General features: G+C 62.0%; 44 protein-coding genes and 2 pseudogenes. 28 read left to right on the top strand and 18 right to left on the bottom strand.

Annotation, left to right across the window (positions count from 1 at the left end; genetic code table 11):
• From DBV08_RS32630 to DBV08_RS32455, 5 genes and pseudogenes are all read left to right on the top strand, one after another.
• Positions 1-305: pseudogene (locus DBV08_RS32630) on the top strand (oxidoreductase); the annotation flags it as partial.
• A gap of 361 nt (positions 306-666) precedes the next feature.
• Entirely contained in the window at positions 667-1,785 is a 1,119-nt protein-coding gene (locus tag DBV08_RS28115; protein ID WP_124569580.1) for a hypothetical protein, read from the top strand.
• A gap of 218 nt (positions 1,786-2,003) precedes the next feature.
• Positions 2,004-2,717, top strand: coding sequence for a FadR/GntR family transcriptional regulator (locus tag DBV08_RS28110; protein ID WP_124569579.1), 714 nt, complete (start codon positions 2,004-2,006; stop codon positions 2,715-2,717).
• A 48-nt stretch (positions 2,718-2,765) separates the two neighbouring features.
• Positions 2,766-4,001 carry an MFS transporter gene (locus DBV08_RS28105; protein ID WP_124569578.1) on the top strand — a complete coding sequence of 412 codons (1,236 nt, stop codon included), beginning with the start codon at positions 2,766-2,768 and terminating at the stop codon, positions 3,999-4,001.
• A 260-nt stretch (positions 4,002-4,261) separates the two neighbouring features.
• Entirely contained in the window at positions 4,262-4,408 is a 147-nt protein-coding gene (locus DBV08_RS32455) for a hypothetical protein (protein WP_172436650.1), read from the top strand.
• A 5-nt stretch (positions 4,409-4,413) separates the two neighbouring features.
• Here the strand turns inward: DBV08_RS32455 and DBV08_RS28100 are convergent, their stop codons facing one another.
• The gene (locus DBV08_RS28100) at positions 4,414-5,070 is read right to left on the bottom strand and encodes an alpha-ketoglutarate-dependent dioxygenase AlkB (RefSeq protein WP_221621625.1); all 657 of its coding nucleotides are present in this window, start codon (positions 5,068-5,070) and stop codon (positions 4,414-4,416) included.
• A gap of 94 nt (positions 5,071-5,164) precedes the next feature.
• Here DBV08_RS28100 and DBV08_RS28095 point away from each other — a divergent pair, with 94 nt between their 5' ends.
• Genes DBV08_RS28095 through DBV08_RS28085 form a run of 3 tightly spaced genes read left to right on the top strand, consistent with a single transcriptional unit; the run spans position 5,165 to position 6,463 of the window.
• Positions 5,165-5,509, top strand: a complete 345-nt coding sequence (locus DBV08_RS28095) for a helix-turn-helix transcriptional regulator (protein ID WP_029256427.1) — start codon at positions 5,165-5,167, stop codon at positions 5,507-5,509.
• Between the two features lie 2 nt (positions 5,510-5,511).
• Positions 5,512-5,994, top strand: a complete 483-nt coding sequence (locus tag DBV08_RS28090) for an SRPBCC family protein (RefSeq protein ID WP_095971994.1) — start codon at positions 5,512-5,514, stop codon at positions 5,992-5,994.
• 40 nt (positions 5,995-6,034) lie between these two features.
• Positions 6,035-6,463 carry a VOC family protein gene (locus DBV08_RS28085; RefSeq protein WP_021345757.1) on the top strand — a complete coding sequence of 143 codons (429 nt, stop codon included), beginning with the start codon at positions 6,035-6,037 and terminating at the stop codon, positions 6,461-6,463.
• On the opposite strand, the gene DBV08_RS28080 is transcribed toward DBV08_RS28085, so the two are convergent.
• Genes DBV08_RS28080 through DBV08_RS28060 form a run of 5 tightly spaced genes read right to left on the bottom strand, consistent with a single transcriptional unit; the run spans position 6,426 to position 10,317 of the window.
• Positions 6,426-6,719, bottom strand: a complete 294-nt coding sequence (locus DBV08_RS28080) for an Ada metal-binding domain-containing protein (RefSeq protein ID WP_124569576.1) — start codon at positions 6,717-6,719, stop codon at positions 6,426-6,428. The genes DBV08_RS28085 and DBV08_RS28080 overlap by 38 nt on opposite strands.
• The gene (locus DBV08_RS28075; RefSeq protein ID WP_124569575.1) at positions 6,709-7,428 is read right to left on the bottom strand and encodes a 2OG-Fe(II) oxygenase; all 720 of its coding nucleotides are present in this window, start codon (positions 7,426-7,428) and stop codon (positions 6,709-6,711) included. Before DBV08_RS28075 ends, DBV08_RS28080 begins: the two co-directional genes overlap by 11 nt.
• Before the next feature lie 21 nt (positions 7,429-7,449).
• Positions 7,450-8,427, bottom strand: a complete 978-nt coding sequence (locus tag DBV08_RS28070) for an ABC transporter substrate-binding protein (RefSeq protein ID WP_260395797.1) — start codon at positions 8,425-8,427, stop codon at positions 7,450-7,452.
• Positions 8,428-8,465: 38 nt separating this feature from the next.
• Complete coding sequence (locus tag DBV08_RS28065) at positions 8,466-9,851, bottom strand: MFS transporter (RefSeq protein ID WP_124569573.1); 1,386 nt, start codon at positions 9,849-9,851, stop codon at positions 8,466-8,468.
• 46 nt (positions 9,852-9,897) lie between these two features.
• Positions 9,898-10,317 carry a MerR family transcriptional regulator gene (locus DBV08_RS28060; protein ID WP_095971989.1) on the bottom strand — a complete coding sequence of 140 codons (420 nt, stop codon included), beginning with the start codon at positions 10,315-10,317 and terminating at the stop codon, positions 9,898-9,900.
• Between the two features lie 132 nt (positions 10,318-10,449).
• Between DBV08_RS28060 and DBV08_RS28055 the strand changes: the two genes are divergently transcribed.
• The 3 genes from DBV08_RS28055 (at position 10,450) to DBV08_RS28045 (ending at position 14,859) form a co-directional block, all read left to right on the top strand.
• Positions 10,450-11,859 carry an AarF/ABC1/UbiB kinase family protein gene (locus DBV08_RS28055; RefSeq protein ID WP_095971988.1) on the top strand — a complete coding sequence of 470 codons (1,410 nt, stop codon included), beginning with the start codon at positions 10,450-10,452 and terminating at the stop codon, positions 11,857-11,859.
• 77 nt (positions 11,860-11,936) lie between these two features.
• Positions 11,937-13,664 (top strand): CdaR family transcriptional regulator, encoded by a 1,728-nt coding sequence (locus DBV08_RS28050; RefSeq protein ID WP_260395796.1) that lies wholly within the window; start codon positions 11,937-11,939, stop codon positions 13,662-13,664.
• Positions 13,665-13,743: 79 nt separating this feature from the next.
• Positions 13,744-14,859 (top strand): NDMA-dependent alcohol dehydrogenase, encoded by a 1,116-nt coding sequence (locus DBV08_RS28045; protein ID WP_095971986.1) that lies wholly within the window; start codon positions 13,744-13,746, stop codon positions 14,857-14,859.
• A 59-nt stretch (positions 14,860-14,918) separates the two neighbouring features.
• Here the strand turns inward: DBV08_RS28045 and DBV08_RS28040 are convergent, their stop codons facing one another.
• On the bottom strand, positions 14,919-15,923 hold the full coding sequence (locus tag DBV08_RS28040) for an alpha/beta hydrolase (protein ID WP_387411214.1): 1,005 nt from the start codon (positions 15,921-15,923) through the stop codon (positions 14,919-14,921).
• A 210-nt stretch (positions 15,924-16,133) separates the two neighbouring features.
• Positions 16,134-16,724 carry a heme-binding protein gene (locus DBV08_RS28035; protein ID WP_124569572.1) on the bottom strand — a complete coding sequence of 197 codons (591 nt, stop codon included), beginning with the start codon at positions 16,722-16,724 and terminating at the stop codon, positions 16,134-16,136.
• Positions 16,725-16,908: 184 nt separating this feature from the next.
• Between DBV08_RS28035 and DBV08_RS28030 the strand changes: the two genes are divergently transcribed.
• Together DBV08_RS28030 and DBV08_RS28025 are read left to right on the top strand one after the other, a co-directional pair.
• Positions 16,909-18,078 carry a sensor histidine kinase gene (locus DBV08_RS28030; RefSeq protein WP_095971983.1) on the top strand — a complete coding sequence of 390 codons (1,170 nt, stop codon included), beginning with the start codon at positions 16,909-16,911 and terminating at the stop codon, positions 18,076-18,078.
• Positions 18,075-18,701, top strand: coding sequence for a response regulator transcription factor (locus DBV08_RS28025; protein ID WP_124569571.1), 627 nt, complete (start codon positions 18,075-18,077; stop codon positions 18,699-18,701). The genes DBV08_RS28030 and DBV08_RS28025 overlap by 4 nt, the downstream gene beginning before the upstream one ends.
• A gap of 21 nt (positions 18,702-18,722) precedes the next feature.
• Here the strand turns inward: DBV08_RS28025 and DBV08_RS33075 are convergent, their stop codons facing one another.
• The 7 genes from DBV08_RS33075 to catA form a co-directional block, all read right to left on the bottom strand.
• A complete protein-coding gene (locus DBV08_RS33075) occupies positions 18,723-18,905 on the bottom strand; it encodes a hypothetical protein (RefSeq protein WP_260395795.1) in 183 nt (60 codons plus the stop codon).
• Positions 18,902-19,087, bottom strand: a complete 186-nt coding sequence (locus DBV08_RS33070) for a hypothetical protein (RefSeq protein ID WP_260395794.1) — start codon at positions 19,085-19,087, stop codon at positions 18,902-18,904. Before DBV08_RS33070 ends, DBV08_RS33075 begins: the two co-directional genes overlap by 4 nt.
• A 17-nt stretch (positions 19,088-19,104) precedes the next feature.
• A complete protein-coding gene (locus DBV08_RS28015) occupies positions 19,105-20,577 on the bottom strand; it encodes a benzaldehyde dehydrogenase (protein WP_124569570.1) in 1,473 nt (490 codons plus the stop codon).
• A 153-nt stretch (positions 20,578-20,730) separates the two neighbouring features.
• Positions 20,731-21,687: a helix-turn-helix domain-containing protein gene (locus DBV08_RS28010; RefSeq protein ID WP_260395793.1), complete on the bottom strand. Its 957-nt coding sequence runs from the start codon at positions 21,685-21,687 to the stop codon at positions 20,731-20,733.
• 6 nt (positions 21,688-21,693) lie between these two features.
• A complete protein-coding gene (gene catC, locus DBV08_RS28005; protein ID WP_095971979.1) occupies positions 21,694-21,975 on the bottom strand; it encodes a muconolactone Delta-isomerase in 282 nt (93 codons plus the stop codon).
• Between the two features lie 14 nt (positions 21,976-21,989).
• On the bottom strand, positions 21,990-23,111 hold the full coding sequence (locus DBV08_RS28000; RefSeq protein WP_095971978.1) for a muconate/chloromuconate family cycloisomerase: 1,122 nt from the start codon (positions 23,109-23,111) through the stop codon (positions 21,990-21,992).
• A gap of 29 nt (positions 23,112-23,140) precedes the next feature.
• The gene (gene catA / locus DBV08_RS27995; protein WP_095972111.1) at positions 23,141-23,980 is read right to left on the bottom strand and encodes a catechol 1,2-dioxygenase; all 840 of its coding nucleotides are present in this window, start codon (positions 23,978-23,980) and stop codon (positions 23,141-23,143) included.
• Positions 23,981-24,191: 211 nt separating this feature from the next.
• On the opposite strand from catA, the gene DBV08_RS27990 reads away from it, so the two are divergent.
• Complete coding sequence (locus DBV08_RS27990; RefSeq protein WP_124569569.1) at positions 24,192-24,962, top strand: IclR family transcriptional regulator; 771 nt, start codon at positions 24,192-24,194, stop codon at positions 24,960-24,962.
• On the opposite strand, the gene DBV08_RS27985 is transcribed toward DBV08_RS27990, so the two are convergent.
• A complete protein-coding gene (locus tag DBV08_RS27985) occupies positions 24,959-25,897 on the bottom strand; it encodes an AraC family transcriptional regulator (protein WP_095971977.1) in 939 nt (312 codons plus the stop codon). The genes DBV08_RS27990 and DBV08_RS27985 overlap by 4 nt on opposite strands.
• A gap of 274 nt (positions 25,898-26,171) precedes the next feature.
• Between DBV08_RS27985 and DBV08_RS27980 the strand changes: the two genes are divergently transcribed.
• The 9 genes from DBV08_RS27980 (at position 26,172) to DBV08_RS27940 (ending at position 38,329) form a co-directional block, all read left to right on the top strand.
• Positions 26,172-26,741, top strand: a complete 570-nt coding sequence (locus tag DBV08_RS27980) for a flavin reductase family protein (protein WP_095971976.1) — start codon at positions 26,172-26,174, stop codon at positions 26,739-26,741.
• An 11-nt stretch (positions 26,742-26,752) separates the two neighbouring features.
• Positions 26,753-28,381 (top strand): 4-hydroxyphenylacetate 3-hydroxylase family protein, encoded by a 1,629-nt coding sequence (locus DBV08_RS27975; protein ID WP_003939685.1) that lies wholly within the window; start codon positions 26,753-26,755, stop codon positions 28,379-28,381.
• Between the two features lie 260 nt (positions 28,382-28,641).
• Positions 28,642-30,039, top strand: a complete 1,398-nt coding sequence (benA, locus tag DBV08_RS27970; RefSeq protein ID WP_095971975.1) for a benzoate 1,2-dioxygenase large subunit — start codon at positions 28,642-28,644, stop codon at positions 30,037-30,039.
• An 11-nt stretch (positions 30,040-30,050) separates the two neighbouring features.
• Positions 30,051-30,560: a benzoate 1,2-dioxygenase small subunit gene (gene benB, locus DBV08_RS27965; RefSeq protein WP_124569568.1), complete on the top strand. Its 510-nt coding sequence runs from the start codon at positions 30,051-30,053 to the stop codon at positions 30,558-30,560.
• A 31-nt stretch (positions 30,561-30,591) separates the two neighbouring features.
• Positions 30,592-32,145 carry a benzoate 1,2-dioxygenase electron transfer component BenC gene (benC, locus tag DBV08_RS27960; protein ID WP_124569567.1) on the top strand — a complete coding sequence of 518 codons (1,554 nt, stop codon included), beginning with the start codon at positions 30,592-30,594 and terminating at the stop codon, positions 32,143-32,145.
• The gene (locus tag DBV08_RS27955) at positions 32,142-32,924 is read left to right on the top strand and encodes a 1,6-dihydroxycyclohexa-2,4-diene-1-carboxylate dehydrogenase (protein WP_124569566.1); all 783 of its coding nucleotides are present in this window, start codon (positions 32,142-32,144) and stop codon (positions 32,922-32,924) included. The genes benC and DBV08_RS27955 overlap by 4 nt, the downstream gene beginning before the upstream one ends.
• 44 nt (positions 32,925-32,968) lie before the next feature.
• Positions 32,969-34,354, top strand: coding sequence for an aromatic acid/H+ symport family MFS transporter (locus DBV08_RS27950; RefSeq protein ID WP_124569565.1), 1,386 nt, complete (start codon positions 32,969-32,971; stop codon positions 34,352-34,354).
• Entirely contained in the window at positions 34,351-37,053 is a 2,703-nt protein-coding gene (locus DBV08_RS27945) for a helix-turn-helix transcriptional regulator (RefSeq protein ID WP_124569564.1), read from the top strand. Before DBV08_RS27950 ends, DBV08_RS27945 begins: the two co-directional genes overlap by 4 nt.
• A 4-nt stretch (positions 37,054-37,057) precedes the next feature.
• Entirely contained in the window at positions 37,058-38,329 is a 1,272-nt protein-coding gene (locus DBV08_RS27940) for a benzoate/H(+) symporter BenE family transporter (RefSeq protein ID WP_124569563.1), read from the top strand.
• Here the strand turns inward: DBV08_RS27940 and DBV08_RS27935 are convergent.
• Positions 38,315-39,157, bottom strand: a complete 843-nt coding sequence (locus DBV08_RS27935) for an alpha/beta fold hydrolase (RefSeq protein WP_124569562.1) — start codon at positions 39,155-39,157, stop codon at positions 38,315-38,317. The genes DBV08_RS27940 and DBV08_RS27935 overlap by 15 nt on opposite strands.
• Positions 39,158-39,294: 137 nt before the next feature.
• On the opposite strand from DBV08_RS27935, the gene aztD reads away from it, so the two are divergent.
• Positions 39,295-40,542, top strand: a complete 1,248-nt coding sequence (gene aztD, locus DBV08_RS27930; RefSeq protein ID WP_124569561.1) for a zinc metallochaperone AztD — start codon at positions 39,295-39,297, stop codon at positions 40,540-40,542.
• A 275-nt stretch (positions 40,543-40,817) separates the two neighbouring features.
• Here the strand turns inward: aztD and DBV08_RS27925 are convergent, their stop codons facing one another.
• On the bottom strand, positions 40,818-41,285 hold the full coding sequence (locus tag DBV08_RS27925) for a VOC family protein (RefSeq protein ID WP_124569560.1): 468 nt from the start codon (positions 41,283-41,285) through the stop codon (positions 40,818-40,820).
• Positions 41,286-41,387: 102 nt separating this feature from the next.
• Here DBV08_RS27925 and DBV08_RS33175 point away from each other — a divergent pair.
• The 4 genes and pseudogenes from DBV08_RS33175 (at position 41,388) to DBV08_RS27905 (ending at position 44,916) form a co-directional block, all read left to right on the top strand.
• Positions 41,388-42,361, top strand: a pseudogene (locus DBV08_RS33175) (helix-turn-helix transcriptional regulator).
• A 125-nt stretch (positions 42,362-42,486) separates the two neighbouring features.
• Complete coding sequence (locus DBV08_RS27915; RefSeq protein WP_260395790.1) at positions 42,487-43,695, top strand: MFS transporter; 1,209 nt, start codon at positions 42,487-42,489, stop codon at positions 43,693-43,695.
• 101 nt (positions 43,696-43,796) lie between these two features.
• Positions 43,797-44,465, top strand: a complete 669-nt coding sequence (locus DBV08_RS27910; protein ID WP_124569559.1) for a FadR/GntR family transcriptional regulator — start codon at positions 43,797-43,799, stop codon at positions 44,463-44,465.
• A 19-nt stretch (positions 44,466-44,484) separates the two neighbouring features.
• A complete protein-coding gene (locus DBV08_RS27905; protein ID WP_260395789.1) occupies positions 44,485-44,916 on the top strand; it encodes a hypothetical protein in 432 nt (143 codons plus the stop codon).
• The last annotated feature ends 195 nt before the right edge of the window (positions 44,917-45,111 follow it).

The raw sequence follows: 45,111 nt of genomic DNA, 5'->3' as shown, positions 1-45,111 counted from the left end.
ACTCGATCATCGACGACGGTAACGCGGTCCTGTCAGTAGTCGACGTAGACCTACTCGCCCGATCTATCCTCGAGCTGTCGATAGAACACCAATTTCGCTACGGCTCAACACTTCACGTCAACGATCCTGCCCCACGGACAGTCATCGACCTTCTCGAGCATCATGCGCGGGAGACCAACTGGACTGTGCCCCAGAGCTCTATCCCCCGCGCCGACGCAGTGAAAGCTGCTGCCCAGCTGGGTCTCGACATGCACAAGATAGACATGATCAGTCTCGATCACTGGTTTCGGTCGAGACTGTACTGATGACACAAAGGTTGCTCTCGCCAAAACAACTGCCTCCCAGACTTTTCAGTTCTCATTCGGGATCATCCTGCGCAATGAGCAGGACCTATTGCGCTGTCACTACAGACGAACAGTGCGAGCTCTGATGGACGAAAACCATGGCTGCACAACGACGGCAACGGTCGTGCTCACCACAAGTGGCGGCGTTCCGCGACTGGCAGCGGCCTGGCGTTCCCATCCGTCCACTTTCGTCACCGAATGCAGCGTGTGACGATCTACTTCGTGACGGCGAACGGTCCAGTGCGCCGACACCACGGGGAGCAAGTCTTCCGTCTCGCCGACCTCAGCTACCGTGACCTGAACCAGAAAAACGGGAGATCAGATGCTCACTGCGGAATCTTTGCTGTCGGGACCGCGCGGGCGCAGGATGCTGCTCGCGTACGCGATCGACGCCGAACGCACCCTGCGGCCGGAGCCAGGCGACGGTGTGTTCCGCATCAGCGCTCACCGGGCGGCTTATCACCTCGATGTCGGGCAAGGAACCACCCGAGTGTTGTTCGGCCCGGGCGCCGAAGAGGCCCGTCAGACCATAGTCACCGCCGAGGACGTGGCGCGCAGCCTCTCGGAAATATCGCTTCCCGACGTCACCGCCGTCGATCTACGCTCCGCCCTCGCTGAAGCCGTCGATGCGGCACGCTACTGGCAGGAGCCCGACGGAGAAGACGTCCTCGTCGCCACCGCGGTGGTGCGAGACGAGCTTCGACGCGTCGCCGAGCACATCGCCGGATCCGAACACGCGCAGTGGTGGAGCACCTCGCTTGCCGCGTCTGACCAATGGTCGATCATGAGCCGAGGTGACGACTCTCCGGGCACAGGCGAAGTGCCTGCTGCGCAACGACTCCTCAGCGAGTGGCGCACGAGCACCCTGGAATCGGAAGCAAGAGCTGAACGTGACCGCCCGGTGGATCCTGAAGCGAACTGGTCAGGCTATTGGTGGTCTAATCCACCCACTCAGTGTTCGACGAGGGCTCTGCTCGACGGAACTCCGGCGGGCTTGTGGTTCGTCGAAGACAGCATGGGATGGGAACGGTCCGTCGTGCGGGCATTGCGGCCGCCGAATGGCGCACGCATCTACGAGATCGACGGTGCACAAGCCTGGTCAGACCTGTGCAGACAGTTCCCGCTCGAGGTCACCGCAGAAACGCGGCAGGTTTGGTACCGGACGACCGGTCGATCAGGCAGGTGGGTAATCCCCGATTGGATGCAGGTCGCGGAAAGTTTTGAGGGAGTGCACCTCACCGTGACGGGGTACCTGGCGGCGGCAGGAACCGCGATCGACGTCGATGCCGACACGGCGAGCGTCATCGCGGGCTGGGCACCCGACGAAACATACTGGTTCACCGATGCTGCCACCTACATCTCCGAGCCATCTGTTTGGGTGCTGCACTCCGGCATGGAGGTGGCAGACCAACCCGCTTGGACGCTGGAATCACAACAATGACGCCATGCGTGAGGGTCTGCTAGGCATCGGATTTCGCGAGTCACCGATCGCAGTTGCCCTCCGAGACGGGGCAACTGCCCCGTGCACGGTCGGCAGGAGTACATACGTGCACGCAGAGCACGCAGAATCAGGTCCCAGCCCAGGCCCATCGAACCCCAGTGCCATACATCACAAAGGTAAACCTATCCACAAACAACCAAATGTCCTACATTTGACTCATGCCGGATTTCCGTATCGCACCCACCGCTCGCAATGTCCCCCTGTCAGTCCAGATCGCGGAACAACTGCGGTCCCAGATCACTTCTGGCAACTGGAAATTAGGGGAGGGGATCCCCGGCGAGCATCAACTTGTCGAAATGACCGGCGCGAGCCGCAATACAGTCCGGGAGGCCATTCGCGGCCTCGTCCATGCCGGACTCCTGGAAGCGCGCCCGGGAGACGGAACCTACGTCTGCGCGAGCTCAGAACTCGAAATTGCACTTCAAAGACGTGCAGCGGCGGAGAACGTGCTCGAAATCTTCGAAGCCCGTGAAGCTTTGGAGCTCTACGCCGCCCGACTCGCTGCCGAACGAGCCCTGCCCGAAGACATCGACCGCATGACTCGGGCTTTGGATCGCCGAGACGCTGAGCCCGACGTCGCCAAATCCGTCGAACACGACCTCGACTTCCACCTGGAGATGTTCGCAGCGAGCGGGAACCAACTGATCACGGACATCTACCGCAGCCTCGATCGCTCCGACACCATGAGCATCCCACAAGGCAAGTCCGACAAGGAGACTCGACAACTATTCATCGAGCCTTGGACCGACGACGACCCACACCGGCAGCTGCTGGCGGCCATCCGTGATCGCGATCCGGACGGCGCAGCCGCCGCAGTGGTCCGACTGATGGATCACAGCCGATCCCTCTTCCTTCGAAACACGCCGAAATAGTTGAAACACAAGACATTCAGACACAGATGACCCCAGGAGAGTGCACCTATGGCCAACGTCGTCCCCGACACCGAACACGTGGCATCTACCCCGAGCGCGATACCGCTAATGCGCCGCGGCCTCGTTATCGCCGGCATTCTTCTCATCGCGGCCAATCTTCGAGCCGCAATCACGGTCGTCGGCCCGCTACTCGGTGAGGTACGCGCCGACCTCGAGATTTCGTCGACAACAGCATCAGCATTGATCAGCCTTCCACTGCTGTGCTTTGCAGTATTCTCCCCCGTCGCCCCCATGATCGCAGCTCGATGGGGAATGGAACCGACACTCGCAGCAGCACTCGGCACCCTCGCCGTGGCCATCGTGATCCGCTCTGTTCCGTGGATGCCTGCGCTGTGGATCGGCACCATCGCGCTCGGCATGTCCATCGCGACGATGAACGTTCTACTGCCGGCACTCCTCAAACGAGATTTCCCGACCGAAGCCGGTCGTCTGACCGGAATATTCTCGGCGATCTCTGCAGCAGTCGCCGCGACCGCATCCGGGCTCGCCGTGCCGATCGCCGGTCTCACCGATCATGGATGGCGGATCGCATTCGGAATCTGGGCAGCCATGGCCGTCATAGGATTTGGGGTCTTTCTTCCCCAACTTCGCCGACGCACGCTTCCGAAACACGATCACGCTGCGGCCCTCGACCCCCATCCGGGCGGCCACAGCTCACCGTGGCGCTCCGCACTCGGATGGCAGATCACAATGTTCATGGGGGTCCAATCTCTCTTCTTCTACACAGCCCTGACATGGTGGCCCACCATCGAAGAATCACACGGAACAACCGCTGCCACCGCCGGACTGCACCAAGGCATCATGCAAATATTCTCGATCGCCGGCAGCCTCCTCACAGCCGTGCTCCTGCACAAACTGCCCAAGGATCAGAGAGGTGCGGTGCTGGGGCTGGCGGCAGTCGCCGCGGCGGCAGTCCTCGGCCAACTTCTCCTCCCCTCCTGGGCCCTGCTGTGGAATGCATTCCTCGGCATCGGTATCGGCGGATCGATCGTCATTGCCTTGTCCTTCTTCGCACTACGCACTGTCAATCACGGTCAAGCAGCGGCACTCTCGGGAATGGCACAGTCCGTCGGATACCTTCTGGCGGCCACTGGTCCCCTGGTTTTCGGTGCACTGCACGATGCCGTTGATTCCTGGACGGCTCCCCTGATCGCATTGCTACTGCTGCTCGCTGTGCAACTCGTCTTCGGCTCCCTCGCCGGCCGCAACAGGACACTGGAATAAGCGAACCACTGTCGTCTCGAATCAACCCACCAATCTCTCCCCAGATCCGCGGCGCGACCCAAGATCCGAATGCCGTTGCGCGACAGCAGCATTCTCCTTGTGCCTTCGGCTCGGTGAGCGAGGCTCGGCTGCGTGGGGAACCTGCGCCGCTGCCGACCGCGAACGCTTCTTCGTCGATGCCGGGCGTCGAACCCGATGCCTGACCGAATGTCCACCCACAAAGAGCCGACGGATCGGAATCGGAAGTCGATAATGAGGGCATGAACGAGATAGAACCCCACCGCCTCGAACGAGAACGCCGGCGCACGCTGCCAACTCCGCCGTCGACCGAGTTGGTCGAGATGGTCGGGGACGGACCTTCGAGCGCCGACTTCGACCCTGCTGCACCAGTGGCACAGCAGGGGTGAGGAAGTCACGACATTCCGGTATCCCGCAGGGTGATGTTCAGCCGCCCGGACGGCAGACCGATGTCGGGGCTTGCACTTCCGGCGATAACTTTCGGCACTCCGTGATACGCGAACCGAGACTCTCCACCGAACACGAACAGATCACCCGAATGGAGTTCGACGTCGCTGTACGGCTTATTTCGATTCTCGGAATTACCGAACCGAAAGACACAACTCTGGCCGACGCTCAGTGAGACGACGGGAGCGTCGCAACGCTCGTCCTTGTCCTGGTGCATGCCCATCCGAGCGCCCTCCTCGTAGAAATTGATCAGGGCAGTGTCCGGCGTGTATCTCTCCCCCGCAGTCGAGTCACCGTAGGCAGAGGCGACTGCGGTGCGGCCGAGGTCGACGAGCCAGTCAGGTACCGCTGCAACGGGCGCACCGTTCACGTCGTCGGCGGTGCGGGTGTATTTATACGGCTGCCAATGCCAACCGAGACAGACCGTCTGCACCGACATCTTGTGCCCACCAGGGACAACAGCCGAACGCATCGGAACAGGGGCGGTCGCCCAACGTCGGCACTCGGCCACCAATCTGCGCTGTTGTTCGATGCTGAGCCAATCCGGAACGAGAATCGCCCCCGGCGCCACCTCCATACGTGGCCGAGGAATCAGAGCGTTCATGAATTCCACGCTAATCGGTTTCGAAGCATTGACACCCTCCGCATGGGCTCGTATCGTAATCAACAGATTGGTTGATAAAGGAGATGGTTGACAAGTGATCGTGGATCCAGGGGCAGACGAGCGTCTCGACAAGGCGTTCATGGCACTCGCCGACCCGGTACGACGGCGGATCATCGCCCGTCTGAGCACCGGCCCCCACACGGTCAACGAGTTGGCCGAGCCGTTCGAGATCACCAAACAGGCAGTCTCCAAACATATTCAGGTACTCGAAGCCGCGGGTCTGGTCACTCGCAGCCGCGAAGCCCAGCGGCGGCCGGTACATCTCAACGCCGCAACTCTCGAGGCTTTGACCGCCTGGATCGACCGCTATCGACTGATCCACGAACAACAGTTCCGCAAGCTCGATCACCTACTCAGCACCACACAGAAGGAGACTTAGCCATGGCTACCACCAATCCCGTCACCATCACGGCTCCTGAGGGCGTGCCGTACATCGACATCACCCGTGAGTTCGACGCACCCGTCAGTGCCGTCTTCGCAGCTCATTCGAATCCCGAACTGGTCAAGCAGTGGCTCGGCCCCAACGGATACGAGATGGAGATCGACGAATACGAGTTCGTGAGCGGCGGTCGATACAAGTACGTCCATCGCAACCCCGAGGGCGAAGAGTTCCGGTTCAACGGTGTGTTTCACGTTGTTCGCGAAAACGACTTTGCCATCCAGACCTTCGAATACGAGGGATTCCCCGACATCGTCAGCATCGAATCGATCACGTTCGAGGATCTGGGCAACGGACGCACCCGCCTCTCCGGTCATTCCGTATATCCGAGCCTCGAAGCGCGAGACGGAATGATCGAGAGCAATATGGAGCTCGGTGTCACCGAAGGTTACGAACGCCTGGACAAGATCGTCGCGCAACTCTGACCACCTGTTTGCCCGAACCTCCCCAGCGAAAGGCAGTTTCATGGACTGGACCCTCGAAGTAGTCATCGTCCCCGTCAGTGACCTCGACCGCTCCATCGAGTTCTACCGTGACAAGGTCGGTTTCGATCTCGACCACCACACCGTCAACGAACACATGACGGTCGCCCAGCTGACTCCGCGTGGTTCGGGCTGCTCGATCGTCATCGGCAACCTGCCGTCGCAAACCGAGATGGCCCCTGGTTCGTTGAAGGGATTGCAGTTGGTCGTGGCCGACGCTGCAACGGCTCGCCAAGAGCTCATCGACCGCGGCGTCGATGCCAGTGAGGTCACCGTCTTCGACGAGCGTGACGGTGGGACCTTCTTCGGATTCGCCGACCCGGACGGCAATACCTGGGCTGTCCAGCAGCTGAAGGTCCGCGGCGACAAGCCGCTCATTCCGAAGGAGTACCGCGACCGCTTCGGTGCGTAGTGGCTGCCTTCCATGCTGCGTAACCTTCGGGCATGCAGACGGCGCAGGGGCGATAGCCGGCCGCAATCGCGGTCGGCTCGTCCGCGAAGAACACCCGACTGGCGACGTACCCACCGCGTGCGATTGCCTGCGCAGCCCCTCGACAGTCGAGCCGCCCGTAGATCTTCGTTTTCCGATGCCCACCAAGCGCACCGGGCGTCGAACTCTCGTAGGGTTTGTTGCGAGCGTCGCGGAGGATGTACGTCTTACTCGGCATCATGAAGCACCAATCCCAATGTTCGACGCGTGCCGGAGTGCACCACGCTGACACCATGCCGCACAGGTGCTCTCGACCACCCACGCGAACTCTGAACCGGCCGATCCCGCGTGGTGAAGATCAACGCGTGCCCCTGTTCGAGCACCGTCACCGTCGCTTTCGACTGGGCGCGCGGCCGCTGTTCCACGAGCAAGAACTCGCCGCCGGAGTGGTCGATGCGAGGTCTGTCGAGTCCGATCACGATTTGCAAGGGAAATACCAACTCTCCGTACAGGTCCCGATGCAGAGCATTCCAGTCGCCGGGTCCGTAGGACAGAAGAATCGGGGTCGGCCGATTCTGGCCGGCGTCGTGGCACTGATCGATCCATTCTTCGAAAGTGTCCGGCCACGGCGCACTGTCCCCCAGTTCGAACGCCCACTCCCGCGCCACGGGCAGCAGGTGCCGGTAGAAGGCCGCTCGCATAGCCGTGATCGGCTCCGGTACGGGATCACCGAAGTACCGGTACTCCCCCTGGCCGAAGCGGTATCGAGCCATGTCGACGGTGCTCCGAAAGCGGTCGACCTCCGAGTACCAGGAAGCGATTTCGCGACACTCCGACTCGTCGAGTATCGGCGCCGCCTGTGCACACCCACTGGCGTTGATTCCCTCGATCAGCGCAGGCCAATCGAGGGAATCAACTCGAGCAGGCAGATCGGTGAAGAGGTCCATACGTCGTAGACGACGCGGCGGTCAGGAATGTGAGAATGCCAGCAGTTGGTCAGCCAGAGAGTTGTACGTACGGGCGATCCCGGCATAACTGAGCACGGGTTCCGGATTCCAGGTGCCGACCTTCCCTGCCTTCACCGCGGGCAAGTTGGACCACGCAGGATTGGTGCCGAGCGAATCCAGTTGCAAACTGGACGGGCGGTCGTCGAGGAAGATCATGTCGGCCGGATAGTGGTCCGCCATCTCCCAGGCCAGTTTCTCGACGTAGACCGACGAGCCCTCGGCCGGATCGACGACGGCAAGGCCCAGACCCGTCAGATCAGCGAGGATCGGGAATCCCGAACGACTGACACGAATCGTGTCCGGATCTGCGGACACGAACAAAACCGGTGATTTCTTCAGGGAGGAAGCAACTTCGGAGATTCGCTCACGCGCAGCGCGGTAGTCCTCTCTCTGCGCCTCCAGATCCTGGTCCGCTCCGAGTTCCACGGCCAGTTGCACAATGTCCTGCACGATGGAATCGATGTTTCCTGTTGCTGTTTCCACGAAAAGTACTGACGACAAGCCTTTCACTGCATCCAAGTTCGCCTCGTCGAGTAATGCCGACCCGCGCAACTGAGGGACGATGACGACGTCCGGCTCGAGCGCAGCGATCTTCTCGAGTTCCACTTGTCCCCAGAGTTGCCCGACCATGTCGGTCTTCGAGAAATCCACATTGCCGGAGATGCTGGTGTCCGTCGATCCCGGAGATCGTGTCAGTGCCCCGAAAACACCGACCGGCACCAGTCCGTAATCCCACAGAGCACCGGCGATACCGGTGTAGGCGACAAATGTCCTTGGCGGTGAATCCAATTCGATCAGGTTTCCGCGATCATCGGTGAAGGACCAGCCTGCATCGCCTACACCCCCGTCGTCTGCACCCGAGCGCGAGCAACCGGCCACTGCCAGTGAGGCAGCCAATCCCGCTGCGGCGCCGAGGAACCTGCGGCGATTCCAGTCCATCACGAGACACCTGTGCGGTCGTGGAGTGAGCAGCGTGGTCATGTGTGTGCCCTTTCGGCGATGGGTTGAACTGTTGCAGGAGTTGACGAACGAGAAAAACGAGAAAAGAGAAGGATCGATGTAAAACCTGTGAGCATTCCGACGCCCGCGCAGAAGACCAACGGCCACAGCAGGGCGAACTCGTCCGAACCAGCGAAGAGCGAGCCGCACAACGCAATTCCGACGGCAAGCCCGAATTGACGCGACGAGTTGGCTGTCGCTGAAGCCGTCCCGGCGCGCTCTGTCGAGGCATCCGACATCGCCGCGCCCGGCAGCACCGGCGATACCATCGCCGAACCTACACCGGTCAGAATCAGCCCGGCGATCAGCGCGGGCCAGAGCGGCTCGACGAGAACGTACAGCATGGCCACGCAACCGATTCCGCACAGGACCGTCCCGAATCCGAGCGACAGTCGAAGGTCGACTCGCTGAAGCCGTGATCCACACAGCGCCGACACTGTGACAAAAGCGAGCGGTTGAATCGAGAGCACAAGTGCGGCCGTCGATGCCGACAGTCCCAGCCCGTTCTGCAGCCACAGTGAAAGAACCACGAGCGGGCCGTAGGCTGCGAGGTAGTACCCGAACGCCGCGACGAGAACGCCGTCGAATTTCAAGGATCGGAACAATGCCGGATCGAGCATCGGGCTGCCGCTTCGACGCTGCCAGGACACAAAGGCCGTCAGCGCACCGATTGCGATCAGGAATGCCAGAACTGTCGATGACGAAGTCCACCCGACGTCGCCGCCCCACGTCACGCCGAGAACCGCGGCAACGGCAGCGACGGTGAACAGAAGCATTCCGGCCCAGTCGATGTTGTCGCCGCCTCGCTCACTGTCTTCGAAGCAGAACACAGCCATCACGAGCGCCACTGCGGCCACGGGGATTCCGAAATAGAAGACCGCACGCCAGTCGAAGAACTGCGTCAGCAGCCCTCCTGCAACATTTCCGATTCCCGCCGCCAATCCAGCGACGGCACCCCACGCAGCAAAGGCGACGTGACGATCGCGGCCCGAATATGCGTCGCCGAGCAGAGGCAGGAGCGTCGCGAACATCGCCGCACCGGCAATTCCTTGAGCGCCACGGGCTGCGACCAGAACCGTGACGTCCGGAGCAATCGCGCACACAGCCGTTGCCACCAGGAACACGACCAGTCCGCAGATGTAGAGGCGTTTGCGTCCCCACGCATCACCGAGCGCGCCCATGCCCACCAGAAGAGCAGCCAAAGCCAGCGTGTAGGCGTCGACGACCCAGGACATCGCGCCTGTACTGCCGTCCAAACCGACCGCGATGGCCGGCACCGCGATCGTCGTGATCGTGGCGTACGTCAGTAACAGAAAAGTTCCGATGCATGCGGCGATGAGCGGCAGCCATCGTCGTGCCGACATGGTCAACCTCCGGATAGGGCGGTAAGTGCGCCCTAACTATGGAGGTTCAAGTCAACTTGAAGTCAAGCGCCGCTTCGACGCGTTTGTCGAGCTGCTCCAGCAACCACGCGCACTGCATCGGACGCTCTTGCCGACACGTCAGGTGATGCTCGAGAATAAGTTTCGCTCGCGTAGCGGCGGCGATCTGCGCCTCGAGGGTCGACACTTGATCTGCGAGAACCGTGGAGAACTGCTCGGACGTAGTGTCGGTTTCGATGAAGGACCGCACCTGTTCCAAGGACATTCCCGTCTCGGTGTACATCCGGATCAAGGCCAGGCGGCGCAGCTCACGCTGGCCGTACCAGCGTTTGCCGCCAGTTCGCGACCGCGCGGACAGCAGTCCTTCGTCCTCGTAATAGCGCAAGGTCGACGCCGCGATTCCGAACGATTGTGCAACCTCGCCGATCGGGATCAAGTGCTCACGCATTCACCGATCGTAGGCTGAATCCGTAGGCGGTTCCGGCAGTTATGTGTGACTTGGCATACTGACTAACGGAAGGGGTCGCGTAAGTGATCTCACGGCAAAATGCTGGATGCGCTCGTTGAACGAGGGAGAGCTGTGCTGGATCCAACGCGACCTGTCGGACCGTACTCGTCAGGAGTGCCCGCCTCTGCCCTCGAGGTCCGCATGCCGGACCTCGAACGCTTCGGCCTCGCCCAGCTGTGGCGTTCCGCGATCATCGCCGTCGTATTGTCCACGTCGATCATGTTGGCGCTGATCGTGTGGCCTTTCCGCAAGCGCGGACGCACGTGGGCAGACGCTGCCTCCGACGGGATGGTCGACGGATTCATCGCACTGGGTCCCACCTTCGTCAAGCTCGGCCAACTGGTCGCGTCGTCGTCCGGCCTGTTCCCGGCCCCGGTCGCCAATGCGTGCCTACGTTGTCTCGACGACGTTCCGTCCTTTCCTGCCGAGCAGGCTCGGAGCGTCGTGCTGACGGACCTCGGATACTCCGTGGACGACCTGTTCGCGAAGTTCGACGATGTACCTCTCGCGGCCGCGTCGGTTGCACAGGTGCACGCGTGCGTTCTGCACGACGGCCGAGAGGCCGTCATCAAGATCCAGCGTCCGGACATCTATGCGCGGATGCTGATCGACCTGCGGGCGGCGTACTGGGGCGCGAACATCCTCGAGAAGTTTGTCGAGTTCCTTCGAATTGCCAATGCCACCGCCATCATTCGCGATCTGCACAACGCCACGATGACGGAATTGAACAGCGCAGTCGAGGCCGACCGGCAGACCACCTTCCGGAACAACATCAGTGCGTTCGGCGACAACAAAGGAGTCACGACGCCAGAGGTCTACTGGGACTACTGCGGTCCCCGAGTCATCTGTATGGAACGCATGCGGGGCGTTCCGCTCGATCGGTTCGTCGCCGGTCCGGACGGAATCGACGAAGCCCGAATGCTGATCCGGCGCGGTGTGAAGGTCTGGCTCGAATCTGTCATCGTTCACGGTCCGTTCCACGGAGACGTACATGCCGGGAATCTGTGGGTCCTCGACGACGGCCGGATAGCGATGCTCGACTTCGGCATTGTCGGAGTTCTTCCGGAAACGTGGCGCTCGATCCTGTCCGATATGTTCCGCGCGACTCTCATCGACGGGGATTTCGCCCGCGTCGCTCGCGGAATTCGATCCTTGGGTTATGCAACCGACTACGAAGTCGACGACGCTCAACTCGGAATGCAGGTGGCGACAGCCCTCGCCCCGATTCTCGGCCGTGACCTGGGTGAACTCAAGCTCAGTGAATTGATCATGGCACTGATTCAATTGGGCAAACAGTGGGGTGTCGCGAGTCCCGAGGAATTGGTTCTTTTCGGTAAGCAACTCGGATACTTCGAGCGATATGCGACGGCGTTGGCACCCGGTTGGGTGATCGGCCAAGACCTTTATCTGTTCAAGAACGTATTTCCCGAGGCAGTCGCCGAAAAAGCACAAGAACTCGGCATCACGATGCCTGACGAATAAATTTGTCCCCTATTTCCTTATTCTGCATTTCGCCTGTCGGGGTTAGCCTGTAATGACCAACCGGCCGAGGAGCAAATGTGCAGCCACTTTCTGTAGCCCTCCCGCACGCGTCGACAAGTCCGAGGAGTAGCGGGCCGCGTGTCGGCACCACCCTCGGCGCCCTCATGCATTCCACGGACAAGTCCGTGATCGAGCTTCTGGAAAGCCCGGACGGGCTTGACATCGACATCCGTTCGATCGCCCTCGTCGAGTCCTCCGACATCGACGGCACCGACAGCCGAGGTGCGATCTCCGACATCTACCTTCCCGTCGGAGTTCCGGAGTCGACGCTGACGCAGTGGCTACGAAGGTTCGAAGGCAGGCCGTCACGGCGTCGGCCGAAGCTCTTGCTCGTCAAGAATGCGCGCGAGGCGACGACGGTACTCAACGCCGCACGAGGCATCGGAATCGCCGTGGCCGCGGTCCATCCGCAGGCCAGCTCCGGGCACGTTTACTCGCTGGTACAACGACTTCTGACGCAGAGTTCGTATCGTTCACGGGCCGCGGCGGGTGCAGTACCGGGAGGCGACTCCGATCTGTTCGCACTCTCCGAAACGATCGCTGAACTGACCGGCGGCCTCGTGACGATCGACGACACTGCACTCCACGTCATCGCGTATTCGGCTGCTCACGAGGGTGAAGACGAGCTCCGTCAACTCTCCATACTCGGCCGGGAGTGGCCGATCGAATACACCGAATGGATAGAGAGCAGAGGCGTGTTCGAGCATCTCAGGCGCTCGGACGAGGTCATCAGTCTGCCCTCCGAGCCGGGCATCGGAGCCGCGCACCGGCTGGCAGTGAGTATCACCCGCCCGGACCTGTCCGCGCCGACGGGTTCCGTTGCACACCAACACAATCTCGGCAGCATCTGGGTGCAGCAGGCGTCAGGACCACTGTCGGACGACGCGGGCGCGGTATTGCGTGGTGCAGCGGCCGTCGCCGCACGCATTCTCATGCGGACGCTGGACGCGTCCAGCCGCGAAAATGATCAAGTGCAAAGGTTGTTCGGTGTTCGCTCCGGCGGAATCGACGTGCACTCCCTCGCCGGCTCCTTCGGCATCAGCACCGACGGCCCCGCTGCGGTCGTCGGATTCGCGACCTCCCTCGAGCCCGGATCGGATCTCGATCGAATCACCAACGCCTTGCGCTTGCGCGCCAGCGCATTCCGCAGCGACGCGGTCACGACGATCATCGACCACCGGATCTACGTGCTGTTTCCTCGGGCCGAAAACGAGGTCGCGATCAGCGACTGGGCTTACGACACCGTGCGAGTACTCGAGAATCGTGCGGGCATCAGCGTCCGTGCCGCCGTGGCGGTACCGATCGCGCGGTTGCACGGTGTGCCCGAGGCGCGTCGAGAGGTAGACCGCGTGCTCGATACCACTGATGATCACGACACCGCGAAGGTCACCACACTCGCGGCGTCACGCACCGCGGTGTTGCTGGGCGAAATCCTCGATCTCGTCGCCGATCACGAGCGACTACGTGACCCTCGTATCGACAGACTCATCTCCTACGACGACAAGAACACTTCTGACATGCAGTTCACGCTCACGGCCTATCTGACAGCTTTCGGGGACGTGAAGAAGGCCGCTTCCTCACTGAAAGTTCATCCGAACACGCTGCGCTATCGCATTCGGCGTGCTGAACAGATCATGGGCATTTCGTTGGACGAGCCGGATACGCGCCTGCTCACCGAACTACAACTCGCCATCCTGGGACGTGCCCCGGACGAGTCTGAAAGATACGAAACGTCCGATCAGTGAGATGGGCCTCGAGCCCACCCTGAACTCTCGAGTAGACAACTGAGGAATCCGAAGAACAACTCTCACCTCAGGAGATACCTTGCGCACTCGTGGAGCCGTCATTCGCCAAGCACCAGGCACATACGAGGTGGTCGATCTCGAACTCGATTCACCCCGCAGCGGCGAACTCACCGTCAAGATGGTCGCCTCCGGCTTGTGCCACTCGGACGATCACATCGCCAGCGGCGACCACGGAGTCGGCCGCTATCCCATCTGCGGTGGACACGAAGGCGCCGGAATCGTCGTCGAGGTCGGGCCGAATACCGAAGGGTGGTCCGAGGGTGATCATGTCGTGTTCTCGTTCCTCGCCGCCTGCGGCCGTTGCCGGTGGTGCGCAAGCGGAATCCAGAACCTGTGCGACAACGGCGCCGCCATCATGACCGGCAGCAGGCCCGGCGAAACCTCGAGTTACAGAATGTCTCTCGACGGTCAGCCCGTGGCCCAGACCTGCGGCCTGTCCACCTTCAGTGAATACACCACGGTCAGCACTCTCTCGGCCGTGAAAGTCGACAAGCACCTGCCTCTCGACGCTCTGTGCTTGCTCGGCTGCGGCGTCGGAACCGGGTGGGGCGCCGCGGTCAACTCCGCTCAGGTCTATCCCGGGCAGACCGTCATCGTCATGGGAGTCGGCGGAATCGGAATCAATGCGGTACAGGGCGCCTCGCATGCCGGTGCCGCCCACGTGATCGCGGTGGATCCGGTCGCCTTCAAGCGTGACAGTGCATTGAAGTTGGGCGCGACCCATGCCGTGGCCACCATGGAGGAAGCCACCGACATCGCGCGCTCGTTCACCAACGGACAGGGCGCGGATTCCGCCATCGTCACCGTCGGCGTCACCACCGGCGAACATGTCGCGCAGGCATTCTCGTCGATCCGCAAGGCAGGAACGTGCGTCGTCACCGGTCTCGGGAAGATGACGGACGTCGGCATTCCCGTGAGCCTGATGGAGCTCACCTTGTACCAGAAGAGAATTCAAGGTTCCTTGTTCGGGGCGTCCAATCCCACCGCCGACATTCCGTGGATGATCGATCTCTACACCAGCGGCAAACTCGAACTCGACGGCCTCATCACCAACCGGTACAGCCTCGACCAGATCAACAACGGATTCGCCGACATGCATGCCGGTCGCAATCTGCGCGGAATCATCACCTTCTGAGCGATGTCTCTCCGGGCTTGACTCGTCAGCAAGTCCGGAGAGATCCTTTCACATCAGCGTCACCAGGCATTCATGGTGTCGAGGATTTGTCCTCTGGCCATCCACAATTCAGCGGACCAGTACGGCCACGAGTGAATACCGGCGGGCGGAAAGCTGTACGTCGCTGGGATTCCCAAGGACTTCAGGCGAATTTCGAATGCCCGCGCGTGTACCCACGAGAGCGCCTCCAGTCCCATACCCGTCGCGGTGTGGAAATAGTCGATCGGCGCAGACGGATGATCGTACGGTCCCGGGATGCCGTTGGACGACGAAATATACATCGACAGTCCGCGAAGCGATTCCGCGTTGACGAACGGGTCGTTCCGAAGCCACCCGGATGACCACGGCGGGCCCCACATCGAATCGACGTTGTACCGGCCGGCGTCGAACATGGCTACGCGGATCGCTTCGCGCATACCCGGGCCCGAGATATTGATGTAGCCGGACAGCGAGCCGGCGAACTTGAACTGATCCCGATGATGCCCCGCCAGGTTCAATGCGGCACTACCGCCCATCGACAACCCGATGATCGCATTATTTGTTGGTGAAACACCGTACCCTGCAAGGAAGTCCGGAAGCTCACGGGTGAGAAATGTTTCCCACCGGTACGTTATCGGCTGAGCGTTGAAATTGGACGGCGCGTACCAATCCGTGTAGAAACTCGACTCACCGCCGACCGGCATCACCAACGTGATGTTGTCGTTGCGGTACTGATCGAGTGCGTTCGTTTCGAAACTCCAAGCATTCCTGTCGTTTTGCGCTCGAAGACCGTCGAGCAAGTACAGCGCGGCGTTGCCACCGCGCGCGGCCCACTGCACCTGAACCTTGATGTTTCCCATCGAAGACGGGACCCACAACTCGTCGTAACCACCCCATGGCGCCGAGTGCGCCGGAGTCACGCCATGGGCCGGAGTGGCACTCGCGGCGGTCGGACCGAACATACCGCCGAGAAGAAGCATCGACAACAACGCCGCTACGAGCACCCGTACCCGCCGTGTATTGCGCTCGGGCAACGTGAATCTGATTCTCTGCAAGGTTGTGTCTTTCCCCGAAACTGCGCATCAAGAAACTCGCTTCGGTAAGTGCATCGTCGGTTCCACTGTCGACGTGTTTGTCCCTTTCCGGGGGCTCCGGTGTTACAAAGTCGAGGTCATCGCGGCAAACGGACAACTGTCGTGCCGAACGAATCCAGGTGGCGAAAAGCACAATTCACGATGCGCGCTGTCCGCGCTCACTCAGCCGAGGGACGAAGCGATCGCCTCTCGCCCCGCAGCAGCGCACGCTTGGTCCTGCATTCCGTCTGGAGCACCACCGACACCGATACCGGCAATCGAGGCGGATCCGGACTTCAATGTGACTCCACCTGCAAGGAAGAGGGTGCCGGGAAGGTCGGCGATGGTCGATCCCTCACCTTTGGTACGCTGCGAGAGGTCACTGGTGTCGGCTCCGAAAGCTGCAGAGGTGTATGCCTTCTCGCGTGAGGCCTCCACCGTGTGCTGCGCCGCGTTGTCGCCTCGCACCATGGCGATGACGTTTCCTGCCCGGTCGACGACGGAGACGGTGACAAATCCGAGCCCGTCGGCACGGCATTTGGCCATGGCCGCACCGGCGGCCTTCACTGCTGCGTCGGCGCTGAGTCGATTCTGACTGACCACCGCCGAATCGCCAGTCGCAGCAGGCTGCTGCGTGGCAGAAATCGACGTCGTGCTCGATGCGTTCGCCACCGGCGTGTCGGTGGTCGAGCAGGCGGCGCTTGCAAGGATCGCGACAACCGGAACGGCGACAGCGAGCGTACGGGGAAGTCGGGTGTAGATGCGGTGGTTCATGGCGGGCACACTTTCAGTCGAATGGTTCGAAACCGTCCACTACAGCGTCGCGTCCCGGCGCGGGTGCGCACATCGGGCGCTCGGGTGACGAACCGTGCCCCATCTGGTTGTGCAGATATCATCCGAATGGTTGATACGACGGCCTGGCGCCCTCCGTAATATTCGAGGGATGAGTAACGGAGCGATGAACGCCGACGCCGAACTCGGCCTACGCGGCCCGTTGGCGTATGCGATCCACGCGTCGTTCTTCGTACTGTTGTCGACATCGGGAGTTCGGTACGTCACAGTCCACGGGACAAGCGGTCGGTTCGGGGTGGTGCTCGTTCTGGCCGGGGTTCTCGCCGTGCTCTACGCCGTCATGGCTACGGTGTCTTCGCGAGATGTGGTTCGCCAACGGCTGTGGATGTGGCCGGTACTGAGCACCTGGGCAGCACTGGTCTGGCTTGCACCGAGTTTCGCGTGGTGCGCGTTCCCCGTTCTCTTCCTCTGTATTCGCCTGTACCCGAGCAAAATCGCCTACCCACTCGTCGGGATCCTGGGCGTCCTCGCCGGTATCGCGTTCTACCGGGTCACCGGTCGTGCCGAATTGGTGACACTGCTCGGACCTCTGTGCACCGCGGCACTGGTCGCGGCAGCCTACGGGCAGATGGAACGAGATGCCCGAGAACGCCTTCGGCTTCTACGCCAGGTAGCAGAAGCGCAATCTGCATTGGCAGATACCGAACGTGCCGCCGGCGTTGCCGCTGAGCGAGAGCGCCTCGCGCGCGAAATCCACGACACCGTTACACAGGGACTGGCGAGCGCCCTTCTACGACTCGAGGCAGCCGAACAAACGTGGAACACAACGGGTTCGCCGTCTCGCGCCGATGTCGATGCCGCGGCAGAGAACATCCGCACGAGCCTGATGCAGAGTCGAGATCTCGTCCACGATCTGGCGCCGACCAAGGGCGGTACGGGCAACTTCGACGCCTTGGTCGTGTCTGCGGCCCGGCAGTTCGTCCCGGCCGTTCGGATCCGCACCGTCGGTGAAGCCGTCATCCTGCCCTCGGACGTAGCTCATGCCATCGTGCGAGTGGTCTCGAGCGCGTCGTCCAACATCGCCCACCACGCCCGCGCCGACGCAGCGGGCGTGACGATCACGTATCTCGACGACTCCATCTCGGTAGACATCTTCGACGACGGCGTCGGCTTCGATCCGGGAAAACTCGCCGACCATTCTCGGTACGGTGGATACGGCCTACGTGCGATGCGGAGTCGCGTCGCGCAGCTCGGCGGATCGTTCACCGTGGAAAGCGCACCGGGAGACGGCACCGTCGTCGCGGCCCAGTTCCCGCTCGAACGGAGGATCCGGTGACCACCATTCGCGTCTTCCTCGTCGATGATCACCTGGTGGTGCGCGCCGGGCTGAGAGCGCTGCTGGACACTCAGCCGGACGTCGAAGTAGTCGGCGAAGCATCGTCCGGCGAGGAAGCGGCCACGGCGATACAGTCGGCCTCGCCGGATCTGGTGATGATGGATCTGGACATGGGCACCGGCATGCATGGTGCAGAGGCGATCAAACGGCTTCGAAACGACGGTCTCGATGTTCCCGTCCTGGTTTTCACGACGTATGACACCGACGCCGACGTCGTACGGGCGGTCGACGCCGGCGCCATCGGTTACCTACTCAAGGACTCGACGCCTGACGAGATCTTCGGCGCGGTGCGCGGGGCGGTTGCCGGGCGCAGCGTCCTCTCCCCTACCGTCGCCTCCCGTCTCGTTCAGCAGATGCAGCGCCCACAGGAAGCGCTCACCGCCCGTGAGTCCGAACTACTGAGCCTGCTCGCCGAGGGGATGACCAACCGCGAGCTGGGTAAAGCACTCTTCATCAGCGAGGCGACGGTGAAAACCCACCTCGGGCACATCTACGCCAAGCTCGGTGTCGATACCCGCTCTGCCGCAGTCTCCGTCGCACTACGTCGCGACGGAATACGCTGACCTCGGCAGCGGCCGAACAGCTCAGCCGCCCATTGCCTTACGCACTCCGTCGATCAGTTCGAGGAATTCGGTCTTGGGAGCGAAGTCGACGTACTCCGAGTCGTCGATCGCTCCCGGAACGTGACCGGGCGCCCAATAGAACACGTCGCCTGCATTGTAGGTCTGCCGCCCCGCTTCGGAATCTGTGTAGATCCTGCCCTTCAAGACGTACCCGTAGTGAGGACATTGACAGCGTCCCCTTCCAGATGCGAGAACGGTTCGGCGAAGTTGGCACCGGCAGGCATTTTGACGTAGTTGACGATCATGTCGCCTTCTTCTCGCATCCTTAGTTCGAATTCGCCGTCCTGCAACACGATGGGAAGCTCGTGAGCCGAGATGATGTGCATCGGAGTTCCTTTCGACTTCAGAACGGGAAGGTCTGAGCGGCAGGCCGGCTGGTTCGCCACTGCCAGGTGGTGAATTCGTCCCAACTGCTTTGAGTTCCGAATCTCGCGCCGTTTCCCGAGGCACCCGCGCCGCCGAACGGTGCATAGGCATCGTTGTTCAAAGTCTGATCGTTGATGTGCACGATGCCGGTCCGAAGGCGGTCAGCGATCCGCTCGCCGCGTTCCACCGATCCTGTTTGTATGGCCGCCACCAGACCGTATTCGCTGTCATTGGCCAGCCTGACGGCCTCGTCTTCGTCCTTGACGACCACGACGGGCGCCACCGGCCCGAAAATCTCTTCGCGGAACGCGGGCATGTCCGAAGTGACGCCGGCCAGCACGGTCGGCTGATAGAACAGCTCTTCGTAGGTTCCGCCTGCGCGAATTTCGGCGCCGGCTTCCTTGGTGTCCTGGACGATTCGATCGACGTTCGCGATCTGCCTCGCGTTGATGAGCGGCCCGAGAGCGACGTTGCCCGTATTGGGATCCCCGACCGGCAGGACCGAGGCACGCTTGGCCAGCAAGTCCAGGTATCGATCGGCAACCGACTCCAGCACGATGTGTCGGCCCGCGGTCATGCAGACCTGCCCCTGATGCAGGAACGATCCCCACGCACCCGCCGAACTCGCGGCATCCAAGTCTGCGTCGTCGAGAACGATCAGGGCGTTGTTCCCACCCAATTCCAGCGAGACACGCTTGAGCGTGCGGCCGGCCGTCTCTCCCACCTGCCGGCCGACTGCGGTCGAACCGGTGAAGGACACCATCGCGATCAGCGGGCTCTCGCACAACGCCTGACCTGGCTCCGCATCACCGGCGAGCACATGGAGTAGACCTTCGGGAAGGCCTGCAGCCGTGAACAACTCCGCGATGACGGCACCGCCGCTGATCGCGGTTTGAACATCCGGCTTCAGAACGACGGCGTTTCCGAGAGCCAAGGCCGGTGCGACAGCACGCATGGCAAGGAGCAGCGGGAAGTTCCACGGGCTGATCACGCCGATCACGCCGATCACGCCGAGGGGTACCCGCCGGCCGATGCTCGATCGCCCGCGCTGGCTGGCGGGCAGGAGGTGACCGCACGGCTGCGTCGGCAGCGCCGACGCCTCCCACAGTTCGGAGATGACGAGATCAACTTCGAACGCGGCTTTCCCTGGTACCGAACCACCTTCGCGGATCAACCAGCGTTCCACTTCGGCTCGCTCCGCTTCCAAAATCTGCGCTGCCTTACGGATCACCGAAGCGCGGTCCTGTCCGATCGTGGCCGCCCACTCCGGCTGCGCCGCCGACGCGATGTGTGCCGCTCGATCTATATCAGCAGCAGTGGCCGTCCCGATCACACCGAGCACCTCACCGGTTGCCGGTTCGACCGACTCGACGGTGTCACCGCTCCCGTCGATCCATTGACCGCCGAAAATCTTTCCGTACCATTGCCGATTCGCGAGCAGATTCGTCATGAGTTCCTCGATTCGTAGCTTTCGCTGCAGTCCTCGCCGGTCGCGGGCCTGAGCTCTTCACGAGCTTGAAAAGCGATCTGGAACACACTCTGCCCCGGTATTCGGGCTCCGAGTTGTCGTGATCGGACACGTTTGTTGTTCGGATGCGACAGTTCAGTGAAGTTCGCGCACGTTCGGATCAGTCGAGCCACGCACTTCCGACGGTGCCGTACCGAATTCCGTCTTGAACGCCCGCGAAAAGGCCGGAGCGTCATGGAAACACCATCGTGCGGCCAGTACGGAGATCGAGTGATCTCGCAGCGAGGCGTCGGTGAGATCTCGGCGTACGCGAATCAACCGTTCTCGGCGAATCAGCGCATTGAGGGTAAGACCTCCGTCCCCGAAGTGACGCTGAACGGTTCGCGGCGACATGTGCAGCGCACCGGCGATCGATGTGACCGAGAGATCCGGAGAGTCGAGATTCCGAAGCGCATATCGCAAGATCTCCTCTCGCGCCGACCGTCCGGGTGCCGCGGGCGCAGTGTCTTGGACCAGAACTGCTGAAGCGAGATTGACGCCCGCATCTCCGAGAAGCCCTGCCGCGCTGCCGTCGACCTGGGATGCCACGGCGCCCGAGATGAAGTTCTGCAGCAATGCCCCGGATCCGCGTCGACCGTCGTGGATGCGTTCGAGCGCGCAGTTCAACTCTCGCTCGGTCAGACTCATTGCCGTGCGCGGCACGGTCATGACGGTGCACGACCAGTGGCCGTCGAAACGCAACGCGTACGAACGCTCCACGTCGTAGAGAATCATCGTGCCGGGCCGAGCCGTCAACTCGCGGTCGGATTGGCGCAGTATCGCGCTCCCGGTTCGGACCGCGCAGATCTTGAGCAGATCACTACCGTGTCGCTTTGCTGCCCGTGTGCTCCGTCGCAGTATCTGAGGCGAACCGGAAATGTCGAAAGCGCCCACGTCCCCGAGACTTACGCCACTGACCGTGCCCACGGGCACGGTATCGACAGAGCTCTCGGGGCACAGGCCACCGAAGGTCTCCGACATCTCGCAGTGCCACTTCTGCACAGATTCCAGCAGGCTCGCAGGCGTAGCAGACACGGCAGACACGGCAGACACGGCCGGCTACTTGATCGAAGATCCGTGCTGCGTCAACGGCATGACCTCGATGGTCATGTACGGGAACAAGGGGAGATTCCAGAGAATCTCGTGCAGTTCGTCAGGCGAGTCGACGTCGAAGATGCTGATGTTGCTGAACTGTCCCACTATTCGCCACAGATGCACCCACTTGCCCTGGCGCTGAAGGTCTTGTGAGTACTCCTTTTCCGTTGCGACGGTCTCGGCGCGAACTGCCGGATCCAGATCGCGTGGAATATCGACGTCCATCCGTACGTGAAACAGTGCCATGTTCTTCTTGTCCTCTAGTTCCTGGTCCAGGTCTTGACGGCGTCCATGTTCAGTTCGACTCCCAGCCCAGGCCCGGAGGGGAGGTGCAACTGCCCCTCGGAATACTTCAACGGCTCCTGAAGCAGTTCTTCACTGAAGAGCAGCGGACCGAAAAGCTCTGTTCCGAAGTTGATTCCGGGCTCGGCGCAGGCGAAGTGCAACGAAGCCGCTGTGCCGATCGGTCCTTCGATGGACGTCGCGCCGTGGCACGCGATACCCGCCGCCTTGGCGATCGCAACGATGTCGCGGCTGCGCTGGAGGCCACCGCACTTGGTGGTCTTGAGGGCGATGACATCGGCAGCACTCCGGCGAGCGATTTCCAGAGCGTCGTGCGGGGTCTGCACGCTCTCGTCCGCCATGATCGGAATCGGCAGTAGCCTACTGAGTTCGGCGAGGACCTCGATTTGGTCTGCCGGCGTGGGCTGTTCGATCAGTTCCACTCCGCCGTCGGCGAGTTGTGGCAGGTACCGAAGCGCGGTGAAGCGATCCCACCGCGCGTTGACGTCGACGCGGACGCCGGCGTGGCCGTCGAGCGCCTGCGCGATGCTGACGATGCGCGCGACGTCGACCGCTGGATCGAGTGCACCCATCTTGAGTTTGAAGCTGAAATTGAGCCTGGATTCCAGCTTTTCGTGAGCTTCTTCGATGATCTCGTCCGCCGGCGCTGCACCCAGCGCCCACGTGACGTCGACGCTCTCGCGGAAAGCCCCGCCGAGCAGCGTATGCACGGGAACTCCCAGGCTACGAGCCCAGGCGTCGTGCAACGCCACGTCGACGGCTGCCTTCGCGAATCGTGCATTGGCAACAATCTTTTCGATGTCTGCCATGATCGCGGTGATCTGATCCACACGTCTGCCGACCACCACCGGCGCGATGTACTTCTCGATGATGACCTGCATCGTCTCCACCGATTCGCCGCCCCACCACGGCCCGCCCGGAACGACACCTTCGCCGTATCCGACCACACCGTCGGATGTGCGAATCGCAACGAGCAACAACGGTTGCGCCGTCATCGACGTGGTGGCGAATTTGTGGGGGCGAACCAGAGGAACGTCGAGGATGGTCGTCTCGATGGAGACGATCGACAGGTCTGTCATCACATCACTTTCTTTCGAGCAGTTGTGGATCAGGCCGGGTCGAGCACGAAGTCGTACGTGACCCGGTTGATTCCGTCGACACCCGGCTTCGGATCGAGAATAAGTTCAGGCTTCGTGGCCGTTGCCACGTCGTTCTCGATCCACTCACCGTCCTTGAAATAGAGCTGGGTGGTGATCGTGCGCTTGCCGGGAGCCTTCACCATGAGATGCAGGTGAGCTGGACGCCACGGGTGCCAGCCGGCCTTCTCGATGAACCAGCCGGTGGGGCCGTCGGTCGGGATCTGGTACGGCGCAGGCTGAATCGTGGTGATCTCGAAACGTCCCTCGCCATCGGCAACGATCGTTCCGCGGAGGTTGCCGTCGGGGATGTGCGGCGCGAAGTGTGAGTAGTAACCTTCGTCGTCCGCGTGCCAGAGTTCGACGGTTGCGCCGCCGAGCCCCTTGCCGTCGAGATCGCGAACCTGACCCTCGAAGACCAGCTTCGATCCAACCTCGTTGTCACGCATCGGAAGTTCACACTTGGATGGCAGCGTCTTGGCATCGGCGACGTAGTACGGGCCCTCGATGCTTCCCTTGGTTCCGTGCTGGCCGCGGTACGCAACCTCTTCGACGTTGTGCTCGAGGAAGACGTCCAGCCACAGGGGCCACTCGCCGAACTGGCCGATGTCGATGAGCCACTGCTTGAGGACGCGGTACTCGGAGTAGGTGACGCCGTGCTTGTCGATGACGCCGGCGAGTGCCTCGAGTACGTCCTTGGCAATGGCCGAGACGCGCTCGGGCGGGGTGTCCGCGCTGACTCGTTCCTGGAGGAACTTGTCGGTGGCGGCAGTGCCCGAACCTACTGCGGTGGGGCTCTCGGAAGTGGTCATGTGGTCCTCCTCGGGGCCGTGTATGGCTGTTACCGGGTGGGTGCCGTACTGCTGGGCTGAGTCGGCTTCCCAAGTCTGGTTGTACTCAAAGGTTGTACGCTCTGCGTACATCTGTTACGCTCTGCGTACGCTTGTACTGTGCGCCCAGTCACAAGGTTTGTCAACCTTCGAGGGCACCGATCAGGCATACCCGCAGATGAAAGGCCCTTCCGTGAGCGAGAACGATCGCGATTACATCCAGAGCATCGAGCGTGGATTCGCTGTACTGATGGCCTTCGACGAGAAGAACCCCAATCCGTCGCTCGCCGATCTTGCCGCCGAAACGGGACTCTCTCGCCCTGCTGTCCGACGCATCCTCCTCACCCTGCAGAAGCTGGGGTACGTCACCGGCAACAACAGTCGGTGGTCGCTGACCCCGCGCGTTCTGAGCATCGGGCAACACTTCTCCGCATCACACGCTCTGACCGAGGCGGCTCTCCCGCGTCTGCTGGAGATCGCAGAGCACACCCACGAGTCCGCGTCACTCGGAGTCCTCGACGGCGTCGACGTGGTCTACGCCGCGCGTGTACCCGTTCGTCGGATCATGAGCATCAACGTCAGCGTCGGCACCAGAGTGCCTGCATACGCCACCTCCATGGGACGGGCCCTGCTCGCTTGGGCGCCAACCGAAATCGTCGAAAACGTCATCGCGAACTCCACGTTCGACGCCCTCACACCCACCACGATCACCGATGAAGGCGCATTCCATACCGCTCTTCGTGTGGTGCGCGAGCAGGGATACGCGCTCACGTCCGAGGAACTCGAAGACGGCCTGATTTCCCTCGCCGCCCCCGTCCGCGACGCCGGCGGAAGCGTCGTCGGCGTGGCCGCGTGTTCGACGTCGGCCGGACGCACTACCCCGGAAGCCTTCCGCACCGACGTCGCACCTTTCCTCGTCGAGAAGGCGAATCAACTCAGCGCGGACATGGGGTACCGGAGCTAACGCCTCAACACTTCCGAGGGCAACAAGCCGTACTTGCGCCGAAAAGACGATGCGAACCGTCCGGTGTGCGTAAAACCCCATCTCACAGCGACATCGGTGACCGTCGTGGAGTCGTCGGCGTCCACCAGATCTGCGTGGACCCGCTCGAGACGGATGTCGAGCAGGCATTCCGACGGACTCCGGCCCACGTACTGCCGAAATCCTTCCTGCAATCTCCGTACGCTGACGCCCGCAACCTCCGCCATCTCGGCTGCGGTCCACACGCGGGCCGGGTCGTCGTGCATCTCGTCGAGCACCCGCTTGACGATGCGTGGCCTGGCGTGTCGCACCGCGTCCTCACTGTCGGGCATTGCAGCAAGGACGAATGCCGTGACCACGGCGCCGGAGAGCTGGCCTGCCACCAGTTCGTTGTGCAGAACTCCGACCGGGCCGAGAATCTGATCCGACAGTGAGCGAACAAATCTCAGCCATCTGGCTCCGTCGTCTCCTCGAAGGTCCACCTGATCGGGCAAGTGCATTCCGGGTCGGCCGAGCACTTTCTCCATCTCGCGGTCGAGGTACTGACGGTCCATCCGGACGCCGACGATCTCGCAGTCCGCACTCCACCGGGTGATCCTCGTGGTGATGTCGGGCGGACACACCGTCGCGACGCCCCGTGTCGAGAGCACGTGCGAGCCTGCGAACACCGACTCGAGCTCGCCCGAGAGCGGAATGTTCACCCCATACGCACCGGGATGATCGGATTCGACTGCGACGTCTGCGCCCCACCGGATATGCGCGATCCGCAGCGGCCCCAACTCGGTGGTGCACACCCCGACTCCACTGGCCGCGTGCCGTGACAACGGCGTCAGCGTGTGCGGAAAATAGGCGTCCGAAACCGCATGACATGCCTCGTCCCAGTCGCGCGGAACTGTACCGATCATGGAGTCGACCATCGTCCTTCTTCACCTTCCAAACCCGTGACCAGCCACATTGCCGAGCATGGGCGCTGAACCTCATTGAACACTGTGTCCCCGGTCACTTCCAAGGGGAAACGGATACAGGCTTCGATCGGGTGCGCAATCCGGATAGAGGCCGCGCTGTACGGATCGACCGAAGCCTGCGCTCGCCGTACGTTCGTCTTCACTCCCGGCGCGAGTCGTCCACCACCTCCGCCTCCCGCACTTCGCGGCTCCCCACTCACCCGCCATCCGACAAGGAGGTCCGGTCATGGAACAAAATCAACTTCGAGGAATCTTCGGTCAATTCGCGAGCGGCGTCACCGTCATCACCTGCACCAATGCCGACGGCCAACCGCACGGAGCCACCGTCACCGCATTCACGGCCATTTCCCTGGAACCACGGCTGTGCCAGATCACGATGACTCGCAAGTCCAAAGCGTGCGGCTACCTCGGCAACGCACCGTTTGCCGTCAACATCCTTGCCTCCGACCAAGTGGACACGGCCATGCATTTCGCCGGCCGCCCGCAGCGCACCGAACCGAGGTGGATCGACGGACCGACCGCTCCCCTGCTCGACGGCGCCGCAGCCACCATCTCGTGCGTCCCGTGGAAGGAGTACGACGGTGGTGACCACATCATCTTCATCGGCGAGATCGTCGACGCACAGTCGAGCGGCAAAGATCCGCTTCTGTTCTACCGAAGCACTTTTCACGATCTGGGCGCTACCTCGTCGACCACAGTCTGGAACGGCAGTCAGGACGACCCCCACAGTGGGTGGTTCGACGCCACCACTTCGTTCACCCCGATTCATCTTCAGCCCGCACCTCAAACGATCTGAAAGGCTTTGCCATGACGACCACCGAAATCCCTCCCACCGGCGTCGACCCCGCAGATTCCGGAGCGCCACAGGTCAATCCGGCCGCCGACTGCGAAGCCAACCGCACGAAGAACTTCGCTACCCGGCCGATGACCGGTGACGAGTACATCTCGAGCCTGCAGGACGGTCGCGAAATCTGGCTCCATGGTGATCGCGTCAAGGACGTCACGACGCACCCCGCGTTCCGGAATCCGATCCGCATGACCGCAAGGCTGTACGACGCTCTGCATACCGGCGAGCACGTGGACGCCCTGACTGTTCCGACGGACACGGGCAACGGCGGTGTCACCATGCCGTTCTTCCGCACACCGACGTCGTCGGCCGATCTGCTCAAGGAACGCGACGCCATCGCGACGTGGGCTCGTATGACCTACGGCTGGATGGGCCGCTCCCCCGACTACAAGGCAAGTTTCCTGGGCACCCTCCACGCCAACAAGGAGTTGTACGCACCGTTCCAGGACAACGCCGAGCGCTGGTACCGCGAGTCGCAGGAGAAAGTTCTGTACTGGAACCACGCGATCATCAATCCCCCGGTGGATCGCCAACTTCCGCCGGACGAGGTCGGCGACGTCTTCATGAAGGTGGAGAAGGAAACCGACGCCGGATTGATCGTCAGCGGTGCCAAGGTGGTCGCCACCGGATCGGCGATCACCAACTACAACTTCATCGCTCACTACGGTCTGCCGATCAAGAAGAAGCAGTTCGCCCTGATCTGCACGGTGCCGATGGACGCGCCGGGCGTGAAACTGATCTGCCGCACCTCGTACACCGAACATGCTGCGGTGATGGGCAGTCCGTTCGATTATCCGCTGTCGAGCCGCATGGACGAGAACGACACCATCTTCGTCTTCGACAAGGTGCTGGTGCCGTGGGAGAACGTCTTCATGTACGGCGACGTCGACCGGATCAACGCCTTCTTCCCTCAATCGGGATTCCTGCCGCGCTTCACCTTTCAGGGCTGCACACGCCTGGCGGTCAAGCTCGACTTCATCGCCGGACTGTTGATGAAGGCACTCGAAGCCACCGGCGCCGGCGGATTCCGCGGAGTCCAGACCCGTGTCGGTGAAGTGATCGGCTGGCGAAACCTCTTCTGGTCGTTGACCGAATCGATGGCACGCGACCCCGAACAGTGGGTCGGCGATTCGGTCATCCCGAAGCTCGAGTACGGCCTCACCTATCGGATGTTCATGATTCAGGGATACCCTCGGATCAAGGAGATCATCGAGCAGGACGTGGCATCAGGCCTGATCTATCTGCCTTCGAGTTCACTCGACTTCAAGAGCCCGGACGTGCGGCCCTACCTCGACAAGTACGTTCGCGGTTCCGACGGCATCACCGCCGTAGACCGCGTGAAAGTCATGAAGGCGCTGTGGGATTCGATCGGTACCGAGTTCGGCGGGCGCCACGAACTCTACGAGCGCAACTACTCCGGCAATCACGAGAACGTCAAGGCGGAACTGCTGTTCGCAGCCCAGAATCGTGGACACGCCAGTTCCATGAAGGGCCTGGCCGAACAGTGCCTGAGTGAATACGACCTCGACGGCTGGACCGTTCCGGACCTCATCGGCAACGACGACGTCTCGTTCTTCAAGAACCGGTAACCCACTCGTCGGGTAGGGCGGACTCGCGCTGTCGAGTCCGCCCTGGTCGTCGTCCCCAGCAGCCATGACCCATCCGAAGAATTCGACGAACACTGCACCCTTGGTCAGGACTAGGCAAATGCCTGGTGTGACCCGAGCCACACGATGTCAAGGTGAATTCAGTACCGGACGCAGCCCCGTCCGGAAAGCGGGTCCCACCGACTTGTCCGACAGCCCTCGGATTTCTTCGGCAGGCGCCCACTCTCATCTGGAGGACACCCATGACGGATATGTTGGACGCTGCCCGCGCCGCCGATCAGTTCGCGAACATCCGCGCTGCCCTCGACGACGCACTCGTCGAGGACCCCGAGACCGGCCGCTACCAGGTGCGGCGCAGCGTCTTCACGGACGAGCAACTGTTCGACCTCGAGATGACCCACATCTTCGAGGGCAATTGGATCTACCTCGCGCACGAGAGTCAGATCCCGAACGTCGGCGACTACTTCACCACCTACATGGGCCGCCAGCCCATCGTCATCACCCGCAACAAGGACGGCGAGTTGGGCGCGCTGATCAACGCGTGCAGCCACCGCGGCGCGATGCTCTGCCGCCGCAAGACCGACAACCGAACCACCTTCACGTGCCCGTTCCACGGCTGGACCTTCAACAACAGCGGAAAGCTCCTCAAGGCCAAGGACGCTCGCACCGGCGGCTACCCGGATCAGTTCAACAAGGACGGCTCACACGACCTGACCAAGGTGGCGCGGTTCGAGAACTATCGCGGCTTCCTCTTCGGCAGCCTCAACCCCGACGTGCTGCCGCTCGAAGAGCACCTCGGTGACACCACCAAGGTCATCGACATGATCGTCGATCAGTCACCTGACGGTCTCGAAGTTCTGCGCGGCGCTTCCACCTACACCTACGACGGCAACTGGAAGCTGCAGACCGAAAACGGTGCCGACGGCTATCACGTGTCGTCGACGCACTGGAACTACGCCGCGACAACCGCTCGCCGCACCGCCGGTGAGTCGTCCAACGAGACCAAAGCCATGGATGCCGGCACCTGGGGCAAGCAGGGCGGCGGTTACTTCTCCTACGACTACGGCCATCTCCTGCTCTGGATGTGGTGGGGCAATCCCGAGGACCGTCCCCTCTTCGAGCGCAAAGCAGAGCTGGAAGCCCAGTTCGGTTCCAAGAAAGCCGAATTCATGGTCGGTGCGTCGAGGAACCTCTGCCTGTACCCGAACGTCTACCTCATGGATCAGTTCAGCAGCCAGATCCGGCACTTCCGTCCGATCTCCGTCGACCAGACGGAGGTCACTATTTACTGCATCGCCCCTAAGGGAGAGAGCGCCGACGCTCGCAGCAACCGCATCCGCCAGTACGAGGACTTCTTCAATGCCAGCGGTATGGCCACCCCGGACGATCTCGAAGAGTTCCGTTCCTGCCAGAAGACGTACCAGGCGGCCGGCGCGCCGTGGAACGATCTCAGCCGTGGTGTCACACACCAGATTCCCGGTCCGAACGAGGTCGCGAAGGATCTCGGCATGAATCGCGTGCTCTCGAGCGGAGCCAAGACCGAGGACGAGGGCTTGTATCCCATTCAGCACGGATACTGGCGCGACGCAATGCTCGCAGCAGTCGACGCCGAGCAAGCAGCTTCTACCCGGACGATCTGAGGACGACCACCATGACTGTCACCATCACCAATGCCGTTGCCCTCGAAACAGTGCAGCAGTTTCTCTACCGTGAGGCTCGCTATCTGGACGATCGTGAGTTCGAGAATTGGATCGAGTGCTACCACCCCGATTCCGAGTACTGGATGCCCGCGTGGGCTGACGACGGCGAACTGACCACGGACCCGCACGCGGAGATCTCCCTCATCTACTACCCTAATCGTGGCGGTATCGAAGACCGGGTGTTCCGCATCAGAACGGACCGTTCCAGCGCGACAAGTCTTCCCGAGCCCCGCACCGGCCACAACATCACCAACGTGGAAGTGGTCGAAGAGCGCGGCTCCGTGGTCGACGTCCGCTTCAACTGGTTCACGCTGTACTTCCGTTACAACACCGTCGACACCTACTTCGGCACCTCGCATTACACGATCGATTTCTCGGGCGAGCAGCCGTTGATCATGAAGAAGAAGGTAGTCCTCAAGAACGACTACATCCATCACGTGGTCGACATCTACCACTTCTGACACGACTTACCTTCGAATCGAGCTGTTTCCCATGACTATTCAAGCTGCGCCGACATTTCAGGTAGCCCTGAGTTTCGAAGACGGCATCACCCGCTTCGTCGAATGCAACACCGACGAGACCGTCGCGGACGCGTCGTACCGTGCACGAATCAACATTCCGCTCGACTGCCGCGACGGAGCCTGCGGAACCTGCAAATCGCTGTGCGAGTCAGGAACTTTCGACGCCGGCGACTACATCGACGAAGCACTCACCGAGGACGAGGCCGGGCAGGGATTCTGTCTGCCGTGCCAGATGGTGCCGGAATCGGATCTCGTGCTGCAGATTCCCACCACATCTGCGGTTGCCAAGACCGCTGCCGGTTCGTACACGTCCACGATCACCGAGATCGTCCGTCATTCGGATTCGACGGTGGGTTTCACCGTCTCGGTCGACAACCGCGCAGATCTGGTCTTCCTCCCCGGCCAGTACGTGAACATCCTCGTTCCCGGAACCGAAGCGACGCGGTCGTACTCGTTCAGCACCGGTCCCGAGGTCGAGTCGGCGTCGTTCCTGGTCAAGATCACCCCCGGTGGGCTGATGTCCGACTATCTCAGTCAGCGGGCGCAGGTAGGTGACACTCTCGAACTGACCGGACCGATGGGTAGCTTCTTCCTCCGGGCAGGTCAACGGCGAGCCCTACTGCTTGCCGGCGGAACCGGCTTGGCCCCGCTGCTCTCCATACTGGAGAAGATGCGTACCGAAAGCTCCACTCGGCCCGTTCATCTGGTCTACGGCGTCAGCTCCGACACCGATCTCGTCGAGCTCGACAAACTGCATGACTACGCGCAGTCCCTACCCCAATTCACCTTCGACTACTGCGTATCCGATCCCGACAGCACAGCACCCAACAAAGGCTATGTCACCGGCTTGATCGAGGCCTCTCACCTCGACGACGGCAACGTCGACGTCTACCTGTGCGGCCCGCCGCCCATGGTCGAAGCAGTACGCCGGCACTTCAAGGAAGTCTCGATCACACCCACGAACTTCTACTTCGAGAAGTTCAACAACGCGGCAGCACCGGCTGATTCACCGGCAACATCGACCGAAGAATCTGCAGCCGGCACGTACGAGATCGGTGAAGAACACCTGCCGGTCGCGGAGTCGGACGCCCAGTTCGACGCCCGGATGGCACTTGAACTCGGAGCAATGGAACTCACGATCGGTCGCCTCACTTCGGCACAGTTGACGGAATACCGCATTCTGGCGGAGAACTCGGCTGCTTCGATCGACCGTGATCGTTTCACGGACGCACCGGCATTCACCGAAACCAATGCTCTGTTCCACGACTTTCTCTTCCGCTGCACCGGCAACGAAGTACTGCTGCAGGCATACCACCGCCTCGAGGTCACGCAGTTGATGAACCGTGTGCTCCGCACCGCCGATTGGGTGGACGAGCATGTCGCGGAGGATCACTCGAGGATCGTGCGCGCATTCGAGCAGAATGATCGCGAGGCGGCACGCGAGCTGATCGTCCAGCACAGCGAACACGCAAAGTCGACGATGCGCCGAGCCATCACCGACGCTCGGGAACGTGTGGCGTCGTGAGCACCCGATTCTTCGCCGGACGGTTCGACGACCGCGTGGTGGTCGTCACCGGAGCGGCTCAGGGGATCGGGCGCAGCGTAGCCGAAAGAGTTTCCGCCGAAGGAGGTTCCGTCGCACTGGTGGACCGGGCAGAACTGGTCCACGACATAGCGATACCGTTGAAACGATCCCATTCGGTGACGGCGGACCTCGAGACGTTCGAAGGAGCCCAACACGCAATAGATTCCGCGTTGGAGCACTTCGGGCGCATCGACGTCCTGGTCAACAATGTCGGCGGGACCATCTGGGCCAAACCCTACGAGCACTACACGCCGGAGCAGATTCAATCAGAGGTCACACGATCGCTGTTCCCCACTCTGTGGACGTGTCGAGCGGTACTGCCCCATCTGATCGAGCAGGCGAGCGGCACCATCGTCAACGTCTCCTCGGTCGCCACCCGCGGCGTCAACCGTGTTCCTTACGCGGCGGCCAAGGGCGGAGTCAGCGCGATCACCGCGGCCTTGGCAATGGAGGTCGCGCAACACGGAATACGGGTTGTGGCAACCGCTCCCGGCGGAACCGAGGCGCCACCACGCGTCGTGGCACGCGGACCGGGCGCCGAGACCGACGAGGAGAAAGCCTGGTACCAGCAGATCGTCGACCAGACCGTCGACTCGTCGCTGCTCAAGCGTTACGGCACCCTGGACGAACAGGCTGCCGCCATCACTTTCCTTGCCTCCGAAGAGGCTTCGTATGTCACCGGAACGGTCCTTCCCGTTGCCGGTGGCGACCTCGGCTGAATCCAGCCTCCCCCGATTCCTGATCTCTCGAACGGAGATTCGCCATGTCCTCGATCGATCGTGGTTCCTGGGCCAGTGCCCGCCATCGCTCGTCAGTGTTGTGGGTGGTCACCATCGCCGCCATTGCCATTCTGTTCGACGGATACGACCTGGTCGTGTACGGCACGATCCTGCCGGTCCTCATGGACGACCCCGGCCATATCGGCACCTTGACCGCATCTCAGGCGGGCGCATTGGGTTCGTACGCCCTCGTCGGAGTGATGGTGGGCGCGCTGACGTGTGGAGCGATCGGTGATCACTTCGGTCGCCGAAAGATGATGCTGATCAACATCATCTGGTTCTCTGTCGGAATGGCACTGGCAGCGTTCGCCACCAGCATCACCACCTTCGGTCTGCTGCGGTTCTTCACCGGCATCGGGGTGGGTGGACTTGTCGCCACCGCCGGAGCCATGATTGCCGAGTTCGCACCGCCGGGACGCCGCAATCTGTTCAACGCCATCGTCTACAGCGGTGTCCCGGCCGGTGGCGTCATGGCTTCCGTCCTGGCGATCGTTCTCCGCGATTCCATCGGATGGCGCGGACTGTTCCTCATCGGCGCTCTGCCATTGATCTTCCTGTTTCCCCTTGCCTGGTTCAAACTGCCCGAGTCTCCCGCTTGGCTCATTGCTCGCGGACGTGTCGAGGAAGCTCGCGCCATTTCCTCGCGAACAGGAATTCCGTTGCCTGTCAGTGCAGATCGACCCAACGACGCCGTAGCCGAGAAGGTCGGGTTCCGAGCGTTGGCGAGCAGACAATATGTCTGGGGCACCGCGCTTCTCGGCCTCATGAGCTTCGCCGGCCTCCTCCTGACCTACGGACTCAACACCTGGCTGCCCAAGATCATGGAAAATGCAGGATACAACGCGAAGGGTTCTCTCTCGTTCCTGCTGGTACTCAACGGCGGCGCCATCATCGGCGGACTTCTCGCCTCCAAGATCGCGGACGTCACCGGTCCGCAGCGCGTTGTCGCCACCACCTTCGGCCTGGCTGCACTTGCCCTGCTCCTGTTCACTTTCGGATTCCCACTTCCCGTGCTCCTTGCCTCTGTTGCCATCGCCGGTGTCGGCACCATCGGTACTCAGGTCCTGATCTACGGATTCGTGTCCAACTACTACTCGACGGCCGCTCGGGCCGCAGGTGTCGCGTGGTGCGCCGGCTTCGGACGTCTGGGCGGAATATTCGGGCCACTGATCGGAGGAAGTCTGATCAGCGCGGGGATCAGCTCGGAATCGGCGTTCTACGTCTTCGCCGGCATCGCGGTGCTGGGCGCCATCGTCACCTTCTTCGTGCCGAAGCAGACTCCCGACCCTGGCGCCGCTGCACTTCGAACCGATGACGACCGTGCCGAAAAGGAAACCCGTGGTGAGCCCGGCGTTACGGTAGTCGGGTGACACTTCGCGACCTGCTGCTCGGCCGAGAACGCGAGCTTGCCGTTCTCGGCCGAGGCTTGGCCGCGGCGGAGGCAGGAGTGCCGACTCTCGTGCTGGTCGAGGGCGACGCCGGCAGTGGTAAGTCCACTCTCGTCGACCGGTTCGCCGAAATCTCTTCCGCCCACACGCTCCGCCGCGCCCGTGGGTTGGAGTGGGAGTCGAACAGCGACTTCGGGGTGATCGGACAACTACTCGAACGTCCGGTTTCGAATTCGGACCCGGTAGCCGTAGCGCACGAGATCATCGACGCGGCCGCACAACTGACCATCGTCGTCGTCGACGACGCCCATCACAGTGATGTCAGCTCGCTTCAGGCAATCACCTCAGCCCTTCATCGAGGCCGAACGGCCCCACTGTTGTTCGTCCTCGTCACCGAGGAAACGCCGTTCCTGGGCGAGGAGGTCAGGAAGATTCTCGACCTGCACCGGTCGGCGCGCTTGCACATCAGCCCGCTCGACGCTTCCGTCATCATCGACATCGCACGGATGCGAAACGGAATCGACCTCAGTTCCGGCGTCGCGCTTCAACTTCAGGGTTTCACCGCCGGCAACACACTCGACGTCGTCTCGCTTCTCGACGAGCTGCCACCGACCTATTGGACCCGATGGCACCGAACCTTGCCGGTCCCTCGCCATCGAGCGGTTTCGATCGCCGCCGCTCTCTCGGCATGTCCAACTGGAGCGCGAACGTTGATCGAAGCCGCAGCAGTTCTCGGACGCAGCACGACGTTGTCACATCTTGCCCAGTTGGCCGAAATCGACGACGTGGTCGGCGCCTTGGACAGCGCCTTCGCCACCGGTCTCCTCACCGTCCACGAGCAACGGGGCAGCACCGAGGTGTCACTGAGCGGCCCGATGGTCACGGCGGCAGTACTCGCGGCCTTGGGACCAGCGCACTTGCATCGACTGCACATCCGCGCAGCCGACATCGCGTGGGGAGAAGGCGAACGACTTTTCCACCTTGCTGCTGCCAGTACCACCCACGACGAGGGCCTCGCCGCCGAACTGGTTGCGTACGCGGCACTACGAGCATCCGAAGGCGCGTGGTCGGAGGTCGCCGACGCCATGGTCACGGCCAGCCGTCTCACCACGGCCCGAGCCGAACACGAAGACCGACTGCTCCGCGGAGTCGACGCACTTACCGGATCGGGCGACATCCCCCGGGCCATGGTCTTCGCGCCGGAGATAGAAAGCATTTCGCGCGGGCCTCTGCGCGACGCCGTCCTCGGCTACCTCGCCATTCATCGAGGGCGTCCGACCGAGGCTGCAGATCTGCTGACCAGAGCGTGGGACAACTGCAGCGCCGATCGTGAACCAGGCACCGCTGCGATGATCGCTCAACGAATGGTCCTGCATTCTCTGGCTCGACTCGATGGCACAGCTCTCGTCGAGTGGGTGGACCGCGCAGTCGAATTGGTGGGCCCTTCGGATCCCGCAGCAGTGGAGTCCGAGGCGATCAAGGGTCTCGGACTCGGCGCCACCGGAAGGACCGTCGACGCACTCGCGGCATACGACGAACTGTCCGATCGCGTTCGTCCTGGAGCCCAAGCACAACGCTTCCAGATGGGACGCGGATGGCTCGAGCTTGCGCTGGATCACCCGGAGCCCGCCAGACGCGACCTCGAAAGCGCGGTGTCAACGGAGTTTTCCAGTGGTTCGGCGCGAATCTCACTGTGGGCACAAGCCTGGCTCGCCCGCACTCAATTCGCACTCGGCGCCTGGGACGAAGCACTCTCGACGGTCGAGGGCGCCGCGGCCGAGGTGGATCGGTTCGAGATAGAAATCATCCGACCGTTGGTCCACTGGTCGGGAGCGCAGATTCACGCTCTGCGCGGCAACTGGGAACTGGCCCGTGACCATGTGCGACGCGCATACGCAGGCATTCACGCCTACGAGATCATGTACGTTCCGGCACTTCTCGCCAGAGCACAGGTTGCCGAGGCAGCCGCCGACTACGCCGAAGTCCTGGTGGCACTTACTCCGCTCACCTCGAGCAAAGCACAACAATGGCTCGACGAGCCGGGCTTCTGGCCGTGGGTCGATCTCTACGCCAATGCATTGGTCATGGTCGGGCGAATCGATGATGCCGACACCTTCCTACAAACACACGAGCAGACCGCGCGAGGTCGCGAGCACCGCTCCGCCGCGGCACGTCTCGGCTACGTTCGCGGCCGGATCCACGGCGCACGGGGTGAACTCGACTCGGCGAGAGAGGTTTTCGACGCTGCCTTGTTCAGCATCGAGACGCTGCCCCTGCCCTACGACCGAGCCCGAATCAATTTTGCCTACGGCCAGACTCTCCGCCGGGCAGGCAAACGCGCCGAGGCCGATGTCGTTCTCCGGGCCGCCCGCGAGCTTTATCACTCGTTGGGCGCCGCCACTTACGTCGAGCGCTGCGAGCGCGAACTCCGGGCAGGCGGGTTGAACCTCTCGCGAACTGAGAAGGGAATCACCGACCTGACCCCGCAGGAGAGAGCCGTCGCCGACCTTGTCGCAGCGGGCAAGTCCAACAAGGAAGCTGCCGGGGAATTGTTCCTCTCCGTCAAGACTATTCAGTATCATCTCACGCGCGCGTACGCCAAGCTCGGACTGCGATCACGGAGCGAACTCGCGGCATTGTTCCGCGATCGGGGGCTTTCGGATCCGCGCCAGGAGAACTGAGAACATGCCGGATACTTCGACGACCGCGACCGTTCGCGTCGTTACCGAGCCACTCCCCCAACCGCTCTACGGCCCGAGGCGGGTCTTGCGCGACTTCGGTGCGACGTCCATTGCCAACGGAGTCATCGGCATCGTCTTCTCGGCCACCGGGCCGGTAGCGGTCATTCTCGCCGCGGGATTGACGGGTGGTCTCAGTCAAGCTCAATTGGCCTCTTGGCTTTTCGGCGCCTTCTTCGTCAACGGCATTTTGACCATCACGGCTTCCTGGCTGTACCGACAGCCACTGGCCTTCTTCTGGACGATCCCTGGAACCGTTGTCGTCGGAGCGTCATTGGAGCATCTGCCGTGGGAGCAAGTGCTCGGCGCCTTCTTCGCGACGGGTGTCCTGATCTTGTTGTTGGGATTGACCGGGTGGGTCACACCGATCATGGCCGCCTTACCCATGCCCATCGTAATGGCGATGGTGGCAGGCGTTTTCCTTCATTTCGGAACCGATTTGGTCGAGGCACCCGCCCACGACGCGATGATCGCACTGCCGATGATCGCCACCTTTGTCACTCTGAGCGTGTTCGCAAAGTTGGGAAGATTCGTTCCACCCGTTCTCGGCGCGTTGATCGTCGGTGTGGTCGTGATACTCGTGACTGGAAGATTCACCTCCGCCGGCAACGCTCACGAGTGGATGGCGCATCCGATGCTGACCACGCCGACCTGGTCATGGCAGGCGATGATCGAACTGGTTGTACCGCTGGCGATCACAGTCGTCGTGGTGCAGAACGGCCAGGGAATCGCAGTCCTGCGAGCCGCCGGTCATCAGCCGCCGATCGGCACCGCGACTATTGCCTGCGGAGTGTTCTCCCTGGTGAACGCGGCGGTGGGGTGTGTGTCGACGTGTCTGACCGGGCCGACGAACGCATTGCTCACGGCGTCAGGAGAGCGGGCACGCCAATACACCGCCGGAATCTTCTGCGGCCTACTCGCCGTCGCCTTCGGCCTGTTCGCCCCGACGTTCGTCGCGATGATGTTGGGAACTCCGATCGCATTCATCGTCACGCTGGGTGGCCTGGCCATGCTCAAGGCCTTGCAGGGCGCCTTCGTCGCCGCATTTGGCGGGAAATTCACCTTCGGCGCTTTGATCGCGTTCCTCGTGACGATCTCCGACGTCGAACTACTCCATATCGGAGCCGCTTTCTGGGGACTCGTGTTCGGGGTCATCGCCTCGCGGATGCTCGAGCGTGGTGACTACCCCGACCGAGTCGCGATCTCAGGAACGAGTTGAATTCGGCAACCCGTGGGCGATTTCGTCGAGGATATCGGCAACATCCTCGGGCGCGGCGAGCATGGGGGAATGTCCCGTCGTCAACGTAAAGACCCTCTCGCAAGAGCGCCGAGAGACCATCTCTCGTTGATGTGCAGGAGTGATCACGAGATCGCGAAGGGTTTCAATGTAGTAGCGAGGCACAGTCCCTTCCCGCTCCGGCGTCAGCGATACCGAACCACCGAAAACACTCATCGGTTGCGGGCGAAGTTTCGACATCGATTCACGCGCCACCTCATCTGTGCAGTCCCCGAACAAGAGCATCGGATACAACGTCAAGGCAACCACAGGGTCGATCCCGAGTTCATCGCACGCGAAGAACAAACTCGCAGTGCTGCTGTCCTCTCGCGAACTACTCAGGCAGGATTCCCCGTCTCCGGGTAGCGTCGCGGCCAGATAGACGGCCGCAGCAACTCTCTTCGGGTGCATTTCAGTCAGTTGTGCCGTCAGTGTTCCGCCCATCGAGTGGCCGACAAGTATCACTTCTCCAGGCAGTTGAAGCAGATCGGCCGATAGCTTGGAAAGCGTTGATTCCCAAGTTATTTCTCCATCTTTCGTCATGTCTCGACCCAAGCCTGGTTGATCGGTGGCCAGAGCTGTGTGCCCGCGTCTCTCCAGCGCCTCGACCACATGGTCCCAGCACCAGGCTCCGTGTCCTGCGCCATGAATCAACATGAACTGCGTCATTGCTCCCCAGCTTTCGATCGACCGATGTGATCTACAGCATGTCCCTGCCGACATCCGTGCACTAATACCTAGTTGAACCAGCGCCATACCCAAATCGAACACACCTGCACCGAATATTCAGCGAACACACACCAGGCGATCGCCAGCGCTTTCTCGCCCTCTTGGCGGCCGTCCTGACATGCGAACATTCGCATACTCGACTTTGACAATCATTTACATTAAGCAGTAGATCTATACCCATGCACCTCAACACCCGCATGTCGCGGCGCCTCACCCTTGCCACATCAGTAGGCCTCTCACTCGCCCTCGTCACGGGCTGCTCGTCCGACAACAAGGACTCGGCCCCGTCGGAGACCACCACGACAACCGCGTCCGCACCCACCGAACAGGCCTCGGCAACACCGCGTCTCGCGGTGTCGTACGACGGTGGCGTCCTGGTGCTGGATGCTACTTCCCTCGACGTGGTCGGCGAGACCGAGATCGACGGCTTCACCCGACTCAACCCGGCCGGCGACGGTCGCCACGTCATGATCTCTGCCGGCGAAGCGTTCAAAGTACTCGACACCGGCACGTGGTCCTCGGCCCACGGCGACCATTCTCATTACTACACAGCCGATCCCGCGATGTCCGAGGTCGAGTTCGCAGCCAACGAACCCGGACACGTTGTACGCCATGCCGGAAAGACAGTCCTCTTCAACGACGGCTCAGGACTCGTCGAGATATTCGATCCGGCGCAACTGGCAAAGCGCCAACCCCGCGTCGAGACGTACACCACCCCGGAACCCCATCACGGCGTTGCCGTCGCACTAGCCGACGGAAGCCTGTTGACCACAATCGGAAATTCGGAGTCCCGCAACGGCATTGCCGTCCTCGATGCCGACCGCAAGGAAATCCTGCGCAACGAACAGTGCCCGGGTGTCCACGGCGAAGCAGTGGCCGCAGGTGAAGCCATCGTGCTGGGCTGCCAGGACGGCCTGCTCGTGTACAAGAACGGAGCAATCACCAAAGTCCAGAGCCCCGATGCCTACGGCCGCATCGGCAACCAAGCCGGCTCCGAGGAGTCGGACATCGTTCTGGGCGACTACAAAACCGACCCGGATGCCGAACTCGAACGCCCGCAACGGGTCTCCCTGACCAACACGTCGACGTCGGAACTCAAGCTCGTGGACCTCGGCACCAGCTACACCTTCCGCTCTCTCGGGCGCGGACCACATGGTGAGGCTCTGGTGCTCGGCACCGACGGCGCCATCCACGTCATCGATCCCAACACCGGCGTCGTCACCAAGAAGATTTCCGTCATCGACGCATGGACCGAGCCCACCAAGTGGCAAGAACCCAGGCCCGCACTCTTCGTAGAAGATCACACCGCCTACGTCACCGACCCCGCGTCGAAGAAGCTGATCGCAGTCGACCTCGAGGACGGCAGCGTCCTGACCGAGACCACCCTCGATCACGCCCCGAACGAATTGACCGGTGTCACCGGCTGATCCCGACGCTCACGTCGGCCAATCGAAGCCGTTGTCGCCCAACTCTGCCGGAGCTGGGCGACGAGCAGGACCACGACTGAGGGCGGCCCAAGTCAGAGTGGAATAACTCTGTGTAGAGGTTCGTTGTAGAGGGTGTCGGTGTTCGGTTCTTTGCCCCGGGTACCACCCCAGAAATGCCGCTTCGAGCGGCCACTTGCCGAGAGGCGCAAGACGGGCACCGACGCGCTGGAGCCGCCGGACACCTTTAGGTGCCGGCGGCTTCGCCATGGGAATGATCAGGCCGGGTTTTCGCCGGAAGCAACGTCGAGGATCCACGTCACCCCGAAGGCATCGGTGAGCATGCCGAAACCGGGGCTCCACGCCGCGGCGGCAAGACCCTCGATGATCGATGCACCAGCAGAGAGTTTGGCCCAGTAACTCTGCACCTCTTCGAGGGTGTCACCGCGAACCGAGACGAAGAACGGTTGGTCGGTGATCGTGGTGCCGTTCTCGCGGTGCGTCGTGCCGGCGTTGCCGGGCGAGCCTCCCGATTGTCCTGGGATGTCGTACGCCATTACGCAAAAGCCGTCCGTTGTCTCCACCTGGCCGAACACGACGTTCTCAGCGCCGGGCACCTCCTTGGGCATCCCGAAGTCGCCGTAGGTTGCGATCGTGACCTGTCCACCGAAGACGGACTGGTAGAACTCCAGCGCCGCGCGGGCGTCTCCGCGGAAGTTGAGGTGGGTCGTTGTTCTGATGCTCATGTCTGCTCCTGGTACGAACTTCGCCCGGGTTTTCCCTGGCAGCCTCAACTCTCACAGCCGTATAGGACTGTTTTCGTCCTAGACTCGTCGTAGTCTCACGGCATGGCGACCACCACTCGACTCTTGAATCTGCTGTCCCTCTTGCAGGCGAGGCGCGACTGGCCGGGCGCCCTACTCGCCGAGCGGCTCGACATCAGCCACCGCACGGTCCGCCGCGACATCGACCGGCTCCGGGAGATGGGTTACAGCATTGCGGCGACCATGGGCCCGGACGGCGGATACCGACTCGACGCCGGCAGCGAGCTGCCGCCCCTGCTGTTCGACGACGATCAGGTCATCGCCTTGGCAGTCGCTCTGCAGGCGGCGACGCTGACCGGCGTCGGCATCGAAGAGGACGCGGTGCGAGCGTTGACCACTGTGCGACAAGTGATGCCGTCGCGTCTGCGCCTCGCCTCGACGCACTCACGTTCACCACGATTTCGACCGATTCCAGCGATGCAGACTCGGTGTCCCCTGAGGTGCTCGTAGCGATTTCCGCAGCGGTGCGCGCTCGCGAGGTGCTCCGCTTCGACTACTCGAACGGCCGCTCAACCGACAACATCGAAATAACACCCCCACGCCGAGTGGAGCCGCATCATCTGGTGACCTCCAAGCGTCGCTGGTACCTCGTCGCGTGGGATCTCGAGCGCGACGACTGGCGAATCTTCCGCGCCGATCGCATCACCCCACGCACCCCTAACGGTCCACGGTTCACACCGAAGGCGATCCCGAGCGGTGACGTGAGCGAATACGTGGCCGCGCGCTTCAAGGGATCGGAACATATCAACAAATGGCCGTGCCACGGCAAAGTCGTTCTCCATCGACCAGCCAGTTATGTTCTTCCCTTTGCCGGAGACGGCATCGTCGAGGATCTTGGCCCCGAGCAGTGCAGCCTCGAAGCCGGATCGTGGTCTTGGACGGCGCTGGCAGCCTCCTTCAACCGATTCGACACCGACATCGATGTCGTCGGCCCGGCAGAGCTGAACCACGCTTTCGCACAACTCGCCGCCCGCAATGCCGCGACTGCTGCGAGTTAGTCAGGAGGCGTCTCGAATGAGAGCCAGGTCTCCAACACAACCGTGCGTCCGCAGGTTCGTGATAGCTTTCAAGTCCTCAGAGGACCTGAGGACTTGAGGACTTGAACGAAGGGATGCGCAAAGAGATGAAGAAGGGGCAAGTTGCATTTCTCACCGGCACACACGTCGTGAACGATCTGTACCAGGGGGCTGTGCCTGCGCTGTTGCCGTTCATGATGCTGGAACGCGGATATTCCTACTCTGCGGTTGCCGGAATCACACTCGCCGCAACGGGTTTATCCAGTGTCGTGCAACCTGCATTCGGCATGCTGGTCGATCGGAAGAGCCGGAATTGGCTGGTACCCACGGGTTTTGTGACGGCCGCGGCGGGCATCGTTGTGGCCGCAATGAGCACCACCTACATCGTCACTTGGCTGGCAATTGCTGTGGCCGGCATCGGCATTGCCGCATACCATCCGCCCGCCACAAATTTGGCACGCGCAGCTGGAGGTCACTCGCAGAAAGCCATGAGCGTGTTCTCCGTAGGTGGCACGTTGGGCGCCTCACTGGCGCCACCGTTTGTCACGCTCGTGGTCGGTTCGCTCGGACTGTCCGGCGGCTACCTGCTCGCAGTTCCTGCAGTGGTAGCGGCTATTTGGTGGATCGTCACCCAATCGCGGTCGGCCGGCACAGGCGTGGACGCCGAATCCGCCCAGTCGTTGAGTTCGCAGCTAGCAGCGAACGGACCCGTATCGGACGACTGGCGGTCGTTCACTCGACTCGTGCTCGTGACGGTGTGTTGGTCAATTCCGTATGTGACCACGCTGTCCTTGGTCTCGCCGTACGTACTCAACGGGCTGAACGGATCGTCCTCGAGTGCAGCAATCGTGTTGTCCTCCTTCACCTTGGCAGGAGCGGCCGGCACGCTGGTGGGCGGAGCCCTCGCGGACCGTCGCGGTCGACGCGCATCCATCCGACTCGGCTATCTGCTTGCGGTACCTTCATTGGCATTGCTCGCCGCGGCTCCGAACGTGGCAGTTGCCGAACTTGGAATCGTCTGTCTCGGATTCGCGATGTTCCTGCCCTTCGCGCCGCAGGTGACGTTGGCGCAGGACTACCTGCCGAACCGCCCCGGCACGGCAAGTGGAGTGACACTCGGACTCGCAATGTCCGTGGGAGGCATCGCATCTCCGCTGTTCGGTTACCTGGCAGATCACTTCGGGCCGCGCATGACGATCGGGACGACAACTGCAGTACTGTTCGTCGGCGCCGTCATCGCCTTCACACTGCGCGATCGACGACTCGACCCGGAGGACGAGACGGAGCGAGAACTGGACGTCATCGCTCTTCGATAACCGGCAGACGGCCCCGTAGTCTGAAGATTCATCGGAGGACATGAAGTATCACTCGGTGGGCCGCCCGACGGCGGTTCACCGAGTCAGTCAGGAGCAGACACATGGCAGTGCGCCAGGTCAAGCAGCAGTCACTGGTACAGAAGGCTGCGGATGAACTTGCACGCCTCATCGGCGACGGCGAATGGCCGGTCGGGACGAAAATCCCGAACGAGCAGGATCTGAGCACACTCCTCGGAGTCGGGCGTTCGACCGGCCGGGAGGCTGTTCGTGCACTGATTGCGTCGGGCCAGCTCTACTCTCATCAGGGATCCGGTACCTACGTCATGTCCTCGACTCCGGTCACAGAACTCGAGCGAGAACTCAAACGCTCGGACCGCCGCGAAGTCTACGAAGTACGTAGACTTCTGGAGGTGGAAGCGGGCCGCCTGGCTGCCATGCGTCGAACCTCTGCCGACGTCGACCTGTTACAGGCAGCACTCGAATCCCGTGAAAATGCTTCGACACCAACAGAATTTGTCGACGCCGACATAAAACTACATCGCGCCGTGGTGAATGCTGCGCACAACAGCGTGTTGTCGATGGTGTTCGATTCATTCATCGAAACGCTCCGCAACTCGGCCCTGGACGTGATCACCGACGTCACGGCACGAAACCCCGAATCCATCGACGACGAAGCCGCTGCCCACCGAGATCTGGTGGAAGCCATCGTCGCGGGTGATGCCGACGCTGCCAGCGCGGCAACGCGCAGGAACATGGACGGGCTCGACTGACCCTCTATCGTTGTCAGGCATGACGTCCACATCGCTCCCTCCACGGGGTCTCCGGATCGGTCTGTCCGCAATCGCGTGGCTCAACCTGCTCTCCGCACTCATCGGGATGGCCGGCCTGACGATCGGCGGCGGAATGGGTCTACCTCTGGAGTGGATCGAAGGAAGCGTCTTCCCTTCCTACTTCTGGCCCGGCATCATTCTCGGCGTCGTCGTCGGAGGCATCCAAGCCGCCGCGCTCTTCGCTCAGCACAACAGGTTCCGCCTGGCATGGGGCCTGCACGCCGCCGCCGGCCTCACGATGATGATCTGGATCTTCGTCGAGATCGTCATGCTCCTCGTCTGGTCGCCGCTGCAAGGCATCTTCTTCAGCACTGGATTGGCCCAGACGATCCTCGCCGTTCTCGCACTCGGCGCCTGGCCCCGTCCCCTCCTCCAACGAACCGAGAAGTGACGGAAGCTGCTCTCGAACAACACAATCACGAAGACCGGACCCGGCTCGCCTTCCCGAAAAAATTCTTGACTCGAATGTATGTTCGAGTATGATTGGAGATGGAACGGGGGGTTCTCATGACGATCAGCATCACCGACGACACTGTCACCGACGTGATCAACAGCTCCGCCGTGGGCGTGCGCGCCCGACTGTGGC

The organism is Rhodococcus sp. KBW08 (assembly GCF_003852455.1).
Taxonomy (GTDB): Bacteria; Actinomycetota; Actinomycetes; order Mycobacteriales; family Mycobacteriaceae; genus Rhodococcus_F; species Rhodococcus_F baikonurensis.
This window is presented reverse-complemented; position numbering and strand designations above follow the sequence as displayed.

Excerpts from the sequence above, each read along its gene's own strand:
- DBV08_RS28115 (WP_124569580.1), top strand. The coding sequence starts at position 667 with ATGCTCACTGCGGAATCTTTGCTGTCGGGACCGCGCGGGCGCAGGATG.
- DBV08_RS28110 (WP_124569579.1), top strand. The coding sequence starts at position 2,004 with ATGCCGGATTTCCGTATCGCACCCACCGCTCGCAATGTCCCCCTGTCA.
- DBV08_RS28105 (WP_124569578.1), top strand. The coding sequence starts at position 2,766 with ATGGCCAACGTCGTCCCCGACACCGAACACGTGGCATCTACCCCGAGC.
- DBV08_RS32455 (WP_172436650.1), top strand. The coding sequence starts at position 4,262 with ATGAACGAGATAGAACCCCACCGCCTCGAACGAGAACGCCGGCGCACG.
- DBV08_RS28100 (WP_221621625.1), bottom strand. The coding sequence starts at position 5,070 with ATGAACGCTCTGATTCCTCGGCCACGTATGGAGGTGGCGCCGGGGGCG.
- DBV08_RS28090 (WP_095971994.1), top strand. The coding sequence starts at position 5,512 with ATGGCTACCACCAATCCCGTCACCATCACGGCTCCTGAGGGCGTGCCG.
- DBV08_RS28085 (WP_021345757.1), top strand. The coding sequence starts at position 6,035 with ATGGACTGGACCCTCGAAGTAGTCATCGTCCCCGTCAGTGACCTCGAC.
- DBV08_RS28080 (WP_124569576.1), bottom strand. The coding sequence starts at position 6,719 with ATGCCGAGTAAGACGTACATCCTCCGCGACGCTCGCAACAAACCCTAC.
- DBV08_RS28075 (WP_124569575.1), bottom strand. The coding sequence starts at position 7,428 with ATGGACCTCTTCACCGATCTGCCTGCTCGAGTTGATTCCCTCGATTGG.
- DBV08_RS28070 (WP_260395797.1), bottom strand. The coding sequence starts at position 8,427 with ATGGACTGGAATCGCCGCAGGTTCCTCGGCGCCGCAGCGGGATTGGCT.
- DBV08_RS28065 (WP_124569573.1), bottom strand. The coding sequence starts at position 9,851 with ATGTCGGCACGACGATGGCTGCCGCTCATCGCCGCATGCATCGGAACT.
- DBV08_RS28060 (WP_095971989.1), bottom strand. The coding sequence starts at position 10,317 with ATGCGTGAGCACTTGATCCCGATCGGCGAGGTTGCACAATCGTTCGGA.
- DBV08_RS28035 (WP_124569572.1), bottom strand. The coding sequence starts at position 16,724 with ATGAACCACCGCATCTACACCCGACTTCCCCGTACGCTCGCTGTCGCC.
- DBV08_RS28030 (WP_095971983.1), top strand. The coding sequence starts at position 16,909 with ATGAACGCCGACGCCGAACTCGGCCTACGCGGCCCGTTGGCGTATGCG.
- DBV08_RS33070 (WP_260395794.1), bottom strand. The coding sequence starts at position 19,087 with ATGCACATCATCTCGGCTCACGAGCTTCCCATCGTGTTGCAGGACGGC.
- DBV08_RS28015 (WP_124569570.1), bottom strand. The coding sequence starts at position 20,577 with ATGACGAATCTGCTCGCGAATCGGCAATGGTACGGAAAGATTTTCGGC.
- catC (WP_095971979.1), bottom strand. The coding sequence starts at position 21,975 with ATGGCACTGTTTCACGTACGGATGGACGTCGATATTCCACGCGATCTG.
- DBV08_RS28000 (WP_095971978.1), bottom strand. The coding sequence starts at position 23,111 with ATGACAGACCTGTCGATCGTCTCCATCGAGACGACCATCCTCGACGTT.
- catA (WP_095972111.1), bottom strand. The coding sequence starts at position 23,980 with ATGACCACTTCCGAGAGCCCCACCGCAGTAGGTTCGGGCACTGCCGCC.
- DBV08_RS27985 (WP_095971977.1), bottom strand. The coding sequence starts at position 25,897 with ATGGTCGACTCCATGATCGGTACAGTTCCGCGCGACTGGGACGAGGCA.
- DBV08_RS27980 (WP_095971976.1), top strand. The coding sequence starts at position 26,172 with ATGGAACAAAATCAACTTCGAGGAATCTTCGGTCAATTCGCGAGCGGC.
- DBV08_RS27975 (WP_003939685.1), top strand. The coding sequence starts at position 26,753 with ATGACGACCACCGAAATCCCTCCCACCGGCGTCGACCCCGCAGATTCC.
- benA (WP_095971975.1), top strand. The coding sequence starts at position 28,642 with ATGACGGATATGTTGGACGCTGCCCGCGCCGCCGATCAGTTCGCGAAC.
- benB (WP_124569568.1), top strand. The coding sequence starts at position 30,051 with ATGACTGTCACCATCACCAATGCCGTTGCCCTCGAAACAGTGCAGCAG.
- benC (WP_124569567.1), top strand. The coding sequence starts at position 30,592 with ATGACTATTCAAGCTGCGCCGACATTTCAGGTAGCCCTGAGTTTCGAA.
- DBV08_RS27950 (WP_124569565.1), top strand. The coding sequence starts at position 32,969 with ATGTCCTCGATCGATCGTGGTTCCTGGGCCAGTGCCCGCCATCGCTCG.
- DBV08_RS27940 (WP_124569563.1), top strand. The coding sequence starts at position 37,058 with ATGCCGGATACTTCGACGACCGCGACCGTTCGCGTCGTTACCGAGCCA.
- aztD (WP_124569561.1), top strand. The coding sequence starts at position 39,295 with ATGCACCTCAACACCCGCATGTCGCGGCGCCTCACCCTTGCCACATCA.
- DBV08_RS27925 (WP_124569560.1), bottom strand. The coding sequence starts at position 41,285 with ATGAGCATCAGAACAACGACCCACCTCAACTTCCGCGGAGACGCCCGC.
- DBV08_RS27915 (WP_260395790.1), top strand. The coding sequence starts at position 42,487 with ATGAAGAAGGGGCAAGTTGCATTTCTCACCGGCACACACGTCGTGAAC.
- DBV08_RS27910 (WP_124569559.1), top strand. The coding sequence starts at position 43,797 with ATGGCAGTGCGCCAGGTCAAGCAGCAGTCACTGGTACAGAAGGCTGCG.
- DBV08_RS27905 (WP_260395789.1), top strand. The coding sequence starts at position 44,485 with ATGACGTCCACATCGCTCCCTCCACGGGGTCTCCGGATCGGTCTGTCC.